This is a genomic window from Hungatella effluvii (genome assembly GCF_003201875.1).
GTDB classification, from domain to species: Bacteria; Bacillota; Clostridia; order Lachnospirales; family Lachnospiraceae; genus Hungatella; species Hungatella effluvii.
This window is the reverse complement of record NZ_QJKD01000018.1, coordinates 1-57,671: the sequence shown is the minus strand read 5'-3', so window position 1 is coordinate 57,671 and position 57,671 is coordinate 1. Positions and strand designations below refer to the sequence as shown.

The following is a 57,671-nucleotide window of genomic DNA, read 5'->3' as shown; positions in this document are numbered from 1 at the left end:
TTTAAAAATGCAAACCGGGAGGCTATCCGCATATTCGGCTACGAACCGGAAGAATTCTGGCAAAAAAAAGACTGGGATCTGCCAATGCTGATTATGGAGGAAGACAGGGAAACCGTATTAAAAGAGATCGATACGCTGCAGGAGACCGGTGATAAGTCTGATTTTGAGTATCGGCTGCTCCAGAAGGATGGAAGCCCATGCTGGATTATCGGCAGTGCTGAAGTACTTCTGGACAGCGACGGAGAGAAGATTATCCAGAGTGTATATATCGATATCAACGCTAGAAAGAGGGCGGAGCTGAATGAACAGCGTCTGACCAGGCAGGTAGAGGCGAGCAATGAGATCATACATCTGGCTCTTGAGCATACTACGACCTGTGAATTTTATTACTATCCGCAGACCTGTGAGTGTCAGGTTCCGGAGAGGACTTACAAGGCCTACCACTGCCGGAGCCGGTATGAAAATATGCCATACAGTTTTGCAGAGGAACAGGTGGATGAAGCGTATTATCCAGCCTTCTATGCGATGTACGATCAGATTCACCGCGGAGAACGGACGGCTACCTGCGAATTCCGCGGGAAGGACAGCCGTTACTGGAGCCGCCAGACCATGTCCGTGATACTCAGCGATGAAGAAGGAAATCCGCAGTTTGTCATTGGGATTGTGGAGGACATTACCCGTGAGAAGGAGATGGAGACGGCGCTGAAAGAAGCCAGATCCCGCGACAGCCTGACCGGACTTTACAATAAGGAGAGCGGGATACGTCTGATTCAGGAATACCTGGCCTCAGGAAGAGCGCCGGGGGAACATGGCGTCATGATGCTTCTGGATATGGATGATTTTGAGGATATTAATCAGAAGGAGGGCAATATCTTCGCGGATGCGGTTCTGCAGGAGGTGGCGGATGTTCTGCGGCAGGTGACGGAAAAGGAGAGCATTAAGGTCCGACTGGGCGGAGATGAGTTTATGCTTTTTCTGAAAGACTGCAACAAACAGGAAGCCGGGATCATCGGTCCGCGCATAGCTGCCATGATACGGAATATCATCCTTAACACGGAAAAGGATATTCGGATTGCGGCCAGTATTGGTATGTGCAGCACCGAAGTGACGGACGAATATAACACGCTGTACTGCTGTGCCGAGAGCACATTGAAATACGTCAAGGATCATGGCAGGGGGAACGCCGCCTGTTATCTGGACACCTCCAGGGAGGTGGGCGTGCTGCTTACACAGCTGTACCCGGATGAGTTCCAGGTAAACACGGTTGACCGGGAGATTCTGCATCCGGAGAAGGATCTCGTTTCCTTCGCGCTGGAACTGCTGGGGCGGTCGAAGAATATCAACGACGCCGTGTTTCTGCTGCTTTCCCGTATCGGAAAGAACTACCATTTCGACCGGGTATCGATTATTGAGGCCGATAAAGCCTTTTTGTCCTACCATTTTTCCTACCAGTGGGCGCGCCACCACTCGGATCTGCAGCTGGGGCAGGATTTTTATGCCTCGGAGGAGGATTTTGATATCTGCGCCAACATGTATGACGAGGATGGCCTGGCCGATCACAATGTGAGAGACGGAATCTCCCATATCGCTTCCTGCCTTCACGCCGCGATCTGGAACTATGGGGAGTATGTGGGGTCCATGAGCTTTGAGGTCGATCAGGAAAACTATCAGTGGACCCGGGAACAGAGGAAGCTTTTAAAAGAACTGGTGAAAATTATTCCCTCTTTTATCATGAAATCCAAAGCCGACGCGGTGAGCCAGGCAAAAACAGATTTCCTGTCCCGTATGTCCCACGAAATCCGCACTCCGATGAATGCCATCAGTGGTATGACGATTATCGCCAAGAGTGTGCTGGATGACCGTGAGAAAGCACTGGACTGTTTAGAGAAGATCGAGTCGGCCAACACCTATCTGCTGGGGCTGATTAATGATATTCTCGACATGTCGCGGATCGAGAGCGGTAAGATGGAGCTAAGCTATGAATCCATAGATTTGGAACAGCAGCTCTCCAATCTGGAATCCTTATTCCGCGCCCAGGCCGAGGAGAAGCATCTGGAGCTGACCTTTGAAAATGACTACAGGAAAAAACGGCCGCTCCGGGCAGACAGCCTGCGGCTTAACCAGATTCTGGTCAATATTATTGGAAATGCCATCAAATTTACAGAGCTTGGCAGCGTTGAGGTCCGGGTTAAAGTGCTGGAGGAAGAGCCCAGAGCGTTGATTCGTTTTTCTGTAACGGATACGGGAATCGGCATCGAACCGGCTGCCATGAGAAGAATCTTCAATGCCTTCGAGCAGGCGGACGCGCTTACCGCCTCCCGCCACGGAGGAACGGGACTGGGACTGTCCATATCCAGCCGCCTGGTGCAGATGATGGGCGGTACCCTGGAAGTGCACAGCGAACCGGGACTGGGATCGGAGTTCTTCTTTACACTGAGCCTGGAATATGCCTGTGAAGATGCGGAGGAGATCCCTGTGCAGGAACAGAACGTGGACATTCCTGATTTCCAGGGCAGTCGTGTTCTTCTGGCCGAGGATAATGAACTGAACCGGGAGATTGCGCAGACGATTCTGGAGATGAACGGCTTCACCGTGGCCTGTGCGGCCGATGGCCAGGAAGCGTTGGATCTCTACTGCGGGGAAGAGCCCGGCTGGTTTGACGTGATTCTGATGGATATCCGCATGCCGGTCATGGATGGACTGGAGTCAGCCAGACGTATCCGAACCTCGGGCCGCCAGGATGCCCGCAGAATTCCCATCATCGCCCTGACGGCCAACGCATTCGACGAGGATACGAGAAAATCGCTGGCCAGCGGCATGGATGGCCATCTCTCAAAGCCGATCCAGGTGGATCAGATGCTGGAGATGCTGGGAAAATGCATGGAATTGAAGAAATAGGGCGCGGCGAAAATATTGCCGTTGGTTTCCGCTGTCACGCGCCGGTAAAAGAAAGGACATAGAGAAGATTATGTATTCATTTTTGCTTGTTATCATATATATGGCTTTTATCAGTCTGGGACTGCCGGACTCACTGGTAGGTTCTGCCTGGCCTGTGATGCATACGGAGCTGAATGTGCCGGTTTCCTATGCGGGTATGATTACCATGGTGATTGCGGCTGGCACCGTTGTTTCCAGCCTTCTTTCCGACCGTCTCACGAAGAAGTTTGGGGCTGGTCTGGTGACCGCTGTCAGCGTATTCATGACGGCAGTCGCGCTATTCGGATTTTCCGTATCCGATTCCTTTGTCCTGTTGTGCCTTTGGGCCGTCCCTTACGGCCTTGGCGCGGGAGCGGTTGATGCGGCGCTTAATAACTACGTCGCTCTGCACTATACGTCCCGCCACATGAGCTGGCTTCACTGTTTCTGGGGTCTCGGCGCCTCAGCCAGTCCCTATATCATGAGATATTGCCTGACAGGAGGATATGGTTGGCACAGCGGGTACCGCACGGTTTCCATCATACAGTTTGTTCTGACAGCCGGACTTTTCATCAGCCTGCCGCTCTGGAAACAGGCGAATGGGGGCAAGAAAAGCCGTACACAGGAGGAAAGCGCAGAGAATGGCCCTGTGAAGGCTCTTGGTCTCCTTCAGACTATGAAAATCAAAGGCGTTTTGCTGGTGATGGCCGCGTTCTTTTCTTACTGCGCTTTGGAACAGACGACGACGCTCTGGGCGAGCAGCTACATGGTGCAGCATCGGGGAATCGATGTGAATCTGGCAGCAGGATATTCCGCCCTGTTCTTTTTCGGTATTACATTTGGCCGCTTTTTAGGCGGTTTTGTAGCCGACTGGCTGGGAGACCGCGGGCTGGTCCGTATCGGTATCGCTACGATCGTGGCGGGACTGATTCTTGTGGCGGCTCCGGTGAAAACCAATATGCTGGTTCTTGCCGGTCTGGTTGTGGTCGGTTTCGGCTGCGCCCCTGTATATCCTGCGATTATCCATTCAACGCCCTATAACTTCGGAAGGGAAAATTCCCAGTCCATTATAGGCGTGCAGATGGCCAGCGCCTATATCGGAACGACATTTATGCCGCCCCTGTTCGGATTTATGGCCTCCAGCATCAATATCAGCATTTTTCCGTATTACATACTTATTCTGACGGTCATTCTGCTTGTTATGTCGGAGAAGTTAAACAGGACGGTGGACAGGAGAAGAAACCGGTAACAGCATTACAGCGGAGCCTTTAAATACTGCCCCGGTGATTTTCCCTTATATTTTTTAAACGCCCGGGTGAAATAACTGACATCGTTAAAACCGCAGAGCATGGCGATATCCGTGACCCTGCTGTCTGTGCCCGCCAGGAGGCAGCAGGCCCTCTCAATCCGGTAGTAATTGACGTAATCGATGGGGGTACGCCCGGTCATTTCGGAGAAAAAATGGCAGAAGTATTTCGGTGACATCCCGGCTGTGCGGGCCAGTTCATTTAAAGCGATCTTCTCGGTATAATGGGCATCGATGTAGTTCAGTACATTTTTTAGAAGATAGAGATTCCTGTGGCTGGATAAGTCCGATTTGTCAGAGACGGTATACCGCTTATCCATGCAGAGCAGTCCCATAAGCTGGTAGAGCAGTCCCAGGCACTGCAGCTTTCCTCCCTCCTCCGAATTCTGCATGAGCGCAAAGAGGCGCTTAAGCAGACTGTGAATCGCAGTATCTTCCCCAGCCGGAAAATATTCGTCAAGGATCAAATCCTGTCTGTCAAGCCGTTTTAAAAAGTCAGAGTCAAAGGTCTGACTGAAAAGGAGGCCGACAGGAAATACAAGGCATTCGTAGACGCAGTCATAGGGCGTTCCGCCGTGAAGCCCGCCGCTGTTGACAAGCAGAATATCTCCGGCGGCCGCAGTCCGTGTGGTTTCATTGATCGTCACGTGGAACGTACCATTTATGATGTGAATCAGCTCCAACTCCTCGTGCCAGTGGTAGGGCATGGCATACTGCGGATGACTTTCCGTGACATGGTAATAGCCTGCTGGAAAATCTGCAGTCCCATGATGTTTCATTTCTTTATATTTTATATAATGCATATCTAAAATCACCAACTCCAAACATGAATTTTATTCTATATAATTTCCAATTATACGGTACAGGTGCGGATTGCGCAATGGATGAATCGGAATATTGTCCAATTATTTGCCATGATAAGACAAGAAAATACGTCGAAGAGATGGTACTATGATCTCATAAGAATAAACGATTTTCCAAGGAGGAATGTAACATGGCAGAGAGCAGATTAGTGGGAAGTTATCCGGTGATCGGGATCAGACCGACCATTGACGGGAGAAGAGGGTATTTAAAGGTGCGGGAGTCTTTAGAGGATCAGACCATGAATATGGCGAAGGCGGCTGCAGAGCTTTTCAAGAAGCATTTACGCTATTCCAACGGCGAGCCGGTGAAGGTGGTGATCGCGGATACGACCATCGGAAGAGTGGGGGAAACGGCGGCCTGCGCCGATAAGTTCCGCAGAGAAGGCGTGGATATCACCCTGACAGTGACTCCATGCTGGTGCTATGGGGCGGAGACGATGGATATGGATCCGATGACCATCAAGGGAGTCTGGGGATTCAACGGGACAGAACGTCCGGGCGCGGTTTATCTGGCTTCTGTCCTGGCCACTCATGCGCAGAAGGGGCTTCCCGCGTTCGGAATCTACGGCCACGACGTGCAGGAAGCAGATGATACGGAGATTCCGGAGGATGTGAAGGAGAAGCTGCTTCGTTTCGGTCGTGCCGCGGTGGCGGTGGCGACCATGAGGGGAAAATCGTATCTCCAGATCGGATCCATCTGTATGGGAATCGGCGGATCCATCATTGACCCTGCCTTTATTGAAGAATATTTAGGAATGCGCGTGGAGTCGGTTGATGAGGTGGAGATCATCCGCAGAATGTCAGAGGAAATCTACGATCATGCAGAATATGAAAAGGCTCTGGCCTGGACGAAGAAGTATTGTATGGAAGGATTTGACAAGAATCCGGAGGAAGTGAGAAAGAGCCGCGAACAGAAGGATAAGGATTGGGAATTCTTAGCGAAAATGATGTGCATCATCAAAGATTTGATGAATGGAAACCAGAACCTTCCGGAAGGCTGTGAGGAGGAAAAGGTGGGCCATAACGCCATTGCCGCCGGTTTCCAGGGACAGCGCCAGTGGACCGATTTCTATCCTAACTGTGACTTCCCGGAGGCAATGCTGAATACCTCCTTCGACTGGAACGGAGCAAGAGAGCCTTACATACTGGCGACGGAAAATGATGTCTTAAACGGCCTTGGCATGATGTTCATGAAACTGCTGACGGGCAGAGCACAGATATTTGCCGATGTCCGGACCTACTGGAGCGGCGACGCGGTAAAACGGGCGGCAGGCTACGAGCTGGAAGGACGGTCGAAGGAGGCGGATGGGTTCCTTCATCTGATTAATTCCGGCGCGGCGTGCCTCGATGCCAATGGAGGCGCGAAGGACGCTGACGGAAACTCCGTGATGAAGCCGTGGTATGAGGTGACGGAAGAGGATCAGAAGGCCATCATGGCAGCCACGACCTGGAATGAAGCAGATTTCGGATATTTCCGGGGAGGCGGATTTTCATCCAGATATTTGACCGACTGTGAGATGCCGGTAACCATGATTCGTTTAAATCTTGTGAAGGGGCTGGGACCTGTTCTTCAAATCGCAGAGGGCTGGACCGTAAAGCTGCCGGAAGAAGTGAGCGATACACTCTGGAAACGAACCGATTATACGTGGCCGTGTACCTGGTTCGCACCGAGAGTGACGGGAAAGGGAGCATTTGCCACCGCGTACGACGTGATGAATCACTGGGGAGCCAATCACGGCGCCATCAGCTACGGCCATATCGGCGCCGATTTGATCACTATGTGTTCCATGCTCAGAATACCCGTGAGCATGCACAATGTGCCGGAGGAGAAGATCTTCCGTCCGGCCGCATGGAATGCCTTTGGCATGGATCCGGAGGGCCAGGATTACCGCGCGTGCGCCGCGTTCGGGCCTGTGTACCGGTAAGGCGGTGAAAGTATGAGTGAAAAGCAGGTACTGGCCGTTGATTACGGAGCTTCCAGCGGCCGTGTAATGCTGGGCGGGTTTGACGGGGCATCCTTTACCATTTCCGAGCTCCACCGTTTCCCCAATGATCCGGTGAAACTGGGAGATACCATGTACTGGGATGTGCTCCGCCTCTTCTTTGAGATGAAACAGGGAATCGTAAAGTCAAAGGCTTACGGAGCAATTTCCGGTATCGGCGTGGATACCTGGGGTGTTGATTTCGGTCTGCTGGACCGCGAGGGAAGGCTGCTGGACAATCCGGTTCACTACCGGGATGGGCGGACAGCCGGAATGATGGAAAAGACGCTGAAAATGGTCGGCAGAGACCCTCTCTATGAACTGACCGGGAATCAGTTGATGGAGATCAACACGCTGTTTCAGCTGATGGCTGTAAAGGAACGGAGGCCGGAGCTTCTCGAAAGGGCAGACGCCCTCCTTCTGATGCCGGACCTGTTCCAGTATTTCTTATCCGGAGCGAAAATCAGTGAAAAATCCATTGCCTCTACCACCCAGATGATGGATATGAGAAAGGGAAAGTGGGCCTTCGGATTGCTGAAAACGCTTGGACTCCGGGCCGGAATAATGCGTGACATACTCCCCGGAGCAGTCAGAACGGGAAGCCTGCGTCCGGAAATCCGAAAAGAGCTGGGGGTGCCGGCCGTGGAGGTGATCGCCGTGGCTGGCCATGATACCCAGAGCGCCATGGCGGCGATCCCGGCCCGCGAAGAGGATTTCCTGTTTATCAGCTGCGGAACGTGGGGGCTGTTCGGAACGGAGCTTACGGAGCCGGTCATCAGCGAAATGTCAAAGAAATTTAATATTACCAACGAGGCGGGGCTGGAAGGCAAATACGCATTCTTAAAGAATATCATCGGTCTGTGGCTGATTCAGGAGAGCAGAAGACAGTGGATACGGGAAGGAAAGGAATACGGATTTGGAGAACTGGAGGCGAAGGCCGCCTGCACAGAACCTTTAAAAAGCCTGATTAATCCGGACGCGCCGGAATTTGTCCCGGCCGGTGATATACCTGAGCGAATCCGGCAGTTCTGTCAGAAAACGGGGCAGCCGGTTCCGCAGTCTGAGGGGGAAACCGTCTGCTGCATCGATCAGAGCCTCGCGCTTGCGTACCGGAAAGCCATGGACGAGATCAGAGCATGTACGGGAAAGCAGTACGCGGTCATTCATCTCATCGGCGGCGGTGCCCAGAGCGGACTGCTGTGTCAGATGACTGCCAATGCCTGCGGCCTGCCTGTAGTTGCAGGACCGGTGGAGGCGACCGTCTACGGAAATGCCATGGCTCAATTCATGGCACTGGGAGAGTTAAACGGCCTCGCTCAGGCGAGACGCGTGCTGGCGGATACTCTGCATACTGTTGTCTACGAGCCGCGCGACCGGGAAATCTGGGAAGAGGCCTATGAAAGATACAGGGAAATACTTTAAAATCGTTACAATTCACGGCTGCTTCGTCCGTCCCCGCCGTCCGGTCCGCGCTGGTAGTTCGCACTCCGTTTCCAGTTCCGGTTTCGGGCATAAGCGGTTCTAAACGTGCAGTATTTTTCTAAAAGCCAGAGAAAATGCCCAAACTCGCTGCGCTCAAACAGGTGGGCATTTCCCCTGAACGAAAAATTCTGCGCGTTAAGAACCGCTAATACCCTGCAAAGTCACAGGAAACGGAGTGCGAACTACCAGCGCGGACCGGACGGCGGGGACGGACAAAGCAGCCGTGAATTGTAACTAAAAATCCGGAGGTAAGAACATGGAATTAACGTATATGGAATTGAGAGAACAGATCTGCGATATCTGCCATAAAATGTGGCAGCTGGGCTGGGTAGCGGCCAATGACGGCAATGTGTCAGTAAAACTGCCGGATGGAACATTTCTGGCAACACCGACCGGGATGAGCAAGAGCTTTATCACGCCGGAAAAACTGGTACACATCGATCAGAACGGTCAGGTCCTGGATGCGCTCGCCGGGCTGAAACCGTCCTCGGAGATCAAGATGCATCTGCGCTGTTATAAAGAGAGGACGGATGTGGGAGCTGTTCTTCACGCTCATCCGCCTGTCGCAACCGGATATGCTGTAGCCAATAAGCCTCTGGACGAATATTCCATGATTGAGACAGTAATCGCGCTTGGCTCCATACCTGTGACGCCTTACGGAACTCCCTCCACCTACGAGGTACCCGACCGGATTGCACCGTATCTGGGGGAACATGACGCCCTCCTCCTGCAGAACCACGGAGCGCTGACTGTCGGAGCCGATTTAATCACAGCGTATTACCGGATGGAGACGCTGGAGCTGTTTGCGAAAATCAGTCTCAACGCCTATCTGCTGGGAGGGGCAAAAGAGATTTCAAGGGAGAATATTGACCGCCTGATTTCCATGCGGGAAGGTTATCAGGTGACTGGAAGACATCCCGGCTACAGGAAATACGGAAAGTGAGGAGAGCAGAACTATGCTGAAAGGAATACCTGCAATCCTGTCCCCGCAGCTTCTCAAAGTATTATGCGAGATGGGGCACAGTGACACCCTCGTGATCGCTGATGGTAATTTCCCGTCGGAATCCATGGGAAGGGACGGGATCGTGATCCGCATGGATGGACACTCCGCCCCGGAAGTGCTGGAGGCTGTATTGGAGCTTTTCCCATTGGACTCCTATGTCAGCCAGCCGGTCAGTCTGATGGAAGTTATGAGCGGAGATACGGTTGAAACTCCCATATGGGATACGTATGAGGAAATCGTGAAGCGGCGCAGCGGACTGGAGGGCAGTGCAATAGGCCATATCGAGCGGTTTGCATTTTATGAGGAAGCGAAGAAGGCCTATGCGGTTATCGCTACGGGAGAGAAGGCGTTATATGCGAATATTCTGCTGCAAAAGGGCGTGGTTTAGAATATACCATGGTATTGACACATATTGAATGCCCGAAAATAATTCCTGGTTTGAAGCAATTCGGCCAGGAATTTTTTGTTTGCCTATACGGTTCTATTTGCCTGATATAAAATACCATAAATAGGAGTAAAAAACTTGCAGTATGACAGAAAGTATGATATTCTTAAATAACAAAGCGGATCCACATGAAATTTACTGGATCAGATAGTCTAAAACTGTTGCATATATCAACAGTATCCGGCGTTTCAGCCAAACGTTCCATAATGAATGATTTAAAGTAGAACCTCAGAGAGGGGATGATCGGTCATTTGTCATGCTAATCGGCATGTAACTACTCAGCCTTCGCTTCCGTCAGCCGCAGTCCGGTCCGGCGTTTCCGCTTCCCGAAGCTTTCCTGTGACTTTGCAGGGTATTAGAAGTTCTTAACGCGCAAAATTTTTCGTTCAGGGGAAATGTCCACCTGTCTGAGCAACGCGAGTTTGGGCATTTCCCCTGGTTTTTAGAAAAATTCTGCACGTTTAGAACTTCTTATGCCCGAAACCGGAACTGGAAAGTTTCGGGAAGCGGAAACGCCGGACCGGACTGCGGCTGACGGAAGCGAAGGCTGAGTAGTTACATCAGCATTGCGCAATGCTGTACTGTTTTTTCACGCAGCCATTGCATAATACCAATATATGATGTATAATGGAGGGACAATACTTGACAAAAATTAATAAGAAGTACAAAGACAGGTTATTCCGCATGGCGTTCTGTGAAAAAAAGGATTTGCTGGAGCTTTATAATGCCATGAACGGTTCCTCGTACAGCGATCCGGAGGAATTGGAGATTGTTACCTTAGATGACGTGATTTACATGGGACTTAAGAATGATGTCGCCTTCCTTATCGATGAGGTTCTAAACCTCTGGGAACACCAGAGTACGTGGAATCCCAATATGCCGTTGCGGGGACTGTTTTATTTTTCGGACGAATATCGCAAATATATTGAGAAAAGGCACTTAAACATCTATGGAAGCCGCCGCGTTATGCTGCCGGTTCCCCAGTATGTTGTATTCTATAATGGGCCGGAGAACAGACCAGAGCGGTCAGTGTTGCCCTTGTCCCAGTCTTTCTGCCATATGAATCCGGAACATGCAGCCTGCATCGAGCTGAAGGCTACTGTGATCAATATTAACCGCGGCTATAATGAAACATTGATGAAGCAGTGCAAAAAGCTGAGAGATTATGCTGAATTTACCGGCAGGGTGCGTGACGAACTGAAAGAAGCTTCTTCTCTCGAGGAGGCGGTAGAGCTTGCAGTGGATTACTGTATCAGGAACGATATACTGGCGGATTTTTTATCGTCTCACAGAGCGGAGGTGTGTGAAGTGATACTTACAGAATATGATGAAGAGATGCATATAGCCAGCGAGAAGGAGATCAGCAGGGAAGAGGGGCTTTTAAAAGGCCGTGAAGAAGGAATACGAGCATTGATCATGGATAATTTGGAAAAACAGGTTCCGGAGGATATCATTATTCAGAAACTACAGAGATATTTTTCCCTGGATAAAGAAAAGGTAACTGCCTATCTCAGCACCTTTAAAAAAGAATATGTGTCAATTTATGGACAGCGTGAGAAGATATAAATCACAAATCATAAGAGAACAAGACCCTCCGGAGCCGGTGCTCTGGGGGGTCTTGTTCTCTTAAATAAGCTGCGTATTTCGTCTGATCCAGACGGTTAGATCTCATACCAGATAATTTCATTGGCATCCAGGTCCAGTTCGAAGCTGGAACCGTCACCTTTATATATCGTGGTATGCTGCGGTTCATAGGTGTTGTTGACAACACAGTATTTTCCATTTTTAACGTAGGCGTGTACCTCTGCGTTAAAGTTGGAACTGAACCAGCGGTAAAGGTTGTCTTCATCGTGGGAGGACCAGATGATGGAGCGATACAGAATGCGGCTGTTTTCAAAGCTGTAGGGAAGTCCGCTTAAGTAGACGCATCGTCCCTGTCCGAACTCATTCACTGCCATCTGTACTTCCTTGTCTCTCTGAACCAGAATCCGGGTTCCGTCAAGGGCATAGATGTTTTTCTTGCCTTCACCAAAATCAATGTCTCTGGTGCAGTCCTCTTTGATAAAGTGGTCATGCTGTTCCCAATTGTATTTGTCCACGTTGAGCGTAAAACCGGTTTCCTTTTCCACGCCCATAACCGTAGCCAGCTGGAAGAAATGGCCCTCATGCTGATGAGCAGCCGGTTCCCCGACTCCGATAAATCCGCCGCCGTTGTAGATGAATCTTTTTACTGCAGTTATAATGGTCTCATCCGTCCAATTGTCTCCGCCAGTGTAAGCGGTGTCGCCATCGCCCACATTGAGGATCACGTCGATGTCATTTAAAATCTCAGGGTTCTCCCGGATATCGTCAAAGCTGATGAACTTCACATCAAATGGCGCTCCGCTCAGAGCCTCGATAATCCCTGCATAGGAATAGTTCTGCTTATGATAGATGGCATGATGAACCATGTGATTGCCCCATGCACGGGCCTTGCCCCAGCAGTTCAGCACGGCTACTGTCTTTATGCAGTAAGGGGTCGTGCCTTTGATATTGTCATACAGGGTGCGGAATTCGCTGCATACGTCCTCCACATAGCTGATAAATTCCGGAAACTGTAAGGCCAGCTTTAAATAGCCGCCATATCCGATCCGGTCAATGGGCTTTCTCAAGATGGCCCTTCTGGCAGTTACCCAGTTAATCTTTGCTTCCTTCACAGGATCTCCGCCCTCATGGAAGGTGTCTGGGAAGAAATAGGGGAGTAAGCGTCCTTCGGTGTAGTCAACCCCTTCGATATCGCTGATGAGACGGAGCGTGCAGCCGTTTCCTACGCTGCCGACCACGGCGTCCAGACCAATGGTCTTAAACTCATCCATGAAAGGCTCTGTCCCGATCCAATGATCACCGAGAAACATCATGGCTTCTTTGCCGTATTCGTGAGTGATATCAACCATTTCCTTAGCCAGCTTGGCTACCTCACGCCTCTGGAAAGCCTGGAAATCCAGGAACTCTTTGGACGGAATCCGGTAGTTGTTGTTCATATAGCCCTGGTCGATGATGAACTCAGGGCGGAACGGATAACCGGCCTCCTTCTCGAACTGTTCTAAGATATAGGGACTTACCGATGCCGAATAGCCATACCAGTCCACGTATTTTTCTCTTGCCAGTTCATCGAAGATGAGAGTGAACTGATGGAAGAATGTGGTATAGCGGATTACGTCCACATGAGGATTGGCCTCCAGATACTTTCTGAGCCTGTCCATGGAAAACTTGTGTGTCTTGGGCTGACGTACATCAAAGGTGATCTGCTTTTCAAAATCAGTCCAGCCGTTGGTGACTGCATTGTACATGTGTACCGGATCCCACATGATGTAAGCCAGGAAGCTCACCGTATAATCATGGAATTCTTTTGCTCCGTGGATGATCACATCTCCGGTCTGGCTGCTGTACTCCCAGGAAGATACAGGAACAGGCTGACCGGTGGTTCTGTCTATGACTTCCCACCAACGCCTGATATCGTCCCTGTCGTTCACTTTCAATAAATCTGTATGTAAATGGTTCATAAGATGAATAGACAGCTCATCCTTTACTGCCGTATAGAACGGTGTCATAATATACATCTGCTGAATCTCGTCGGGATTGGCATTAGCCCAGGCATTGTCCTTCCTGGTGGTGTAGTAGGTGGAATAGACTCTTGCGTCTACGTTTCTTAATTCTTCCGGATAATCGGTACCATCACAGTCCCGAATGGCGTCGGCGCCCCAGCGTTTCAGCAGTTCCAGTGTCTCCGGAACTACGTCCACGTCTGTGGGTATTGTAACTCTTCCAATAAACTCCTTTTTCATTATCGTTCTCCTTTGCTGTCAAGTTAATATTTTTAGCCTTTCACACCGCCGCCTGTAACACCGGCAATAATCTTTTCGGAGAGAATGACATACAACAGGAAGGTGGGCAGGAATACGATAATTACTGCTGCAAACAATCCGCCGTAATCTCCGGTATACTTCATGGCATTTACAATTTGGAGCAGTCCTACGCCGACAGGAGTGGTCTCCGTAGACGTTGCAAAGATAAGAGCCATGAAGAACTCGTTCCAAACGCTCATAAAGTTAAAGATGGTAACCGTAACGATGGCCGGCTGGATCAGTGGGAACATGATCTTCCAAAAGGTCTTGGCGGGTGTACAGCCGTCAATCGCTGCCGCTTCTTCGTAACTTCTTGACAAGCTGGCAAAGAAGTTCAGCAGATAAGTGGTGGTAAAGGGTACACGTAAAAGGATATAAAGAATAATCAGTAAAATTCTTCCCCGGATGTGATACTGAGCCGTCAGTGAATAGATCGGCATGATAATCATAACTTCCGGGATACTCATGGCCAGGATTAAACCTGTCTTGACTCCCTTATTTCCAAGGAATGTAAAGCGCGAAAGCACATACGCGGCCGGAGCTGAGATCAATATAACCACGAAACAGGAAGAGGCCGCATAAAGCAGAGAGTTTGCAAAATAAACAGAGACATTGTTGCCCTTCCACGCGCTGGCATAGTTCTCAAAGTGGACTCCTGATTCAAACTTAAATACCGTGCCGGTGAAGATTTCTCTGGAGGTGGAAAGGCTGGCACCCAGAATCCAGATCAGGAAGGCTGCTGTAAAGGCAACCCAAATGGTCAGAATGAGATATCCTGGAAGAAGGGTCAGCTCTTTTCTCCAGTTCACCTTGCTCCTAAACACGTTTTCTTTGTTCCTTTTTCTCATTTTTCACTCCATTCTGTGGACATGTCAGATAAGTATCTTTCTTGTGCCACGTTACTCACTCATTAATATTCCAGATCATCATCTTTGAGCAGCCTGTTCATAATGAAATAAACGATTCCAATAAAGATTGCCATGACAACGCCGATGGTAGCACCGGCGCCTGCATCTCGCTGAACATTGCCGACTGTACCAAATACCGTGTCATATAAGTATACCACCGGTGTAATTGTGGAAGCTTCCGTGCTGACCGGTGAGAACATCTTGGACCATAAGTAAAAGGTAACACAGTTTACACTCCAGAATGTGATGTTTGTTTTAAAAATGCCGCGGAGCAGAGGCATGGTAATTTTGCCAAACTGCTGAATCTTGTTAGCACCGTCAATCGTGGCTGCTTCATAGATATCTGAGGGAATCTGTTCGATGCCGTTGATGAAAATCAGCATATAGTAGCCTACTGCGCCAAAAGTGAAGGCAGCCAGCATGGCCCAGAATTTCATGTCGGTTCCCAGCCAGTTCTTCCCCTCCAGACCCATGGTCCTTAAAATCTGGTTAATGAGACCGTAATCCTGATTGTAGATATACTGAATCCACATGGTAGCCAGAGCCACGGCGCTGATGATATTGGGAAGATAAATCGCTGCGCGGAAAAATTTTTTAAACCGGATTCCACTGGTGATGATAACAGAAAACAGCAGTGAAAAACTAAGGATAATAATGCCTCCCAGTAACCAGATAATCAGAATGTTTGTCGCTGCTCTCTGAAAGGTGGGACTGGAAAATACCTTTGCATAATTAGCCAGACCGTTAAAACTCCATTCAGATGCACTGGAGGTCACGCTTTCAATCTTAAAAAAACTCATGATTACGGTTCTGACAACCGGGTATAAATACATGACGAATAAAGCAAGTATACAAGGTGTTATAAAACCAACGATAAACAATTTGTTTTTTTTCATTTCTTATTTCACCTTTCTGACCAAATGAGGTGACGCTATAAGCGCCACCTCCGGTTTTCCAGCATTCTTTAATATAAAGCGTCCAGAGCCTTTGCAAAATCTTCGCCTGTTGCATAGCTTCCTTCATACAGTTTTACAATTACTTCCTGAATTACGGAAATCTTGTCTGCGTTAGCGTTCAGACCCATGTTCCAGGAAAGAGGAGCTGTAGTATTAATCAATACCTCGTTAGTTCCGCTCTGAACAGCCGGTGGAGTATTGCTCGGATCCGCTGGGATATTATTGGACAAATCAGCCATGTTCTGGCTCTGCTTGCCGCTAGTTAAGAATACAGCAAAATCAAATGCCGCCTGAGGATTCTCACTGTATTTGGTGATACCGATGGAGTTCGCACCTGCAAATGTACTGGTATTGTCCACGCCGCCTTCTACGGTCGGATAAGCAAACAGCCCCCAGTTGAGTTCTGTGCCTGTATTGGCGTTAACTTCTGCAGTGATGTAGTTTGCACATACTACCATGGCGATTTTCTGTGTAAGACCGATTTTGTTCTGGCTTGCCGGATACTCATCAGGAGCGCCGTCTGCCAGATAGCCTGCTTTTACGAAGTCGATCATTTCCTGGCCTGCTTTTACTACGCCAGGATTGCCGCTCCAGCCGCCGTTAGTAGCCAGCTCTTCAACAGCTGCCTGTCCAATATGTCTTGACAGATGGTAACCAAACAGGAATGGGGCATAAGTACTATCGAGAGCCAGAGGCTGATAGCCTTTGTCCTTCATGGTCTGGCAGGCAGTCATGAACTCGTCCCATGTTGCTGGAGCAGTGATGCCGCAGTCATCAAAGATATCTTTATTATAGAACACGCCGCCTACAGATGGCTGCTCGGTAACACATGGAAGGAATCCGGCCCATTCAGTCGCCTGATTGTTGAATACAGCGTAGCTCTTGTCAGCGTATCCTGCTTCCTTTGCCATATCTGTCAAATCAGCAACATAATTGACATAGTTCTTGGAGATTCTGGTGTAGTCGTCTTCAAACATATCAAACTTTTCCTGAGCTTCCAGTGCGGAAGAGAGGATGTTCTTGGTTTCACGGCCTTTCCACTCGAACTTGATCTTGGCTCCGGTTTCAGCCTCGAAAGCCTCTGCAGCCTGCTGAAGTGCCTGTCCCTGAGGCTCATTGTTTGTCCACATGGACCAGTATGTAAGTTCAACACCTTCGTACTTCTTGTCTCCCTCAGCCGCGGCTGGTGCTGCAGTTGTTTCGCCGGTCTCGGCTTTGGCAGTAGTTGCTGCCGGAGTTTCTGCTGGTGTCTCTGCTGGTTTTGCATTGTTGCTTCCACAGCCTGCTAAAAGACCTGCCGTCATGGCAGCAGCCAGCAGAACGCTAATCGGTTTTTTCTTCATAGATAAATCCTCCTTTTTGTTGGGCACTGCCCATTTGAAATATCTTAAACTCATAAGTAAATTATATACTGATCTAACATTCATTAGCTATCAGTATATTGTTTTGTTTTTTATGTTTTTTGCTATTTTTTGTGGCATATTTATAATAAAAAACTTCATTTGCTGTTTTTTATTCAACAGATTGCACTACGATTTTTTGCGCGGACTCTTGCTTTTTAATTTTTATTATATTATGATGATAAAAAAACAAAGGAGTTTTGTTATGAGCCGTCCCAATATTATATTTCTTATGACCGACCAGCTTCGCGGGGACTGTCTGGGATATGCAGGTCATCCTGATGTAAAAACGCCGTATCTTGATACACTGGCCTCCACCGGTACAGCCTTCGACCGCGCCTACAGCGCCTGCCCGAGCTGTATCGCTTCCCGAGCCGCCATCCATACAGGGATGGGGCAGAACCATCACGGCCGTGTAGGCTATCTGGATGGCGTTCCCTGGGAATATGAGCATACGCTGGCCGGGGAATTAGGCCAGGCCGGCTATTACACCCAGTGCGTTGGCAAGATGCATGTCCATCCCTTAAGGAATTATCTGGGATTTCATCATGTGGAGCTTCATGACGGATATCTGGGATATTCCAGGCGGGCAGCGATTCCCTACCGTGAGTCTCAGCTGGTAGCCGACGATTATTTCTACTGGCTGAAAAATGAGCTGGGAATTTCCGCCGATGTGACAGATACGGGGATTGAATGCAACAGTTATGTGGCGAGGCCCTGGATGCATGAGGAGAAATACCATCCCACCAACTGGGTTACCGAGAGAAGCATAGACTTTTTGAGACGGCGTGATCCGGGGAAGCCTTTTTTCCTTATGGCCTCTTATCTCAGGCCGCATCCCCCCTTTGACGCGCCCCGGCATTACTTCGATTTATACCGGGATCAGGAGCTGCGCCCTCCGTATGTAGGCACCTGGGAGACGGACGAATTGTTAAAAAGGGACGGACGGATCTATGATTCGAAGACGGGGCCCATTGATGCAGAGCTGATACGCCAGGCCCAGGTGGGATATTACGCCTGCATCACCCATTTAGACCATCAGATAGGAAGGCTGATTCTGGCTCTGAAGGAGCAGGAACTTTACGATAATTCCATTATTATCTTTACCGCAGACCACGGGGAGGAACTCTGTGACCACCACATGTTCCGCAAAGCAAGGCCTTATGAGGGAAGCTGCCACATCCCGCTTATCATCTCGGGAGGAAAGCAGTTTCTGCCGAAAGGGGCCGGTTCCTCCAGGTGCAGCAGCGTAGTGGAGCTTCGGGATATTATGCCCACGCTGCTCGATTTGGCAGACGCCCCTGTTCCGGATACGGTGGACGGCAAATCGCTCCGTCCTCTGCTTGAAGATCCGGCGCGGTCTGTGCGTCCCTGGCTTCACGGAGAACATTCCTTTGATGAGTATTCCAACCACTGGATCGTCACCGAAACAGATAAATACATCTGGCATTCACAGACCGGTCAGGAGCAGTACTTCCATCTGGAAAATGATCCGCATGAACTCACGGATCTGATTGAGGAAGATTCCTGTAAGATGCGGATTCAGGAGCTTCGCGGACACCTTATAGAATCCCTGAAGAACCGCAGAGAAGGGTTTGTGGAAAATGGGAGACTGGTGCCTGGACGCCCCTATCCGCCCGTTCTTTCATAAAACGGAAAAGGAGAATAGCATATGAAAAAACAAATCATCCTTATTATGACAGACACCACGCGCAAAGACATGCTGGGCTGCTATGGAAATCCTAAAATGATCACACCGAATCTGGACCGGCTGTCCGCCGAAGGCATCCGGTACGAGAATGCCTATACGTGCCAGCCGGTCTGCGGCCCGGCCCGGTCCGCCATATTTACCGGAACCTTTCCGCATACCAATGGGGAGGTGACAAACTGTGTAGCCATGGGAGATAATATAAAAACCGTAGGCCAGCGTCTGACGGACAACGGAATTCACTGCGGCTATATCGGCAAATGGCATTTAGACGGCGGTGACTATTTTGGCAATGGCATCTGCCCGGAGGGCTGGGATGAGGCATACTGGTATGATATGCGCCGGTACCTGGAAGAACTGACGGAGGAGGAACGGCTGAAATCCAGAAAATCCTCCACCTCCTTTGAGGAAGATATGACAGAGGAGTTTACATACGCTTACCGCTGTTCCAAAAGGGCGATAGACTTTCTGGAAGAGTATAAAGATGAGGACTTTTTCCTGGCAGTTTCTTACGATGAGCCTCACGGTCCTTCGCTCTGTCCGGCACCGTACAACACCATGTATGACGGATTCTGCTTTGAGGACAGTCCCAACTATGAGGACGATTTAAGTCAAAAGCCACTGATGCAGCGCTTATGGGCAGGGGAGAACTTACACAAAACCAGGGAGGAAATCAACTGTCCTTCCGGAAAATTGTCCCTGTTTTTAGGCTGCAACTCGTTTGCAGATTACGAAATCGGTAAGGTTCTGGACAAAATCCGGGAAACGGCTCCTGATGCCATGGTTATCTATACCTCCGACCATGGAGACATGCTGGGAAATCACCGGCTTACTTCCAAAAATGCTGCCTGCTACAAAGAGGTTGCCAACATCCCGCTGATCATCAAGGGCGGCGAGGCCGGCAAGGTGGTGGAATACCCGGCTTCCCACATTGATCTGACTCCCACGATTCTGGATTACATGGGCCTTCCCATCCCAAAGCTGCTGGAGGGGAAAAGTATGCTGCCTCAGATCAACTGCACCGATATCCGGATCAATGATGAGGTCTATACAGAATTTACCCGGTATGAAGCGGACCACGACGGATTCGGCGGCCTGCAGATGATGCGTGCTGTCATTTCAGACCGGTATAAGCTGGTGATCCATCTTCTGGACAGTGATGAGCTGTACGATATGGAAAAGGATCCGGCAGAGATCTGCAACCGGATCCAGGATGATGATTATTCCGAAATCCGTAATTCCCTGCATGACAAAATCCTGGAGCAGATGAACCGGACCCGCGACCTTTATCGTGGATATCAGTGGGCCTGCAGAAGCTGGCGCACGGACAAGGATCCGACCTGGAGCAACGATGGCTGCACCAGACAGCGGGAAAACGAAGAGTATGAGCCAAGACAGCTGGACTACGATACCGGTCTGCCCATGACAGAAGCGGTGAGGACGAAGATATCCAGGAATTTAAAGAGATAACAGATCAGCTTTTTCAACAAAGAACAACGACGCTTCTCCCACCTGTTGAGGTTGGAAGAGGCGTCGTCAAAAACTTAAAGGCAGTATTATTGAAATAAATATTCCATTGCATAAGACAGGGAAGTATTCAAATGTTCCTTCATCAGTGAAGCGGCCTGCTGGTAATCTTTCTGTAAATACGCATCGTAAATCTTTAAATGTCCGCGTTCTATTTCCCGTTGGTGCTGCAGAGACGCCTCATACATGTTGGAGAAGATCGTCAGCTGGCTTCTCTGTTTCCCGGCGGCGCGGGCCAGGCGGCTGTTGGCGCAGTAATCGTAGAAGATCAGATGAAAATGATCGGAATAGCCTGTCCATGTCCTGATTTCCTCTTCCGTGAGACTTTCTGTCTCTAAAACCTTTTCCGTATAATGTATGTTTTCCGCCAGTGCCTTCTGTACCTTTTCCTGATCCGGATAGTGAGAAGTATAGAGAATGGCCATGGCATCTAAATCCCCCATGAATTCATAGAGCTCTTTCAAGTCCTGTTCCCTTATACTTATGACATTGACGCCGATGTTGGAGTAGGAGACGACCAGTTCTTCCTCCGCAAGCCGGGTCAGCGCCTCGCGGATCGGGGTGGAGCTGACTCCGAAGCGTTCCTGTAAGTGTTTTAGCGTTAATTTCTCGCCGAGCCGGATTCTCTGTGTCAGAATATCCTGACGGAGAATATCGTAGATTTGCCCGGAGAGAGTGGTTTTATTTAAATCCATGCCGTATCCTTCCTCATTAAAAAACTCATATCCATCATTTTATATTCATATTACAACAGAAAAAATAGTAGGTCAACCTTATTATTTTACATTTTGCAAAATGCATATTGCAAAATGTAATCATGGATGGTACAATTCTTAAAACAATAATTATGTGACGCGTTAAAGCGAAAAAGCAGAGAACGGGAGAAGGACATATGAGAAACGAGGAATTACTGAAACGGCTGACCCAGGCCCAGGGAATCGCCGGCTATGAAAAAGAAGTGAGAGAGCTGATTGAGAAGGAAGCCGCAGCCTATGCGGACGATATGATAACGGATGCGATCGGTAATCTGATAGTAATTAAGAAAGGACAGGGAGGCCCGCAGTCGAAGAAGATCATGTTTGCAGCCCATATGGACGAAATCGGTTTCATGGTGAAGAAGATCGAGGAGGACGGCCGTCTTCGTGTCTGCAACGTGGGATGGAACTGGGCGGCCTCGGCTTACAACGCCAGAGTGCGGTTCCGCAACGGCGTAACCGGCGTGTTTGGCTGTATGGGAGCCATCGAGGACGCGCATAACGATGTGGGCAAGCTCTATATCGATATCGGAGCAAAATCTAAGGAGGACGCGTTAAAATACGTTAAAGTCGGCTCCGTCTGCGGCTATTACGGAGAATACGTGGATCTGCAGAACAATTTGGTGTGCTCCAAATCCCTGGATGACCGGATCGGCTGCTACCAGCTTCTGGAGGCGCTGAAGGAGAATGACGGCACGTATCCAAACGATATTTATTATGTGTTTACTGTGCAGGAAGAAGTGGGATGCAGAGGTTCCAAGCCGACGGCAGAGCGGATTCGTCCCGATATCGGCATTGCGGTGGACATTACGCCGGCCCACGATTATCCCTGCGATCTGGAAGGCAGCAATACCGTGGGAAAGGGCGTTGCGATCAAATACGCGGATCCGTCGGTAATCTGCGACGAGGAAGTGGTTGCAGCCATGGAGGAATGCTGTGAATGCGAACGGATTCCATGGCAGCCTGAAGTCATCGACAAGGGCGGAACGGATGCGTCCAGCATGAATATGTCCGGTGTCGGAGCCAGGGCGGGCGGAATCGCCGTCGTGACCAGATATCCCCACTGCCAGAGCTGTGTAGCCTCAAAGGATGACATCGAGGCGGGAGCGAGATTATGTACGGCAATTTCAAAGCACGAATTCAACTTCTGAGCGGGATGGGAGGCGCCGGGTGAAACAGTACATATTGACACATGGAAACCTCCTGACGATGAGGGACCGTACCATAAAATACGATACGGATATCCTGATCAGGGACGGGAAAATACAGAAAATCGGCCGGAATCTGACTGCATCTGCAGTTCAGGAAGCGGCGGGACCCGTGAACGGGATAAACAGTGAAGCAGATGCCTGGAAATGCGAGGCAGATGCATTAAACGGTGAAACAAAGATTCTCGATATAAGCGGCCGGTATGTGATGCCCGGGCTGATCGACAGCCACTGCCACTACGACGCCGATTATATGGGAAAGATGTTCCTGGCCTGCGGCGTTACTTCCGTCAGAAACATGCGGGGGTACAAACGCCACGCTGAATATGCCGCGGAGACGCTGGCGGGAAAGCGGACAGGCCCCTATATCTATTCCAGCGGTCCAATCTATGACGGAGAAGATCCGGGTATACCGGACAATTCCAATGAGATCGTCCGCACGGAGGCGGACGTGGAGCAGGCGATCGAGTATACGATCCGGAATGGGTTCTTATGGCTTAAGACGTATCCGTCCATTGAGCCGGAGCTTTACCGGTATCTGCTTAAACGAGCGAGACAGCAGGGGCTTCCCGTATGCGGCCATATGAGTAAGAAGCTGGACGACAAGGTGCTGGCAGACGCCGGCTATTACTGCTGCGAGCACAGCAGCTCCCTTCCGTCCCACAATGCCGATATCCGCTATCTGGCCGAATCCGGGATGTGGTTTACTCCCACACAGGCCGTATGCGAAACGCTGCCGGACTATGTCTGGAACGGTAAAACGCTGCCGGAGCTGGAGCATTTTAAAGATCTCCCGGAATGTGAGCGGGAGAGCTGGGAGAGCAGAAACCGGAAAATCATCGAGAGCTACCGCAGCCAGGGCGTTCGCCCCGATATCCGTGTGGTGATCAGCAGAGGACGAACCTTTCTGGAATATTCAGACCGGTTCATGGCCGGTACAGACTGCGCTTATCCGGGAATTATCCCGGGCTTTTCCATGGCAGATGAGCTGGAGAAGCTGGTAGAGCTCTACGGATGCACGGCTTTCGAGGCTCTGAAGGCGGCCACGGTCAATCCGGCCGCGCATATTGGCCTGGAAGAGAAGAAGGGAAGTATCCGTGAAGGCATGGATGCCGATATCGTGGTATTGGCTGGGAATCCACTGGCCGATATTGGAAATGTGAGAAAAGTCAGCATGGTATTCCAGGGTACGAATTTATACGATGAGGAGACCATCAGGGCCTACGGCAGTGAGGCGGGTTTCCTGAAGAAAGAAGAGATCGAATTTATCCATTGGTAAAGAGAGAGGAGCAAGATTATGAAAAAGGGTATGGCAGTTATTCTGGCGGCGGTGACGGCGCTGTCGCTTACCGCCTGCGGCGGTTCAGGAAGCGCAGGCAATACACAGAACGATACACAGAGTCAATCATCGGAGTCGGGCACGGGTGCCTCCAGCTCCGGTAATACCGATATGGTGGTGGCCATGGGCGCCGATATTGACACGCTTCATCCGTCGGACTACTCCACTACCGCAGAGCTTACGGTTTTAAATCAGCTCTATGACACGATGATGTATATGAATCCGGATGGCGAACACGATCCGGAGCCGCGTCTCGCGGAATCATACGAGGTGAGCGAGGATGGAAAGACCTATACCTTCCATCTGCGGGAGGACGCCACGTTTCACGACGGCACGCCGGTTACAGCGAAGGATGCGGTATTTTCCCTAAATTTGTATAAGGATTCCCAGTACCAGAATTCCCAGGTGACGGGACTGGCGAGCGCGGAAGCTGTAGATGACCATACCGTGGTCTGCCACCTGGATAATCCGTACTCCCCATTCCTGCTGGGGGCCTGTTCCGTCCATATCGCTTCCGAGGCGTATTATGAAAAATCGGCCGACGACTTTGTCAATAAGCCGGTGGGCAGCGGCCCGTACAAATTTACGGGAAGAAGCAAAGGAAGCAGTGTAACGCTGGAAGCGTATGACGGCTACTACCGCGGGGAAGCGGCGATTAAAAAAGTGACCTTCGAGGTTATTCCGGACCAGTCTACCATGGCGATCGCCATTCAGACGGGCGAGGTGGATTTTGCGGAAATCGACTCGGCCAGCCTTCCGCAGCTGAAGGCGGATAAGAATGTCACCATTGCGGAGATTCCAACCTCCAGCTTCTCCTATGTATGCATGAACCTGGATAAGGCTCCATTTGATGACGTGAGAGTGCGCCAGGCGTTAAACTATGCCATCAACCGCGAGAATCTGGTGCAGATCTGCTATGACGGAGAGGCCACGGTAAACTCCAACTTATGTTCCGCCAACCGGTTCGGCTACTCCGAGGAACAGCCGAAATACGAGTATGATCCGGAGAAGGCCAAATCCCTTCTGGCCGAGGCAGGAATCACGACGCCGTATCAGCTGGGAGAAATGCTGGTGGCCGAAAAGTATTCCAATCTCGCCACCGTAATTCAGAATGATTTAAAGGCAGTCGGACTGGAGACGACGATTTCCGTAAAGGAATTTAATTCCTATATCGGAGATTTGACCAGCGGCAGCTATACCATCAGCGCGCTGAATATGACGCTGGAGGGAGATACCCAGATGATGGAGATGGCCTTTGCCAGCGATTACATCGGAACTGCCAACAATGCCAGATATTCGGACGCGGAGATGGATGCGCTGTTTGATAAGACACGGGTTTCCAACGACAAGGAAGAACGCGCGGAGCTCTTTAACCAGATTTTTACGAAAGCGCAGGAGGAAGCCATCTACGTTCCGCTGGCCAATCCGCTTACGCTGTTCGCATACAACTCTTCACTGAAATGCCCGGAAATTCCGTACGAGGCAGTGTATTACATCTATGATTTTGCCTGGTAAGGCTTCAATCCGTGGAAGGGAGGACATTCTCCATGACCAAATACGTGGCCAAGCGGCTTCTGTACATGATTCCTGTTTTGCTCGGAGTCGCATTTTTAGTATTTTCCATATTATCCATGACGCCGGGAGATCCCGGTTCCATTATCCTCGGAATCACGGCGTCGAAAGAGGATATCGCGGCGCTGAACGCGGAATTCGGGTATGACAAGCCGTTTCTGATCCGCTTTTTTAACTACATCGGGGATATCGTATTCCATTTTAATCTGGGAGTATCCTACCAGAGCCGGCAGCCAGTCATACAGGATATTGTCGCCAGGTTCCCGAACACACTGCTACTGACCGTATTTTCCATGTCTCTTTCCGCTTTTATCGGGATCCTGCTCGGGATTGTCTCTGCGGTGAGACAGTATTCCGTGCTGGACCATACGTGCGTGATTGTGGCTCTGGTGTTTGCCTCCATACCGGGATTCTGGCTGGGGCTCATGCTGATGCTGGTATTTTCCCTGCATCTGGGGCTGCTGCCATCCTACGGCGCAGGCACTCTGAAGCATTTTATTCTGCCTACCATAACCATATCCTTAGGGTCGGCCGCCAGCCTGCTCCGCCTCACCAGATCCGCCATGCTTGAGACGGTGAGGCAGGAGTATATCCGGACGGCCCGGGCCAAGGGAGCGGGCGAGAAACGGATTATCATGCGCCATGCGCTGAGAAATGCCCTCCTGCCGGTCGTCACAACGCTGGGAACCAGCTTCGGAGCCTCCTTAGGCGGCGCGATCATTGCGGAGACCGTGTTTGCCATGCCGGGGATGGGAACTTTAATCACGACGGCTATCCGGCAGAAGGATATTCCTGTGGTCATGGGCTCAACCCTGTTTCTGGCATTTTTATTCAGCCTTATCATTCTTCTGGTCGATGTCCTGTACGCCTTCATCGATCCGAGAATTAAGGCCAAATACCAGGAAGGAGGAAAGAGCCGTGGCTAAGGGAAAGAAACGCAGGAACGCCATCCGGAACGAAGTCTGGTACCGGTTTAAGAAGAATAAGGCGGCCATGCTCGGCCTCGTTATCCTGGTGGTGATCGTCGCGATCGCCGTGTTTGCCGACCTCATTGTCCCCTATTCCAAATGCATCGAACAGGACGGGGGCGCAAGACTTCTGATGCCGGGAGCCGCGCATTTCTTCGGGACGGATGAATACGGCCGGGATTTATTTGCCCGTGTGGTTCACGGTTCCAGATATTCTCTCTTCATCGGCGTATCCACCAGCTTAATGGCACTGGTGATCGGCGCCGTGCTGGGAGCCAGCGCGGGATATTTCGGCGGAGTGATCGACAATACCATCTGCCGCATCATGGACGTGTTTATCTGCGTGCCGCCGATTCTCATGTCTCTGGCCGTGGTGGCGGCGCTGGGAACGAACTTAAAGAACCTGATTATCGCAATTACCATATCGTGCATTCCGGGGAATGTCAGACTGATCCGGTCGGTGGTCATGACTGTGGCCGAACAGGATTACATCCGGGCGGCAAAGTCCTACGGGACCTCCAATGCGCGCATTATTTTCAGATACGTGCTGCCCAACGCCATGGGGCCGATCATTGTAAACACGACGATGAGCATTTCCGGAATGATCTTATCCGCCGCAGGCTTGAGCTTTATCGGCATGGGAATCCAGCCGCCGTCTCCGGAATGGGGCGCGCTGCTCTCCGGTGCTCAGAAGTATATGTTTACTTCACCGTATCTGCTGTTTTTCCCGGGTGTCTTTATTCTGCTCGCTTCCCTGGCGTTTAATCTGGTGGGGGACGGACTTACCGACGCCCTGGATCCCAAACTGAAGGACTAAGGAGGTGGCGCAATGAGTGAAACGATACTGGAGATCGAGAATCTGTCCGTGGTATACGAGACGGATATGGAGACGGTGCACGCCGTAAACGGAATCAGCTTCTCCCTGGGAAAAGGGGAGACTCTGGGGCTGGTGGGAGAGACGGGGGCCGGAAAGACGACGGCGGCGCTGACCATCCTGGGGCTTTTGCCGGAACGGACAGGAAAGATTACGGGAGGAGCCATCCGGTTTGAGGGGACGGAGCTTGGGAAACTGAGCGCCCATGAGATGGAGAAAATCCGGGGAGCCAGAATATCCATGATATTTCAGGATCCTATGTCGGCCTTAAATCCGGTCCTCACAGTGGGCAGCCAGATCGCCGAGGCCTTAGAGCTTCACAACACCGACGGCCTGTCAAAGAAAGAGATTGAAAAGCGGGTGGAGGACACTCTGGAGATGGTGGGCATTCCGAAAGAGCGGAAGGCCAATTATCCCCATCAGTTCTCCGGCGGCATGCGCCAGCGCGTGGTGATCGCCATGGCCCTGATTCTGAGTCCGGAGCTTTTAATCGCGGATGAACCGACGACCGCCCTTGATGTTACCATACAGGCGCAGATACTGACTATGATCTGTGACCTTCAGAGAAAATACGGAACCAGTGTAATTATGATTACCCATGATTTGGGGGTGGTTGCGGAGACGTGTGACAAGGTGGCCATCGTCTACGCCGGGGAGATCGTGGAGTACGGAACGCTGAGCGATATCTTCAGCAGCGGCAGGCACCATCCCTATACGGAAGGACTGTTTGGATCCATTCCCAGCCTTACGGAGGAGACGAAGCGCCTTCATCCCATCGAGGGAATTCTGCCGGATCCGACGAACCTGCCGAAGGGCTGCAAATTCTCGCCCCGATGCACGAAGTGCATGGAGCCGTGCAGTCTGACAGCGCCGGCCGTATATGAGGATAACGGCCATCTGATCCGCTGCCATCTGTACCGCGATAACAAAGGAGGGCAGGAATGATGGAAGATCTGCTGTTGGATGTAAAACATTTAAAGAAATATTTTGACACGCCTTCCGGTCTGCTTCACGCAGTAGATGATGTAAGCTTTTCCGTTAAGCGGGGAACGACACTGGGAGTCGTGGGAGAATCCGGCTGCGGAAAATCCACGCTGGGTTCCACTCTTTTATACCTTGACGAGCCCACGGGCGGCGAGATCCTGTTTGAGGGAACGAGCCTTCAGCGCGTGGGAAAGAAGGAATTCAAACGGATACGCCCCAGAATGCAGATGATTTTTCAGGATCCCTACTCCAGCTTAAACGGGCGCATGAATGTCCGGCAGCTGATTGCGGAACCCCTGATCGTCAATAAGGTCTGTAAGGATAAGAAGGAGATCGAGGCGCGGGTGGATGCCATGATGGAGACCGTCGGCCTGGCCAGACGCCTTGCGGGCGCCTATCCACACGAACTGGACGGAGGACGGCGCCAGAGAATCGGAATCGGTCGGGCGCTGATCATGGAACCGGCCTTTGTCGTGTGCGACGAGCCGGTGTCAGCCCTGGACGTGTCGATTCAGGCTCAGATTTTAAATCTCCTGATGGACCTTCAGGACAGCATGAATCTGACGTATCTGTTTATTACACACGATCTGTCTGTGGTTAAACACATATCCGATGAGATCATGGTGATGTACCGGGGGAAATGCGTGGAACAGGCATCGTCGGCCGAACTTTTCAGGAAGCCGCTCCATCCGTATACGAGGGCCCTTCTGGCGGCGATCCCCGATCCCAGCCCGGAATCGAGAAATAAGAAGAGGAGTCTTCTCCAGGGAGAGGTGGCCAGTCCGGTGAATCCGGGGCCGGGATGCCGGTTTGCGGCGCGATGTCCGTTTGTGAAAGAGGAATGCAGGACCGGCGAGATTATGCTTGAAGAAGTCAGCCCGGGTCACTTTGCGGCGTGTCCGGGATGCGTGGACAGAATGGAGGAGTAAAATGAGTGCAGAAACATACAGCTGGCCCTATGCCAATGAGATTGGAGATGAGGAGATCGTAACCAGCGATGTCCTGGTCCTGGGCGGCGGGCTGGCAGGCTGCTTTGCTGCCATAGCCGCGGCCAGAAAAGGGAAATCTGTGGTGCTGGTGGAAAAGGGGGCCGTGGAACGAAGCGGTTCCGCCGGAACGGGTTTTGACCACTGGGAATCAGCCTGTACCAATCCCTGTTCCGGGGTGACGCCCGAGGAAATCGCGGAGGCCTACATCCACGAACAGGATTGGTACAGCAATGGAATCGCCCACTATATCGAATGCCGCGAGGGATACGACCGCGTCCTGGACCTGGAGGCTTTCGGCGGAAAGGTGAGGGATACCGGAGATGAATTTCAGGGCGCAGAGTTTCGGGATGAGAAGACGAAGCTGATGTTTGCCTATGACTATAAAAGCAAATTTACCCTGCGCGTCTGGGGAACCACCTTTAAGCCTGCCCTGGCGCGGGAACTGAAGAGACTGGGCGTGAAGGTTTATGAGAGGACAGAGGCCACGGCCCTGCTGACCGCGGTAAAGGACGGAAAGAAGAAGGGAGCCGGGGCCTGCGGAATGGATGTCCATACGGGAAAATTCTATATCTTCCGGTCGAAGGCCACGATTCTCACTATGTCCAGGCCGGCCAGAGTCTGGCTGTTTAATCCGGATCTGGTGGGCTTATGCGAATTCCGTCCCATGCAGAGCATCGGAAGCGGCCACGCCATGGGATGGCGGGCCGGAGTGGAATTTACCATGATGGAGAAATCGGTGCGCGCGGAATTTTCGGGCGCAGGAAGAAGTTTTCCTGCATACGGAACCGGCAATAACCACAATACCTGGTACGCGGCCACCATGGTGGATGCCAGAGGCGTAGAGATTCCATACGTGGACCGTGACGGAAATGAACTGAAAACTGTATCCGAGCGGTATTATCCGGCCCAGGGCCAGAAATTCTTCTTAAAAGGCGGAGTCATCGACAATCCGAAGTATGAATACCGGGGACCGGAAACTCTGGACTTCGAGGAACTGATCCGCAGGGGATACCAGCTCCCGTTCTATGCGGATTTGAGCCGCATGCCGGAGGATGAACGCCGCGTTATCTGGGGAATGATGGTCGGCGAGGAGGCGAAGACCAGAATTCCGATTCTGGAAAATTATACCGAACGGGGATTCGATCCGGAAAAGGACATGCTCCAGAGCTACGGTACCGGCTGGCAGTCCGCCAGCTTTCTGGACCAGGAGCGCCAGTTTTTCGGAGCGCCGGGCGGAATCATGCACGACTGGGACTTAATGACGAACATCGAAGGCGTCTATGCGGCCGGAGACCAGCTGTATGCCTCCGACTGCGCGGGATTTGCCTGTGCCACGGGATATTACGCGGGAAGAAAGGCGGCGGACTGCGCTTCAGATCATGAGTTGGAGGATTTTAGCAGGGAAGAGGCCGATCGGGAAAAAGAGAGGCTGTACGCGCCTCTTTACGTGAAGGACGGAACCAACTGGAAAGAGCTGAACATGGCGATATCCAAGGCAATGCAGAACTACTGCGGCGGCGTGAAATGTGAGGACCTTTTAAAAGAGGGGCTGGACCTCCTGGAGAGCTATGAGCGGGAGGTGGTTCCCACTCTGTCGTGCGCCAACCCACACGACCTCATGAGAACCCATGAGGTCCTGGATATTCTGACCGTGGCCCAGCTGGTGCTTCACGCCTGCCTGCGGCGGCGGTCCAGTTCGCAGCCGCTGTGCTTTCAAAGAAGTGATTATCCGCAGGTGGACCCGGAGGGGGAACGGCGTCATATCGTCATCCGCCAGGAGGACGGCCAGGTGAGGGAGCGAAGCGTTCCTCTCGATTTCTTCGGAAATCTTCAGGAGGAGTACGAACGGCGCAACCAGGATTATATGGGGGAGGTCAGCCATGAAAAAGCCTGAATTTACAGTGAGGCCGGTTGCCAGCAGCGCCAGGCCGATCATTTACGATGAAAGCCTCTGTATCGGATGCAACCGGTGTGCATCGGTCTGCCAGTGCGATATTCTGCTTCCGTCAGAAACCAAGGGAAAACCGCCCATTGTTATGTATCCGGGAGAATGCTACTACTGCGGCGCCTGCGTCATGGCCTGTCCGGTAAAAGGGGCTGTCAGACTGGAGCATCCGCTGATGAACCGGGCAAAGTTCGTGCCGGTGAGAGAAAAATAAAACGGAATGCATGAACACAAGAATTAAAAAAACAGTTGACTGCGACACCGTGTCGTCGTTTATACTCAAGTCATGAGGAGGTGAGAACCATGGAGCTTATGACTGTGAGCCAGGTGTCGAAGAGCCTGGGGATATCTACGAGGATGCTGCGTTATTACGAGCAGGCGGGCCTTGTGGAGAGTCTGCGGCAGGAGGGGTATGCATACCGGATCTACGATGAAAAGGCTGTACTGCGGCTGAAGCAGATTCTGCTGCTCCGCAGGCTGCGTATCCCTGTGCGCCAGATCAAGGCGATTCTGCAGAAGGAGGACGCAGTAGAGGCGATTGAAATATTCCGCGAGAATATCAGAAATCTGGATGAAGAAATGACGGCGCTCTCTGTGGTCAAAGAGATATTGAACCATTTTGTGGAAGAACTGAGCAGAACCGCAAAACTGCCTTTGGAGAGAATTTTGCTGGATGATGTTCTGGCAGACTCCATTGAGTCTCTCGGCCTTATCAGCATTAACTTTAAGGAGGATCAGACGATGGAGAAGTTAAAGAAAGCGGAAGCAGGACTGTCCAGAATCGAGGATGTGCGAATCATCTACCTGCCGCCTTCCGCTGTGGCGGCTGCCCACTATGTCGGCGATGAGCCGGAATTTCATGTGAATGAGATGTTGGACCGTTTTGTGAGGGAGGCAGGTCTTCATAGGAGGAAGCCTGACTTAAGGCACTATGGCTTTAATCATCCGAATCCAACGGATGCGACCGGTTACCATGGATATGAGAGCTGGGTGACGATCCCGGAGGACATGGAAGTCCCGGCTCCGCTTGTAAAGAAACTGTTTGTGGGAGGTATCTACGCCGCCCATATGATTTCCTTCGGCAGTTTTAATGAGTGGGATCTGCTGCTCAATTGGGTTAACAGCAATGAGAAGTACGAGTTTGCGGGGGATATGCTGGACCAGGAGCATATGTGCGGCCTACTGGAGGAACACTTGAATTATATAAGCCATGTGGAGCTGGCAAATACGGAGCCGGAAGAGTTTCAGCTGGATCTCCTGGTGCCGGTGAGAGAAAGAAAAATATAAATACAAATGTAAGGATAGTTAGAATCGCCGGAAGGCAGTGAACACTGATAAAATCAGTATTTGCTGCCTTCTTTATTTTCTGATGACATGCATTTGCTTTATATACAGGAGTTATTAACGCATTGATAACGCAGGGGTACACAAAAGATAAACAATTGATAAATATAAGATATATACAGACTGGAAACGGTGCAATCGTTCTCATATATAATCCTTTAACAAAAGATAAAATCATGATAAAATACATTTGTATTAATAATTACCAATTATTTATCATGATAAGTAAAAAATGTGTAAGAAAAGACAAGAGGTATGAAAACCACTGCGTTCAAACCTGTGAAACGGCAGAAATGGTACGTAAGCAGCACAAAAGACAGCTGCGGGGTTTACAAAAGAAGGAGGAAAAAAGATGAAAAAGTGTTTATCAGTTTTACTGTCGGCGGTAATGGCCGCCTCTCTGCTGAGCGGATGCGGATCTGCGGATCAGAAACAGACATCACCGGCTGCCATAGAACCCTCTGCGGAAGGCAGTACAACGGTGGAAGCGGCACCAGCTACTGAGAAGGCAGAGACAGCACCGGGGGAGAAAAAACAGATTTCCCTGTGGTTCTGGAGTGCGCCGGCAGATCAGCAGGTTCTTTTAAAACAGATTATTGAGGATGACATCAACGCGGTTCAGGATGACTACGTTTTAAACATTGAATTCCACGCGGGAAATGATCAGAATATCGCCACAGCGCTGGCTGCCAACGGCGGGCCGGATATCGTCTTTACTTCAGGCCCTTCCTATGTGACCAATTACGCATCGGCCGGTAAGCTGGAGAATTTGGACCGGTACGCGGAGAAGTATGGATGGAACGACCGGCTGCTGGAGCCAATCTACAATCTGGGCACTTATGAAGAATCGCTCTATGGCCTGTCAAACTCCCTGATGGTCATGGGTGTCTTCTACAATAAGAAAGTGCTCGCTGATAATGGCTGGGAGGTTCCGGAAACCATTGAGGAGATGGAGACAATCATGAAAGCGGCCCAGGAGAAAGGCCTTTACGGAAGCGTAACGGGCAATAAAGGGTGGAAGCCTGTCAATGCCAACTATTCCAGTCTGTTTTTAAACCATATCGCAGGACCGGAAAAGGTGTATGAATGTCTGAAGGGCGAAGCCAAATGGAACAATCCTGATATGGTGGAGGCTCTGAACAAATCAGCGGAATGGTATCAGAACGGCTGGCTTGGGGGAGACAACTATACGGATCTGAACTTCGATGAGAGCGTCCAGCTTCTGTCCATGGGTATGGCTCCTTTCTTCGTGGGACCTTCCAATGTATTCCAGTGGGCACCAAAGTATTTCCGTGGACTTACGGAAGACGATTTTGGATTTTTCCCGTTTCCGGCTACCAATGATAAGGTAAACTATCCGACCTATACGCTGGGTGTTACCTCCTGCCTGTCTATCAACGCTTTTTCTCCTTACAAGGATGAGTGCGCGGAGATCCTGGATAAGATCATGACCAACGATTTTATGGTCAAGCTGACGAAGGAGTGGCCCGGGTACTGGGCAATTCCGCTGAAACAGTATGATATACCGGCAGATACCATGACGGGAATCTCCGCGGTATTCTGCGACGTTATGATCGATACCTTAAAGGCGATCGAGGAAGGCAATTACGGATATTATACGACCAGCTTCTGTCCGCCGGCCACGGATGTCGCGCTGCAGGATATCGATGGTGTGTGGCTCAAGACCATGAGTGCGGAAGAGGTTTTAGACAGAACGGATGTGGAATTTGAGAAGGAACTTGCAAATGGCCTGGTAGTCCCGCTGCCGGAACGGTAGATCGGGCGGCAAATCAGGTTAGGAGGAGACAGAGCCGGACGGATATTACATGCCCGGCTCTGCTGCAAAGGAGGGTAAAATGAAACGCAGACGAGATTATCTATTGCTTCTCCCGGCTTTTGTGCTGAGCATGGCCGTTGTGTTTATTCCAGGTGTGATGACGATATTTGCGTCCTTCACGGACTGGAACGGCGTATCCCTGAATTTTCATTTCATAGGACTGCGGAATTTCTCCGAGCTTTTCGGTGATAAGATATTCTGGAGGGCAATCTATGACAATGTGAGATGGGTTGCGCTGTTTCTGACGATTCCTGTGGTGATCGGACTTGTGACATCCGTGCTTCTGCTGAACCGCAGACACAAGGGACTGTACCAGATGCTGTTTTTATTCCCCTATGTACTTGCACCAGTGACAAACGTGGCCGTATGGCAGAATATTATTTATAACCCGATTTTCGGACTGGTGGGCTATCTAAACCGCCAGGGCTTTCATATTCCGTCGCTGCTCAGCGATATGAAAACCGCTTTATATGCAGTAGCCGCCACGGATATCTGGCACTACTGGGGATTTTTGATGGTGGTATACTTAGCTTCCTTAAGGCAGACGCCGGAGGATCAGGTGGAGGCGGCCAAGGTCGAAGGATGTAACGGATGGCAGCTGTTTCGGTACGTCTACTTCCCCAATATGCTTCCAACCTTTAAATTAATGATGATTATGTCTGTCATCAATTCCTTCCTGACGTATGACTACGTCTACTTAATGACATCGGGAGGCCCGGCGCACTCGACAGAAATGCTGAGCACCTACGCATATACGTTCGCATTTGCGTCTCTTCAGGTTGGAAAGGCGGCGGCTATCGCTCTCTTCATGAGCTTTTTCGGGCTGATAGCATCCTTTGTCTACATCCACCTGTCACAAAATGAGATCATGTCATAGAGGCCGCAGAGCCGGAAAGGAGTTTATATGGCAGTAATGGGTAAGAAAAAGCGGATCGTTACGCTGGTCACGGTTCATGCGATTCTGATTCTGCTGGTGATCACGGCGTTGTTTCCGATTGCGCTCGTCGTGCTTAACAGCTTCAAGCCCCATGTGGCGATTGTCGCCAATCCGCTGTCCTGGCCGGAGAGCTTTACACCGGTCAACTATAGCAGCGCATGGAGCTATGCCAAGTTTGGAATCGGGTTTAAAAACAGTATTATTCTGGCGGCCTGTACGATAGTCATCGTACTGTTTACCTCGACCCTGGGCGGCTATGTGCTTGCCACCAGAAGAGGAAAAGTGGTGAATCTGGCACTTGTGTATTTCATGATTGTTATGACGATCCCAATTCAGCTGTTTTTATTTCCTCTTTATTATGTGATGTCCTATTTAAAGCTTGTGGGCACGGTTGTACCGATCAGCTTTATTCTCGCGGCCAGAAATATACCGCTGGCGCTGTTTCTGATGCGGACGTTTTTTTTAAACGTTCCTAAGGAGCTGGAGGAGGCCGCCAGAATCGACGGAGCCAATACAGGGCACGTCTTGTGGTATGTCATGGCCCCCGTTGTGTCTCCGGGCCTTCTGACCGTCAGTGTAATCGTGGGACTGAATGCATGGAATGAGTTCCTGATCACATCGACCTTTCTGCAGGGTGAGAAAAACTTTACTGCGACGCTGATGCTTCGCAGCATGTCGGGACAGTTCGGGTCGGATATCGGAATTATGATGGCCGGAGCCATGATCTTAATCGCCCCGGTTCTCATCTTTTTTATGATTACACAGCGCTATTTCATCGACGGGCTGGTCTCCGGTTCTGTCAAGGGATAGGATAGAAAGGAGCACTTGAAATGAAAGCATTTTTAATTCTGATTGACAGTTTAAACCGTCATTTTCTTCCGTGCTATAATCCGGATTCCAGGGTGGCGGCGGAACACTTAACCAGGTTTTCGGAGGAAAACATCACCTTTGATTCCCACTACGTGGCTTCCGCTCCCTGCATGCCGGCGAGACGGGATATCTTTACAGGGAGAATCAATTTTCTGGAGAGAAACTGGGGCGGCATGGAACCATTCGATGTTACGCTCATCAATACACTCCGGGAGCATGGGATTTTCACACACATTACGACCGATCATCCCCACTATTTTGAGATCGGCGGGGAGAACTACTGCCAGATGTTCCATACGTGGAACTTTGAACGGGGACAGGAGGGGGATGTCTGGGTTTCGAGAGTAAAAGGAAGCGATATTCCCGAGCCGCATTATGGAAAGGTCAATAACCAGAACCAGTTAAACCGTCTGGCCTATACGAAAGAGGAGGAGTACCCGACGCCGAGAACTTTTAGGTCCGCGTGTGACTGGATCGACAGCAACCGCGGCGCGGATGACTACTTCATGATGGTCGAAGCCTTTGATCCCCATGAGCCTTTCGACTGTACGGAAAATTATAAAGAACTGTATCCAGATACGTATGACGGACCGTATTTCGACTGGCCATCATACCGGGCGCTGGATGAGGAGACTCCGGAGGCAATGGAACATTTGCGAAACGAATATTCGGCAACGCTGACCATGATGGACCACTGGTTCGGAAGGTTTATTCAGAAGCTTAAGGATACAGGAATCTATGAGGAATCCCTCATTATCGTGACCTCGGATCACGGCCATATGCTGGGAGAACACGGGTTCGCAGCGAAGAATTTCATGCCGGCCTACCAGGAACTGGTTCATATTCCCCTGCTCGTTCACCTGCCCGGTTCTGCGTATGGGGGCAAACGGATCGGCAGCCTGACACAGAATATCGATCTGATGCCAACATTCCTGGAGTATTTTAAGATAGAGACGCCGAAGACGGTGCTGGGAAAGAGCCTGCTGCCAGTGATCCCTCATGACACGCCGTTCCGTGATCAGGCGATCTACGGCTGGTTTGGAAAGGCGGTCAATGTGACGGATGGAACCCATACCTATTTTCGTGCGCCGGTATCCGAAGATAATCAGCCGTGCTTTACCTATGGAGCCATGCCGACTACATTTTTACAGTATTGGGATGTGAAGCCGGGAGATTATGAGGCTGGAGCGTTTCTGCCGTACACGGATTATCCTGTCTTCAAGGTCAGGTTCCGGGTAGAGGGCCATTATCCGGAATGTCCGGATGGACTGGATTACGTGCGGGAAAATCTTTTGTTTGATATCCGGTCTGACCCGCATCAGAACAGGCCCTTGAAGGATGAGGCGCTGGAGGCAGAGATGATCGAGAAGCTGTGCGCCGCACTCCGTGAATATCAGGCGCCGCCGGAACAGTGGGAGCGTCTCGGAATAGAATCGTGTTCGGGAAGAAAATAGAGGAGATACTAATGAAGAAACCAAATGTTATTATGATTAACAGCGACCACCAGGCGCTGCACCAGTGGACTTTTTATGAGAATAAGCCGCATCGGCCGTATTATGAACAGTTTGTAAAGGAAGGGGCGGAATTTACACATGCCTGCTGTGCAGCGCCTTTGTGCGGGCCATCGAGAAGAAGCCTGCTGACCGGTCTGTATCCGCATGCGCATAAGCAGTATCACAATGAGACAAATCCGCCGTATGCGGATGAAGTCTATCTGGATTCGCTGGCCGAAGCAGGCTATCGAAACTACTTTTTTGGTAAATGGCATGCCGGTCCGGGAACCGCGCTGGACCATCACTGTGAGGGGCTGTCACCAGAGGAGTACGGGAATCCGTACGTTACAAAGGAGTATGAAGACTATTTAAGAAAGCGGAACCTTCCGGCTGCCGCACACCGGATTAAACGAGTCTTTTTCTGGGCGGACAAGAGCCAGCAGGCGTATCAGAAAGGCTCGCCCGATGATATACCCAAAGATGGAGAAATCTTTAAGCTTCAGGATCCCAGGCACTGTTGTGAAGCCGCTTACGGAATTACGGTGACTCCAAAGGAAACACTGGAATTCTTTTTCCTGTCAGAACTGGCGTGTGAGAAGCTGGAAGAACTGAGCACGGATGGCGACGATGCCCCATTTTCGCTGCGAGTGGATTTCTGGGGACCTCATCAGCCGTATTTTCCGACTCAGGAGTATTACGATCTGTATAAGGATGCGTCATATCCAACCTATGCCAGCTTTAACAGCGGACTTGAGGGCAAGCCGGAGGTTTATTTTACGGAGAAGAATGTTCCGATCGGGAAAGACAACCGTATCGTCATTCCCAATGCTCTGGCATGGGAGGAATATGAAGAAATGCTTAAATGTTGTGCGGCTCAAATCACGATGATCGATGAAGCCATTGGCAGAATCTTGAACAAGGTGAAAGAACTGGGAATGGAAGAAAACACGGTGATCATCTGGACTGCCGACCACGGCGACGGTCTCGCCTGCCATGGAGGGCATTTTGACAAAGGGTCGTATTTATCCCAGGAGGTATTGCGGGTTCCTCTGGGAATCAAGTGGAAAGGAAAGATCGAGGCAGGGCTTAAGATAGACGCTCCGGTCTGCACAGTGGATGTGCCTGTGACGATCATGGATGCAGCCGGATTAGAGTATAAAAACAGCGTGCACGGAGAAAGTCTGATTCCGATGTGCCAGGGAAAGAAGATGCCGGAATATGCAGTGAGTGAGACGTATGGCTTGGGATACGGGGAATACGTGAAGGCAAGAGCGATTACGGATGAAAACTACAAGTTGGTCGCCACTCTGGGACAGGCCTATGAGCTGTACGATTTGAAGGCAGACCCCTATGAACTGAAAAACCGGTATGATGACCCTGCTTACGTTGCGGTTCAGATGGAAATGGAAGAAAAATTAAAAGAATGGCAGAGAGCGACCGGCGACGAGATCTCATTTTTCGATGGAAGTGATTTTGCCGAATGTAAGTGAGTGGGACTTACCAGATTCTGTAGTCACAGGTGAGGGGATTTTCCCGTTATTCAGTTTACTCAGAGAGGAGAAGCCATGACATTAAAAGAGATTGCACAGGACACCGGACTTTCTGTTTCGACAGTATCCAGAATCATCAATAAAGAAAATTACAAATGCACCTCCCGGGAGGCGGAAGAGAAGGTCTGGGAAATCGTTCGGACTTCGGGCTATACTCCTAATCTGATGGCAAAGGAACTGAAAAAGAGCGGCTCCAAAAGGCCTATAAGCAGAAATATCTCCTGCCTGTTCGCCAGAACCGACAATTCGGTGGTGGAGCAGTTCTTTTCACCGATTGCCCAGGCGGTGGAACAGGAGGCTCTCGTTCAGGGCTGTCCCCTTGGCTACTCCTTTTCCATGCTGCACGTCTCGGAGATACAGAGCGAAAGGATCAACAAGCTGGAAAAAGATGGCGTCGTCGTTCTGGGAAAACCGGGACCTGAGTTAGACCGGCTGCTGCGGGAAAAATTCAAGAATGTGGTAGTTGTTGGTATCGATGTGAATGAGGTTCCCTTCGACCGGGTTCGCTGCGATGGATACGAGGCGGCAGGAAAGGCGATCCGGCATTTATACGATTTAGGCCACCGCAGGATCGGTTACGCGGGATTAAAGGACATTTCCGCGTATGACGCGTACTTTGATTTCTTCACCGAACATAATATGAAGATCGATGAATCCATGATCCATATCTATAAGTCGGAGTTCGGGATCGACTATAAAGCGGCGTGCGCTTTTCTCCAGGCGGAAAAGGAACTGCTGCCTACGGCATACTTTTGCAGCTGCGATATGATAGCGATCGGAATTATCCGGGCGTGCCGGGAGCTTAAGATCCGAGTGCCGGAAGATTTATCTGTAGTGGGATTTGATAATATTGAGATGGGACAGATTGTCTCGCCCATGCTGACGACGATCAATGTGCCGATGCGGGAGATGGGCCGTATGGCGGTGAAGATACTTTTGGACCGGATTAATAAAGGGCATACGTCGCCAATCAGTATTGAGTTTCCGACAGAGCTGATTAAAAGGGAGAGCAGTACGGCTATACTGGTGAAAAAGGCATGAGCCGCCGATCAAAAAAGAGAGACTCTGACAAATAAAAAGAGTACCGCGCTGTTTGGGGGAAAAGCGGTACTCAGGAGAAGGTGAACCCAGTATACCACGGCAGCGCGGCAGTGTGCAGAGACAAAATTGCCATATTTTGGATGATTTTGTGATGAAGATACCGGCAGGTATATTTTATTGTAATTCTTTAAGCTTGGAAATACTTTCCCGATGATGTATAATAAATAGGACTTTATTGCCGAAAAACGGCATTTTTTGATATTCGGGGGAAGAGACTGTGAAAAAAGACTGGGAATTATATCGCCGCTTTCTGTCGCTGGCGGTCGTTCTGGTGATGCAGAATGTGGTGACACTGAGCGTTAATCTGGCAGACAATTTAATGTTGGGAGCGTACAGCGAGACGGCTCTGGCCGGGGTGGCCGCTGTCAACCAGATTCAGTTCGTGTACCAGCAGCTCCTGCACGCACTGGGAGACGGTGTGGTGATTGTGGGAAGCCAGTACTGGGGAAAGCATCAGACAGAGCCCATGAAGAAGCTCGCGTCGTCGGCCATGCGTTTCGCGCTGATTCTCTCGGCTGTTCTGCTGGCAGTCATGAGCCTGATTCCGTACCGTGTCATGGGAATCTTCACGCGCGACAGCGGAATCATCAAAGAGGGCGCCCGGTATCTCAATATCATTCGATTTACCTACCTGTTTTTTGCAGTGACCCAGATTCTGCTGGCTACGCTCCGCAGTGTGGAGACGGTGAAGATCGCATTTAAGCTGTCAGTGCTCACCCTGTTCGTCAACTGCGGAATTAATTACGTGCTTATAAACGGTCATTTCGGAGCACCGGAGATGGGCGTGGAGGGAGCTGCCATCGGCACGCTGGCCGCGCGGATTCTGGAATGCGTTGTTTTAATTCTCTACATAGCGAAAAAAGAGACGAGGCTCAACCTGAGATGGCGGGATTATCTCGCATGGGATCGTGTCCTGACCGGCGATTACTTAAGAATTACGATTCCCATGCTCACCGTGCAGGGGCTCTGGGGCGTCAACACAGCGCTGCAGACCGTAATTCTGGGGCATATGACGGCCAATGCCATCGCGGCCAACAGCGTGGCGTCGACCCTGTTCCTGATGGTGAAGTCCATGGCGGTGGGATCGGCCGCGGCCACGTCCGTCATCATCGGCAAGGCGGTGGGGACCGGGGACCGGGAATTGGCCGGAAGCTACGCGCGGAGCCTTCAGAGAGTCTTTGTACTGATCGGGATTGTATCCGGTACGATTCTGTTCTTTATTCGGATACCGGTGCTGGGCCTCTACGATTTGTCGGCGGAGACCCGGGATATGGCCAATACGTTCCTGATTATCTTAAGCGTCGTATGCGTGGGAATGTCCTACCAGATGCCTACCAACAACGGAATCATCCGCGGTGGGGGAAATCCCCTGTTCGTGGTCAAGATGGATTTGATCAGTATCTGGCTGATCGTCATACCAATCTCCCTTTTTATGGCGTTTGTCGTAAAGGCATCTCCGGTCGTGGTAGTCTGCTGCCTGAACGCGGATCAGATATTTAAGGTGGTTCCGGCCTTCCTGGAAGTGAGGTATGGAAACTGGATGAGGAAACTGACAAGAGATTAGAGTCCATTGTGTTATAACCTGAAAATCCAGGTTTTTTCCGTCCAGGGAGAATATGGCAAAAAATAGTAGTTGATAAAAGAACGTGTGTTCTGTATAATGGTACTATGATTGTCAGGGAGTAGATTTCAAGGAGGAGATTCTGGAGATGGAAAAATTACTGGATGTGATAGAACGGAAGGATGCTTTGGTGATAGCCCTGTCGGATGGCCATATCAGAGCGGTGGACTTAACTGCGCTTAAGCCTGAGACAGAAGCGGAGATGTCCGCGGAAGAGCTGTGCGCCGCTGGAAAGAAGATATATACAGTCCTGTCCGAAGACATGGAACAGCTGCAGAGCTGTGAATACATATTTCAGGAAGACGCCATGTGGCTCCGGTATGGGAGTAAGCTGCATGAGGAGTTGCGCGACCACCGTCTGCAGAAACTTCTGGATGAAGAGATTTACTGTGAGGATGAGAGCGGCATGCAGTGAAGCAGAAGGCAGGCAATAAGCTGAATGCTGGCGTCAGGCATAGAAAGCATGCGGCGCAAATCATGGCGGCGTTACCACTGAAAAGTGCCGGACTGCCTGGGAAACACAATGTTTCCCCGCAGTCCGGCACTTTTACTCTCTATTAAAATTTACTTTTTATAAAAACAGTTTCCGCCCACAACCGTGTAGGAGGAGTAATTGTTATAATCGGCGCGTTTTGCAGAATTAAAGAATAGGTAATCGCCAATGTTGTTCGAGCCGGAGAGCGCTGCCTTCGTCGCTTTTAATGCTTCGGAGGAAGGTCCCTTTGCCAGGTATTTATCCAGGAGGCCCGACGTGGCGCCGGGAAACTGGCCGTCGGCGTAGATGACATCTGTGATGGAACTTCCCCAGCGTCCGGATTTCACCCGGTTGACGATGACGCTGGCCACGGCCAGCTGACCGTCATAGGAGTAGCTGCCGGATTCCATCATCACACAGGCCGCCATCAGATAGATTTCATCGGAGGAAGCATTGATCACATACTTTGGCTTTTCTTCCTCTTTCTTTTTCTGCCCTTTATTTTCCGAGGCCTTTAGCGCGGCCTGCTCTGCTTCTATACTGACTGCCTTGCCGGGAGTGAGACTCACATTTGTGTACTGGCTGGAGACATAGCCGGACGTATCGGAGGACAGCTGAACTTTGATCCAGCCGTCGGATTCTTCGAGAACCGGATAGTAATCGTCTGCCGCGGCAAGCCCGATGATCGCCGCGTCGGTGGAAGGAGTCTCCCTCACATGCAGCGTCTGTGTCGTTACCCTGGCTGTGAACAGTCCAAGCTCTTTGGCCAGCGGCTTGATATCCTGGCCGAATACGAGATAATCGTTTTTCAGCCAGCCTTCCAGGCCGCCGGAGCGGATCTTTGTCCAGCCATCTTTCTTTTCTAAAACGGTGCCTCCGGCTCCCCGGTAGCATTTGCCGAGAACCTTGCTGTCGAGTGAGGGTTCGGCTCGCAGATTGAGGACGTCGGTGACATTGGCGACAGCCTTGTTATCATATTCGGAGGCAGCAGGAGCGTGGGTTACCGGAACTTCTTTTCGCTCGATACCGACCTGGGGAACCGCTGCCGCTGCTTTGACGTTTACGGAACCGCCGTCGGTGATAATACCTTCCTTTGCCGTTTCCGGCAGAGAAGGGGGCAAGTGTCCCGGTGATGAAAACGCAGTAAGAGTAAAAGCTGCTGCAATGGCTGCCGCAGTGATTGCCACGGTGCGGGTTCTCCGGGTATTTTTCCATGAATGCTTCATAAAAACCTCTGATTTTCTTTAAATTGTTTATTCTCATAAATGTTACGAAAATATTACAAAAAATACTATAACAATTTTTTGCATACTTGTCAAGTTTCGACACTATTTGCAAGCTTTACCGGGCTATGATGTTACAGCTTCCCGGCCCAGCCGCCGGTACCCGGATAAAGAAGACATACCGCTTGATAATTCTTCACAAATATATTATGATTTGAGTAACATTACAGAAGAGGTAACGGGAGATGAGATGGTCAAAACGCGGTAAGAAGGAAATGCAGGGGATGCTGCTGCCAGTAATTGTGTGTGTGTGTTTTATAGCCAGCAGCCTTTTATTTCTCGTTCAGATGATTATTAAGAGCGAGGAAGAGAACATTACGGATTTGTACAACGCGGCGAATCAGACCAGAACCGCCCTTTTAAAACAGATAGAAGGTGACTGGCAGACTCTGGAGGGACTGTCCGTAAGTCTGCAGAGCCTGGCGAATATCCGGACAGACGAGCTCATGGAGATTCTGACGGATGTCAACGATAAGAATGCCTTTATCCGCATGGGATACGCGGATGCCTCGGGACAGGGGGAAATGGTTGATCTGGCTGGTAATATAGAGACGATATCCATCGCGGAGGAGGCTTTTTTTCAAAGGGCGATGGAGGGGAAAAAGAGTATATCCATGACTTTCAAGGATTCCAATGCGGCAGGAGGATATGTCAATTATTTTGCAACAAGAGTGTTAGACAACGACGGCGAGACGGAAGGCGTCCTCTGCGCAGTGCATTCGACGAATGTATTAAGGGCGATTATCGATATGCCTCTTTTGAAAAATTCCGGCTATTCTGATATCCTGAATGAATCCGGTGATTTTGTGATAATCAGCAAACCGTCCATGGCTGAGACGGCTTTGTCGTCGAATCAGGAGGCGATCGCGGAAAGAATCCGGGAGGAAGAGAGCGGGAGCTTCACGGTAAAGGACGAAAAAGGGAGAAAATACATGGTGAATGTCCTTCCTCTGATTGAAGGGCAGTGGTACCAGGTCAGTACGGTTCCGGTGGCGGTGCTTCGTTCCAGCTACATTGAGACTGCAAGAGGTATCATGGCGATTATTCTGGCGGCCTGTGTGCTGTTTATATGGCTGATCAGTTCACAGAGGCGTATGGCGGCTGAGAATCAGAAGACCCTGATGAAGCTGGCTTACAGCGATTCCCTGACCGGTATGCGCAATTTTGACGGTTTTAAGAAGGACGCGGAGAAATTCCTGTCGGAGCAGGAGCTTTCCGCCTGCCTGATCTGGTACGCGGATTTTAAGAATTTTAAGTTTATCAATGACGTGCTGGGGTATGAGGAGGGTGACCGGCTGCTCTCCATGGTGGCGGAGTATTTAAAGATGGTGGAGAGTCCGGACTGTATGAGCTGCCGGATCGCCGCGGATAATTTTACCGGAATCATGCGATGCAGGGAAGATGAAGGTCTGGTCCGGGGCCATAAGGAGATTCTGGACTATCTAAAACAGTCCGGTATGGAGAATTTTCCGTTTCTGGAGATTCCGCTGGGGGTCTACCGCCTGAAAGAGAGCGACCGGGGGCAGACGGTGGATGTCCTGGTAAACTATGCCAATATGGCCCATAAGACGGCCAAGGAGAAAAACGGAAGCGCGTTTGTCTATTACGATGACGACATACGGAAGAAGACGCTGGAGGATTCCTCCCTGGAAGCGGAGGCGGAATCCGCCATAAGAAACAGGGAGTTCCGGCTTTACATGCAGCCCAAGGTGGACATACAGAACGGAAACCGGATCTGCGGCGCCGAGGTGCTGGTGCGCTGGCAGAATCCCCGCCTGGGGCTGATCCCGCCGGGACGGTTTATTCCGCTGTTTGAGAAGAGCGATCTCATCATTAAGCTGGACCGCTATATGTTTGAACAGGCCTGTATCTGGCTGAAATCGTATCTGAACGGGGGCGGAAGGCCGGTGAATATCGCGGTCAACGTGTCAAAGGTCGGAATCTTCCAGCCGGGCTTCGTCGAATACTATGCGGCCGTGAAGAAAAAATACGGAATTCCGGACCATATGCTGGAACTGGAATTTACGGAGAACATTCTTGCGGTGGATACCGAGCTGTTCTGTGATCTGGTTATTAAACTAAGAAAAGAAGGCTTTCTTTGCTCCCTGGATGACTTCGGTTCCGGCTATAGTTCCCTGAACTTATTAAAGGATCTGCCTGTCGACGCGCTGAAGCTGGATATCATGTTTTTCCGGAAGAGCCGGGACGTGCGCCGGGAACGGATCGTGGTTTCCAACTTCATCAACATGGCAAAGCAGCTGAATATTACTACAATCGCGGAGGGCGTGGAGGAGGAAGACACCGTGGAATTTTTACAGAACGCAGACTGCGACGTGATCCAGGGTTACATATTCGCGAAACCCATGCCGAAGGAAGAATTTGAGGCGATGCTGGGCAGGACGGATCACCTGGCGATAAATCATAATGAGCAGGGCTATTGAGGCAGGGGCGCCGGTATTCCACAGGCTGTATCATCCCATGACGTCGCGTCCGTTCTTAGCGGACGGACGCTACAGGGAATACAGGCCGTGTGAGCTGCTGCGCCCCTATATTTTATGTTATTGGACCATGGAAGACGAGGTCGCGCCGGATAGGAGCGGGAGCGAAGCGAACGCCCCCGTTCTGGTGATCCCGGATACGTGTGCCGATATTATTATCCGTATCAACCATACGAGACAGGAGATCTCGGGGTACCTGTGCGGGATTCAGGATCAGCCGTTTCTTTCGGTTCCCCGCATCAGCGGAGATGAAGTCAGCTGTTTTGCCGTACGGTTCTATTTTTGGAGTGCCGGACTGTTTTTGAATTTAAACTACAGAGATACGTCGAATGCAACGATCGGACTGGAGGAGCTGGGCCGGGACTGGAGAATGCTGTTCGAACCTTTTTTCTGTCTGAACAGGATAGAGGACCGGATCGCTCTTGTGGAGGAATTTCTGCTGAGAAAGCTGGTATCGATGGAGTGGAAGCCGGATCTGTACAATTCCGTACACCGGATTCTCGCCTCTTCGGGACGGATCTCCGTGAAAGAGATCTGCGAGTACAGCTGTGTCAGCCAGAGACAGATGGAGAGACTGTTTCTAAAAGAGGTAGGACTGCCGATCAAACGGATTGCCGGCATGGTGCGCTATCAGAACGTGTGGAGAGAGATGGTTTCCAGTAAAGAATTCAATATCCAGGACGCGGTTTACCGGTATGGTTACACCGATCAGGCTCATCTTTTGAAGGAATTCCGGCGCTTTCACGGGACGGCGCCCGAGGAGGCGAGGCGAATCGCGTGGCAGAACCGGTAGCGTGTCGTTTTTTTACAATACATTTTCGTCATTCCCTGGTATAGTATCGGTTACAACACGGAAGGAGAGAAAGAACATGAAAGTACTGAACAAAAACGACTATCAGGAGATCCGCACCTGGATTCACCGCAATGCAAGACAACTGGAGCTGTCCGTCTGGAATTATTTCTTCGAGAATGGGAGCCGGGAGGCTGTGATCGATGCGCTGTCATATTATCAGAATGAGGACGGAGGCTTTGGACATGCAGTGGAGCCGGATGGCTGGAACCCGGAATCATCTCCTTACGCCACGCTGGTGGTTACGGGAATCTTAAGACGAACGGGAGCCGCAGATGCTATGGGAGCCGGCCATCCCATGATGGAGGGCGTTTTCTGCTATCTGGAAAGCGGTGCCGGCCGCGATGAAAACGGCTGGCTGTTCTCTGTTCCATCCAACGACGACTGGCCCCGCGCTCCCTGGTGGAGCTATAACGAGGCAGAGAATCAGCTTCAGAGTATGGGGATCACTGCGGGGCTGTGTGCATTTATCCTTCATTACGGAAAACCGGAGACTGCGGTTTATCAGACTGCCCTTGAATATACGGCAGGAATCCTTGGGAAAGCAGCGGCTGCGGAAGATTTCGGAGAGATGGGAGCCGGCGGAGTCTGCATGCTGCTGGGAGAAGTTATGATGAGCGGCTTAAACGCTTCTTTCCCCTGTGAAGGACTGATGGGGAAAATGGCGGAGGTCGTAAACCGTTCCATTGAGCGCGACACGGAAAAATGGGCGGGCTACGCCCCGCGTCCGTCGGAGTTTATCTGGGCCCCGGACAGCCCGTTTTACAAAGGAAATGAAGAGATCGTGGAGAAGGAACTGGAGTACCTCATCGATACGCGAAAGCCGGGCGGCGTATGGGATATCACTTGGACCTGGTTCGCATTGGGAGAAAAGTACCCGAAGGAGTTTGCTGTCAGTGAGAACTGGTGGAAGGCGTCCAAGGCCATTGAGAAGCTGGAATTTTTAAGGAGCTTTGGCAGAGTAAAAACAGAAGAGTAAGCGGTATCGCATCGGATACCCGATTACACGACCACGGCCGTGTTCCTGACAGAGAGGGAGCACGGCCGTATTATTTTGCGTTACAGTTCCCGGTCCCACCGTCTTCTGCTTCCCGGTCTGCCCCGGCTGGCTCATGCAGCCTTTCCTGTGACTTTGCAGGGTATTAGCGGTTCTTAACGCGCAGAATTTTTCGTTCAGGGGAAATGCCCACTTGTTTGAGCGCAGCGAGTTTGGGCATTTTCACTGGTTTTTAGAAAAATCCTGCACGTTTAGAACCGCTTATGCCCGAAACCGGAACTGGAAAGGCTGCATGAGCCAGCCGGGGCAGACCGGGAAGCAGAAGACGGTGGGACCGGGAACTGTAACTATTTTGCCGCAATGACTAAGAATGCATTGAGTTTTAAGCGTGGATTCAGTATAATATGAAATAGTGAACAGAAAAACTGTGCGGGTATGCAGACAGGGAAAGCGGGTAAATGCGGCGTGGGAGCAGAGACAGGGAAAGAACGGGAAGCGCGTATGAAAGAGGCGGAGCGTCTGGCTGGTTATATCATGCATAAGCATTACTGTGAGCATGATGTAGAGGCGGTTACGGCTCTTTTTTCAACAGAGTTTTCATGGTTTGGAGCAGGGGAAGAGGAATACGTCACGGGCAGAGACGCCTGTGTGGAGCAGTTTTTGAAATACAGGGGAGCCATTCCGAAGTGCAACATCGAGGATGAGGAGTATGAGGTCATCTGTCCGGCGGAAGGCCTTTACATAGTGTCGGGCCGGATGTGGATCGCTACAGATCCCAGCGCCGAGATGTATTTAAAGGTGCATCAGCGGGTGACCTTTGTGTTCCAGGAGACGGAGGAAGGGCTTAAGTGCAATCATATCCACTGCTCCAATCCGTATCAGGAGATGATGACCGGAGAGTATTTTCCGGAAAAAATAGGCCGGCAGTCCTACGACTATGTGCAGGAGCGGGTCTCGGCGCTGGAGGAAGAGCTGAGACAGCAGAACCGGCAGATGGAGGTTATCATGTCCTCCATCGCGGGCGGCTTAAAGATCAGCAACGACGACGACACCTATTCCTTTGCCTTTGTCAGCAGGGAGGCGGCGGCCCTCTTTGGGTATACGGTGGAAGAGTTTATGGAGGCTACCGGGGGCAATGCGGTGGGGAACGTCTATCCGCCGGATCTGCCGAAGGCACTCTCAGACTGCGCGGAGGCGTTTCGGGATGGCGGTCTTACCTATTCCACCCGGTACCGGGTGCGCTGCAGGGATGGAAGCCTGAAGTGGGTGATCGACAGCGGAAAGAAGTGCCAGGATACGTCAGACAGATGGATGGTCAACAGCCTTTATCTGGACATTACGCGTTCGGAGGAGGATGCCGAGCGGATTAGGGAGCAGGCACAGCTGCTCTCCAGTATTTATGACACGGTTCCCTGTGGAATCATCCGTTTTATACGGAAGCATGACGGCGGTTACCGCCTTGTCTCTTTAAATAAAGCGGTTTTATCGCTGATGGGATACGGGACGATGGAGGAAGGACTTGAGGACTGGCGGGATGGTGCGCTTGGCGCGGTTCTGGAGGAGGACCGCCATCTTCTGCGTGCTGCATATGACAGTCTTAAGCAGGTTGGAGACCGGAGAGACAGCGAATACCGTGTAGGCTGGAAGGACGGTTCTGTCCGCTGGATGGAAGGAACCAGCATGATCGTTGGCTTCACTGCCGCCGGGGAGGCCATTCTCCAGCGCACGGTGGTGGACATTACCCAGAGGAAGGCTTTAAAAGAGCGGCTGGACCGGGAACAGGAGATGTATCGGGTGTCCATGGAAGCGAGTTCTGCAGTCATGTTTGAGTATCTGATGGATTCGGATACCTTTATCAGCTATGAACCCAGGGCAGGACAGGGAATTCTGCGTAACGAACTGAAAAACTACTCAAAGATTCTTCTTGACCAGCAGATCGTACATCCGGATGATGTCCCGACCGTTCTGGATAATATCTGCCGCGGCCGTTCCGAGGTGTTCGAGGTGCGCTGTTCCACTCCGGATGGAGTGGGGGGACAGTATACCTGGTTCCGGGCAGACAGCAGGCTGATGGAGGAGAACGGCAGGCCGTACCGGGTGGTCGGCGCGCTCCACAACATCCATAAGATGAAAGCAAAGCTGTCGGAGAACAGTGAGCGCCTGTATATGAGCCAGTCAGCATTTCAGGCGATCGGCGGCGTGTATGTCAGCATTTATTACGTGGATTTAGAGACAGACAGCTACTACGGGGTACGTCTTCCGGAAGCGGGCAGGGGAGCGCCTCCGCCCAGGAACGGCGGCTATACCGGCGGCCTGAGGGGCTATATCCTGGATTCCGTGAGGCCGGAGGATAAACACAGGGTGGCGGAGCTGTGCAGCAGGGAGCAGATCGAACGGGTACTATCGGAGCAGAACGTTCATATTGAGACGGAATTCCGCCATAACCGGTCTGCGGAGTGGCTGAGGCTGGAGATTCATCAGGTGGCGGTAAAGGACGGAAAGCCCAGGACGGTAATTCTGGCGATCCGTGATATCAATAAAGAGAAGCAGAGAGAACTGGAATACTACGAAGAGGAAAAGAGGGCAAAGCAGGCGCTGGAAGAAGCCTATGAGTCCGTGAACCAGGCCAATCAGGCGAAATCTGAGTTCCTGTCCCGGATGAGCCACGATATCCGGACCCCTATGAACGCCATTCTGGGTATGACCGTGATCGCGGAGAGCAGTCTGCAGAACACGGAGAAGGTGAAGGACTGCCTCTCCAAGATCAGCCTTTCAGGAGCCCATCTTCTGGAATTGATCAACGAGGTCCTGGATATGTCGAAAATCGAATCCGGCAGGATGAGCCTCAGCGAAGAAGTGATTCACTTAGATAAACTGGTCGGTGAGGTGGCCCAGATCATACGTCCGGAGGCCGAAAACCGAAAGCAGAAGTACGAAGCGCAGATCCGGGGGCTGAAGCATGGAACGGTCTGCGGGGATGCGGTGCGGATTAAGCAGATCTTGATCAATCTGCTGTCCAATGCTGTCAAATACACGCCTGTAGGCGGCCGGATCGGCCTGAGCCTGGACGAAAATCTGTCCGGCGAGAACGGTGTGGGCTGTTTTGAATTTACCGTGGAAGATAACGGAATCGGAATGGCGCCGGAATTTATAGACAGGCTGTTTATGCCCTTTGAGCGGGCTGAAGATCCGAGAGTCTCCCGGATCCAGGGAACCGGGCTGGGACTGGCCATCACAAAGAATCTCGTCTCCATGATGAACGGTACCATACAGGTGGAGAGCCGGATGGACGTCGGAACGAAGTTTGTCGTCACCATTTATTTAAAGCTGGCGGGAGACGGCGAGACATTCCGCACGGAGCCGCCCGCAGAGGCTTTCCCGGTAAAGAAGCAGTTTAAGCCGGGGCTTCGCGTGCTGCTTGCGGAGGACAACGAGCTTAACCGGGAAATCGTGGAAGAACTGCTGGCGTTGTCCGGGATCACGGTGGAAAGTGCCTCCAACGGACAGGAGGCAGTAGATTTATTCTGCGCGTCGCCTCCCGGCACGTACGGCCTGATTCTGATGGATATCCAGATGCCGGTTCTGAGTGGATACGGCGCCGCCAGGGCGATCCGCAGACTGGGCCGGACCGGCGAGAGACCCGACGCGGCGGAGATCCCCATTATCGCGCTTACGGCAAATGCATTTGCCGATGATGCATACCAGGCGCGGATTGCGGGAATGAATGAACATGTAGCGAAGCCGCTGGAGATTAACCGGCTTCTTGAAATTATGAGCCGCTGGGTAAAGTGAGCGGCAGACATACTGTGAAATCGGAGGGAAAAGATGACATATTATATGGTGGAAGGAATCATACTGGACGCCGGTAAGATGGATGATACGATTATGAAGGAGCACATGGCCTATACCCAGAAGGCCATGGACAGCGGCATGATATTCTTATCAGGGCTTAAGACAGACATGAGCGGCGGTGTATTTCTCATGAAAGCGGAGAAACCGGAGGAGATAGAGTCATATCTGGCCAGGGAACCTTTTAAAATGAATGGAATACAGGATTACAGATGGGCGGAGTTTGACATTCATTTTATCAATCCGCAGCCGGATCAATGGTTCGAAAAGTAATATACTGCCGGTAATCAGACAGGAGGTTGAAACATGAAAAAAGCCATCACGTTCAGACTGTGCGTCGTGATCATCACCGCCATGGTAATGACGGCTCTTCTCGGATACTATCTGCAGACGAAGTCGGCAAAAGAGGCGATGAGAACGAATTCAGAGATCCGGTTTAACCAGGTTTCGGAGGTTCTTAAGAGAAACGACACCGAGATCGCAGAGCTGCGGGAGAATCTGAAGGAGGATTATTTCATCCGGGCAAAAGCGGCGGCATATATCGTACAGAACCAGCCGGACGTGGTGGCAGACTTAGAGGAAATGCGAAAGATCGCCTCGCTGCTCCAGGTTGACGAACTTCATCTGTTTGACATGGAGGGCCGCCTTTATGCCGGATCCGAGCCGAAGTACTACGATTATACATTTCATTCGGGGGAACAGATGCAGTTCTTTCTTCCGATGCTTGACGACTATAACCTTCAGCTCTGCCAGGACGTGACGCCCAACACCGCAGAAGACAAGATGATGCAGTACGTGGCGGTATGGAGGGAGGATCATGGTGGAATCGTCCAGATCGGCATGGAGCCGGCCCGTCTGATGGCCGCCATGGAAAAGAATGAGCTCTCTTACGTATTTTCTATGATGACGACCGAGAGAGGCGTCACTATTTTCGCGGCTGATCAGGACACAAGGACGATTATCGGAGCTACGGGAGAGATTCCGGTGGGGACTCCGCTGGCGTCCCTCGGACTCTGTCTGCCTGAAGACATCGGAGAAGGCACCCTCTACAGCAGGGAAATGGTTCTTGACGGGCAGAAGAATTACTGCATGATGGAGATGACGGACGGTATTTTGGTGGGCGTCAGCGCTACATACGAGAAACTCTACGAAAACGTTCCGGGCAATATGATGCTGATCATTTTCAGCCTCTGCGTGCTCTCCTTTGTCACCGTGTTCCTGATCATTAAGATGCTGGATACCTTTATTTTAAACGATATTTACGGGACGATAGACGGAACGCAGAAGATTGCCGCCGGTAATCTCGACTACAGGCTGGAGATTGATCACACGCCGGAATTCAAGGAGCTGAGCGCCAATATTAACCGCATGGTCGGCAGCCTTCTGGAGGCGACCGGAAAGCTGTCCCTGGTCTTCCAGAACGTCGATATTCCGATTGCAGTTTACGAGTACAATCAGGATATGAAGCGTGTGCTGGCGACGAAAAAGCTGGGAGAGATTCTGATGATACCAGAGGAGGAGCTTTCTGCCATCCTTGCGGACAGGGCGCTTTTCGTGGAAAAGATTAAGGAAATCCGTTCCGAGCCTCTGAAGGAAGAGAAGGAAATCTGCTGCCTGAACGGAGAGGAGCGCCGTTACGTGAGGATCAAGACGTATGAAGGGGAGGGGAAGACGCTGGGTATCGTCATTGACGTAACGGAGGCGATCGTGGAAAAACAGCAGATCGAACAGGAACGCGATATCGATCTGCTTACCGGCCTCCTGACGCGGCGTGCATTTTTCCGCACGGCAGACCAGCTGTTTGCAGATCCGGACCGGATGAAGACGGCAATGCTTCTGATGATGGATTTAGATAATCTGAAGCATGTCAACGATTCCTGGGGCCACGAATACGGCGATAAGCTTCTGAAGACCGCTGCTGATCTATTCGCCGGTCTCAAGGCTCCCGAGAAGCTGGCGGCGCGGCTCAGCGGAGATGAGTTTGTTCTGCTGATCTATGGTGCGGAGGAGAAAGAGGAGCTGTACGCGTGCATGGAACGGCTGGAACAGAGTATAAGGGAGGCCAGAATTACGCTGCCCGCCGGCGAGGAGGCCGAGGTGAGCGTATCAGGCGGTTATCTGATCTATCCCGAGGTCTGTGCTGACTGTACCGAGCTGCTTCATCTGGCGGACCAGGCGATGTACCGGGTGAAGAAGAGCGGAAAGGGACGGTTTGAGAAGTATGACTGTCCCCAGAAATAAAAATCAGGAGGCAATAATATGGCAATGTATGAAATCTATTTCAGTCCTACCGGAGGGACGAAGAAGGTCACAGAGATCATTGGAAGCGCGTGGGCGTGTGAAGCAGAGAGGGTTGATCTGATGAATCCGGCACTGCAGCCGGAACAATACGTCTTTTCGGCGGATGACATATGCATCGTGGCAGTCCCGTCGTTTGGCGGCAGAGTGCCGGTAACGGCAGTGGAACGTCTGAAAAAGATGGCAGGCAACGGAGCGAGAGCGGTTCTGGTGGCCGTTTATGGAAACAGGGAATTCGAAGATACGCTGACGGAATTAAAAGACGTGCTGTCGGAGGCTGGTTTTCGCTGTTCGGCAGCCGCTGCGGCTGTGGCAGAGCATTCGATCATTCGTAAGTTCGGCGCCGGAAGGCCGGATAAGGAAGACTGCCGGGAACTGAAAGAGTTTTCGGAACGGATCAAACGTCATCTGGAGGAAAACGGAGACGGCGAGGTATCAGTGCCTGGCGGCCATCCGTACAGAGAATATCACGGCGTTCCGATGAAACCAAAGGCGGACAAGGACTGCATCAAATGCGGAAAGTGCGCCGCAGAATGTCCGGTTCAGGCGATCCCGAAGGATAATCCGTCATCTTTGGACAAGGAACGCTGCATCTCCTGTATGCACTGTATTGCCATATGTCCGGAGCAGGCGCGCCGCAATGATAAGGTAGTGCTGTTTGCTGCGGAGCAAAAGATGAAAAAGGCCTGCAGCGGCCGCAAAGCGAACACCCTGTATCTGTAAAAATGATTTCCAGTCTTTTCCTGACAATTTCCAGCCATCCTGTGTTATTATACTTTTGTAACAGAAATGTAATAATTATGTAACAATATCAGGAGGTATTAAACATGAAGAGACTAACCGCATACGCACTGACCGCAGCAGCGGCACTGGCAACGGCCGGCACCATTCCGTCGACGGCAAATGCAGCCGTTAATACATATAATTTTTCCGCAGGCGGCGGAAGAGTTATCATGGTGACCGGGAATAACCGGATGGATTTCAATAATATCTTAAACCAGATTCCCGGAGTAAACTTCTCCCCGGACTGCCAGCCTGTATTCCCGAATTACCCGGGCGATATGCTGCCGGACAACAGCCTGCCGATGCCGGAGCTGCCGTCACCGGATTACCCCATGCCGGATTACCCGGATAACAGCCTTCCGACACCGGAGCTTCCGGACAACAGCCTGCCAACACCGGAACTGCCGTCACCGGAGCTGCCGGACAACAGTCTGCCAACACCGGATCAGCCGTCCGATGAAAATCAGGATGAGGCTGTGGGCGCAGTACTGAAGCTTGTTAATGAAGAACGTGCCAAAGCTGGCCTTCCGGCGCTGACCCTTCATGCAGGCGCGACCCGTGCGGCACAGCAGAGAGCAGGAGAGATCGAGACCTCTTTTTCTCATACAAGACCGGACGGAAGCAACTTTACCACAGCACTGACCGCAGCTGGTGTGAGCTATAGAGCAGCCGGCGAGAATATTGCCTACGGCCAGAAATCAGCGAAGCAGGTTATGCAGGACTGGATGAACAGCGCAGGCCACAGAGCTAATATTATGAATGCGAATTACAGCTCAATCGGAATCGGCCATTATAAGAACGCGGCCGGCGTTGATTACTGGACCCAGCTTTTTATCAACTAAAGATTACTGAGGATATTTCGGATACATAAAGGGATGAATAAAAGTATTTCATAAAAAGCGGAAGATTTTACACTCTACAGCGTAAAATCTTCCGCTTTTTCCTTCCATACCGTTGTATCAAAGCCCTGCGCCCGCCTGAAAATGGTATTTCACAATCCCAAGATCCAGATTGCGGTACTTGCCTTCCTTTGCCTCATATTTCACATCATCCCCGTCTAGCACAATCAGAAAGTTCTGCTTATTCATGGCGGTTGGTGCGAGGAGGGCGGCTTCCATGCCTTTTCGGAACCATTCCGGCATCTCTCTGTCAACTTTGCAAAGCTGCGGCATTGGTTTTGATTTGTGAGGGACGCCCTGGGTGTCTCCGTATCCAAGCGCCAGCACGCATACAAGCTGCTGATTCTGCTTGACGACTGCCTTGCACAGCTTTTTCTTATAGGTGACTGCCACCCAGCAGGTATTAAGACCCAGCTGCTGCGCCCGCAGTGCGATCCGTTCTCCGTAGTATCCCAGCTTTTCTTCCAGATCATGGCCGGAAGGACCTATGAGTGCAATGTAATTTGAGACACCGCGGAAGCCTCCGTAATGAGCCATCAGTCCCTTGAAGACGCTGCTGTCATTTGTGATCAGCTGTATGGAAAGATCGCCTTCGCGGTTGCATTTCTCAATTTCTTCCTTCAGTGTCAGAACCGTGGCAGCGTCTATTTCCCTTGCCTGATAGCTTCTGACCGAGTGCCGGTTTTTTATCGCTTCCTGGATAGTCATGTTTTGTCTCCTTTTTCATTATGATAAAATTATTTTTTCGTACAGAAGCTTTTTGGTGAGAGCGCCCCAGTCTCCGTTATAGTGAAATCCCTTCATATTCGCCATGGCGGCCAGTCCGTGCGCGGTGGCCCACATAACGATTAAATTGTCCCTGTGCTTTTCTTTTTCCACATGATTATATTCCATGCACAGCAGCCCTATTTCCTTGAAAAGGTGAAATGGTTCAAAGTCTCCGTCAAAGGTATCCTCTGTCAAATCAATCCTGTAATCTCCGCTGTCATAGATGAAGGTAAAATAGTGGGGATTGTCCGCAAAGAATTCTACATAAGCGATTCCCATATTGATGGCAGCGCCCGCGGGATCATCCTTATCCGTGCCCGCGATCAGCGCATCACAGAATTTCCTTGTGACATAGTTTTTCATCTCGCGCATCAGGTCATCGACATCATCATAGTGGTTATAGCAGGCAGTGGGAGAGACCCCCAGCCTTTTAGCCAGCTTCCGCAGCGAGAAATTCCCCTTTCCTTCCTCGTGAATCAGCGCCAGCCCTTCTTCGATCAGCTCAGTCTGCAGATTTCCGTGATGGTATGGTTTTTCTTTCATAATTCGGCCTTTCTGAAGTGTTCTACTCTTATTTCAACCCATGTTTTCTTAAATAAATGAATTTTACAAACGATATTAACACATGATAACATTATGTTTACACCTGTTAATATTATGCTACCATATATGTTAACACATGTCAACATTAAACGCCCTCCTATCCTGAATTCCTGACGATAAAACAGGCTGGGAAATTATATTCCCAGCCTGTCTTCAGCCTCTTTTTTCGAGAAAAATACCGTCTTCCCGATTTGTCCGGAAGCAATCACATACGGTCCCTCGCATGCTCCATAACTGTCAATGCTGAATGTGAATCCCCCATTTTCCGGTATCACATCGATCACCCGTCCAGAGTGAACCGCATCCTCGTCCAGGTAAAAGACCACAGTTCCTTCTTCGATCATATGAGTCCTCCTCACCATCGAAAGTGGTTGAAAGCCAACCGCAATTCGATTAAAATGAAATATATAAATAGAGTAGTTGCAACTGTAATTGTACATGTTACAGTTATGGCTGTCAAGCCCAAATTGTGAACCACCACAGCATCTGTTGTAAATGAGGTTACTGTTCAGAGGCTAACTTGTAAAGAAAGAACTCATGGTGTAGACTGGAAGCAGTCGAAGCCATGAGTTCTTTCTTCTATCCGAATACTGCGGATACT

General features: G+C 51.0%; 45 protein-coding genes (1 of these 45 running past the window's edge). 35 read left to right on the top strand and 10 right to left on the bottom strand.

The window, feature by feature from the left end; genetic code table 11:
- Positions 1 to 2,898 carry the 3' portion of a PAS domain-containing protein gene (locus DFR60_RS24995; RefSeq protein WP_243005178.1) on the top strand. 948 nt of this gene lie to the left of the window's left edge, so only the last 2,898 of its 3,846 coding nucleotides appear in the window; its start codon lies off the left edge, out of view; the stop codon is at positions 2,896 to 2,898.
- Between the two features lie 70 nt (positions 2,899 to 2,968).
- The gene (locus tag DFR60_RS24990) at positions 2,969 to 4,165 is read left to right on the top strand and encodes an MFS transporter (protein WP_110325399.1); all 1,197 of its coding nucleotides are present in this window, start codon (positions 2,969 to 2,971) and stop codon (positions 4,163 to 4,165) included.
- 5 nt (positions 4,166 to 4,170) lie between these two features.
- On the opposite strand, the gene DFR60_RS24985 is transcribed toward DFR60_RS24990, so the two are convergent.
- Positions 4,171 to 5,025, bottom strand: coding sequence for a helix-turn-helix transcriptional regulator (locus DFR60_RS24985; protein ID WP_110325397.1), 855 nt, complete (start codon positions 5,023 to 5,025; stop codon positions 4,171 to 4,173).
- A gap of 191 nt (positions 5,026 to 5,216) precedes the next feature.
- Here DFR60_RS24985 and DFR60_RS24980 point away from each other — a divergent pair, with 191 nt between their 5' ends.
- The 5 genes from DFR60_RS24980 to DFR60_RS24960 all read left to right on the top strand — a co-directional run bounded on the left by DFR60_RS24980 (position 5,217) and on the right by DFR60_RS24960 (position 11,563).
- Complete coding sequence (locus DFR60_RS24980) at positions 5,217 to 7,010, top strand: L-fucose isomerase (RefSeq protein WP_110325395.1); 1,794 nt, start codon at positions 5,217 to 5,219, stop codon at positions 7,008 to 7,010.
- 12 nt (positions 7,011 to 7,022) lie between these two features.
- On the top strand, positions 7,023 to 8,489 hold the full coding sequence (locus DFR60_RS24975) for a rhamnulokinase (protein ID WP_110325392.1): 1,467 nt from the start codon (positions 7,023 to 7,025) through the stop codon (positions 8,487 to 8,489).
- Positions 8,490 to 8,805: 316 nt separating this feature from the next.
- Positions 8,806 to 9,492, top strand: coding sequence for a class II aldolase/adducin family protein (locus DFR60_RS24970; RefSeq protein ID WP_110325390.1), 687 nt, complete (start codon positions 8,806 to 8,808; stop codon positions 9,490 to 9,492).
- A 13-nt stretch (positions 9,493 to 9,505) separates the two neighbouring features.
- Entirely contained in the window at positions 9,506 to 9,940 is a 435-nt protein-coding gene (locus DFR60_RS24965) for an RbsD/FucU family protein (RefSeq protein WP_110325388.1), read from the top strand.
- A gap of 699 nt (positions 9,941 to 10,639) precedes the next feature.
- Positions 10,640 to 11,563 carry an RpnC/YadD family protein gene (locus DFR60_RS24960; protein WP_243005177.1) on the top strand — a complete coding sequence of 308 codons (924 nt, stop codon included), beginning with the start codon at positions 10,640 to 10,642 and terminating at the stop codon, positions 11,561 to 11,563.
- Positions 11,564 to 11,658: 95 nt separating this feature from the next.
- On the opposite strand, the gene gnpA is transcribed toward DFR60_RS24960, so the two are convergent.
- The 4 genes from gnpA to DFR60_RS24940 form a co-directional block, all read right to left on the bottom strand.
- Positions 11,659 to 13,821 carry a 1,3-beta-galactosyl-N-acetylhexosamine phosphorylase gene (gnpA, locus tag DFR60_RS24955; protein WP_110325384.1) on the bottom strand — a complete coding sequence of 721 codons (2,163 nt, stop codon included), beginning with the start codon at positions 13,819 to 13,821 and terminating at the stop codon, positions 11,659 to 11,661.
- A 32-nt stretch (positions 13,822 to 13,853) separates the two neighbouring features.
- Positions 13,854 to 14,729 (bottom strand): carbohydrate ABC transporter permease, encoded by an 876-nt coding sequence (locus DFR60_RS24950; RefSeq protein WP_110325382.1) that lies wholly within the window; start codon positions 14,727 to 14,729, stop codon positions 13,854 to 13,856.
- A 62-nt stretch (positions 14,730 to 14,791) separates the two neighbouring features.
- Positions 14,792 to 15,685 (bottom strand): carbohydrate ABC transporter permease, encoded by an 894-nt coding sequence (locus tag DFR60_RS24945; protein ID WP_110325380.1) that lies wholly within the window; start codon positions 15,683 to 15,685, stop codon positions 14,792 to 14,794.
- A gap of 68 nt (positions 15,686 to 15,753) precedes the next feature.
- Entirely contained in the window at positions 15,754 to 17,088 is a 1,335-nt protein-coding gene (locus DFR60_RS24940; protein ID WP_110325378.1) for an ABC transporter substrate-binding protein, read from the bottom strand.
- Between the two features lie 262 nt (positions 17,089 to 17,350).
- Here DFR60_RS24940 and DFR60_RS24935 point away from each other — a divergent pair, with 262 nt between their 5' ends.
- Together DFR60_RS24935 and DFR60_RS24930 are read left to right on the top strand one after the other, a co-directional pair.
- Positions 17,351 to 18,796 carry an arylsulfatase gene (locus tag DFR60_RS24935; protein WP_110325376.1) on the top strand — a complete coding sequence of 482 codons (1,446 nt, stop codon included), beginning with the start codon at positions 17,351 to 17,353 and terminating at the stop codon, positions 18,794 to 18,796.
- Between the two features lie 21 nt (positions 18,797 to 18,817).
- A complete protein-coding gene (locus DFR60_RS24930) occupies positions 18,818 to 20,323 on the top strand; it encodes a sulfatase-like hydrolase/transferase (RefSeq protein ID WP_110325374.1) in 1,506 nt (501 codons plus the stop codon).
- A gap of 86 nt (positions 20,324 to 20,409) precedes the next feature.
- Here the strand turns inward: DFR60_RS24930 and DFR60_RS24925 are convergent, their stop codons facing one another.
- The gene (locus DFR60_RS24925; RefSeq protein ID WP_110325372.1) at positions 20,410 to 21,075 is read right to left on the bottom strand and encodes a GntR family transcriptional regulator; all 666 of its coding nucleotides are present in this window, start codon (positions 21,073 to 21,075) and stop codon (positions 20,410 to 20,412) included.
- Positions 21,076 to 21,272: 197 nt separating this feature from the next.
- Here DFR60_RS24925 and DFR60_RS24920 point away from each other — a divergent pair, with 197 nt between their 5' ends.
- The 18 genes from DFR60_RS24920 (at position 21,273) to DFR60_RS24830 (ending at position 42,182) form a co-directional block, all read left to right on the top strand.
- Positions 21,273 to 22,286, top strand: coding sequence for a M42 family metallopeptidase (locus DFR60_RS24920; RefSeq protein WP_110325370.1), 1,014 nt, complete (start codon positions 21,273 to 21,275; stop codon positions 22,284 to 22,286).
- 19 nt (positions 22,287 to 22,305) lie between these two features.
- Entirely contained in the window at positions 22,306 to 23,622 is a 1,317-nt protein-coding gene (locus DFR60_RS24915; RefSeq protein WP_167437728.1) for an amidohydrolase family protein, read from the top strand.
- 18 nt (positions 23,623 to 23,640) lie between these two features.
- Complete coding sequence (locus DFR60_RS24910) at positions 23,641 to 25,197, top strand: ABC transporter substrate-binding protein (RefSeq protein WP_110325366.1); 1,557 nt, start codon at positions 23,641 to 23,643, stop codon at positions 25,195 to 25,197.
- 32 nt (positions 25,198 to 25,229) lie between these two features.
- Positions 25,230 to 26,180 carry an ABC transporter permease gene (locus DFR60_RS24905; RefSeq protein WP_002604373.1) on the top strand — a complete coding sequence of 317 codons (951 nt, stop codon included), beginning with the start codon at positions 25,230 to 25,232 and terminating at the stop codon, positions 26,178 to 26,180.
- Positions 26,173 to 27,039, top strand: coding sequence for an ABC transporter permease (locus DFR60_RS24900; RefSeq protein ID WP_110325364.1), 867 nt, complete (start codon positions 26,173 to 26,175; stop codon positions 27,037 to 27,039). The genes DFR60_RS24905 and DFR60_RS24900 overlap by 8 nt, the downstream gene beginning before the upstream one ends.
- 12 nt (positions 27,040 to 27,051) lie before the next feature.
- Complete coding sequence (locus DFR60_RS24895) at positions 27,052 to 28,041, top strand: ABC transporter ATP-binding protein (protein ID WP_110325362.1); 990 nt, start codon at positions 27,052 to 27,054, stop codon at positions 28,039 to 28,041.
- Entirely contained in the window at positions 28,041 to 29,009 is a 969-nt protein-coding gene (locus DFR60_RS24890; RefSeq protein ID WP_110325494.1) for an ABC transporter ATP-binding protein, read from the top strand. Before DFR60_RS24895 ends, DFR60_RS24890 begins: the two co-directional genes overlap by 1 nt.
- Position 29,010: 1 nt before the next feature.
- Positions 29,011 to 30,963: an FAD-dependent oxidoreductase gene (locus DFR60_RS24885; protein WP_110325360.1), complete on the top strand. Its 1,953-nt coding sequence runs from the start codon at positions 29,011 to 29,013 to the stop codon at positions 30,961 to 30,963.
- Complete coding sequence (locus DFR60_RS24880; RefSeq protein ID WP_002604368.1) at positions 30,950 to 31,228, top strand: 4Fe-4S dicluster domain-containing protein; 279 nt, start codon at positions 30,950 to 30,952, stop codon at positions 31,226 to 31,228. The genes DFR60_RS24885 and DFR60_RS24880 overlap by 14 nt, the downstream gene beginning before the upstream one ends.
- A gap of 89 nt (positions 31,229 to 31,317) precedes the next feature.
- Positions 31,318 to 32,301, top strand: a complete 984-nt coding sequence (locus tag DFR60_RS24875) for a MerR family transcriptional regulator (protein ID WP_110325358.1) — start codon at positions 31,318 to 31,320, stop codon at positions 32,299 to 32,301.
- A 409-nt stretch (positions 32,302 to 32,710) separates the two neighbouring features.
- On the top strand, positions 32,711 to 34,135 hold the full coding sequence (locus DFR60_RS24865; protein ID WP_110325354.1) for an ABC transporter substrate-binding protein: 1,425 nt from the start codon (positions 32,711 to 32,713) through the stop codon (positions 34,133 to 34,135).
- A gap of 79 nt (positions 34,136 to 34,214) precedes the next feature.
- Positions 34,215 to 35,072, top strand: coding sequence for a carbohydrate ABC transporter permease (locus DFR60_RS24860; protein ID WP_110325352.1), 858 nt, complete (start codon positions 34,215 to 34,217; stop codon positions 35,070 to 35,072).
- 27 nt (positions 35,073 to 35,099) lie between these two features.
- Positions 35,100 to 35,942 (top strand): carbohydrate ABC transporter permease, encoded by an 843-nt coding sequence (locus tag DFR60_RS24855; protein ID WP_110325350.1) that lies wholly within the window; start codon positions 35,100 to 35,102, stop codon positions 35,940 to 35,942.
- Positions 35,943 to 35,962: 20 nt separating this feature from the next.
- Entirely contained in the window at positions 35,963 to 37,456 is a 1,494-nt protein-coding gene (locus tag DFR60_RS24850) for a sulfatase family protein (protein ID WP_110325348.1), read from the top strand.
- Between the two features lie 11 nt (positions 37,457 to 37,467).
- A complete protein-coding gene (locus DFR60_RS24845) occupies positions 37,468 to 38,985 on the top strand; it encodes a sulfatase-like hydrolase/transferase (protein WP_110325346.1) in 1,518 nt (505 codons plus the stop codon).
- A 48-nt stretch (positions 38,986 to 39,033) separates the two neighbouring features.
- Complete coding sequence (locus DFR60_RS24840) at positions 39,034 to 40,086, top strand: LacI family DNA-binding transcriptional regulator (RefSeq protein ID WP_278321398.1); 1,053 nt, start codon at positions 39,034 to 39,036, stop codon at positions 40,084 to 40,086.
- A 277-nt stretch (positions 40,087 to 40,363) separates the two neighbouring features.
- On the top strand, positions 40,364 to 41,710 hold the full coding sequence (locus DFR60_RS24835; RefSeq protein WP_110325342.1) for an MATE family efflux transporter: 1,347 nt from the start codon (positions 40,364 to 40,366) through the stop codon (positions 41,708 to 41,710).
- Between the two features lie 145 nt (positions 41,711 to 41,855).
- Positions 41,856 to 42,182 carry a hypothetical protein gene (locus DFR60_RS24830; protein ID WP_002604356.1) on the top strand — a complete coding sequence of 109 codons (327 nt, stop codon included), beginning with the start codon at positions 41,856 to 41,858 and terminating at the stop codon, positions 42,180 to 42,182.
- A 149-nt stretch (positions 42,183 to 42,331) separates the two neighbouring features.
- On the opposite strand, the gene DFR60_RS24825 is transcribed toward DFR60_RS24830, so the two are convergent.
- Positions 42,332 to 43,468, bottom strand: a complete 1,137-nt coding sequence (locus DFR60_RS24825; protein WP_110325340.1) for an SH3 domain-containing protein — start codon at positions 43,466 to 43,468, stop codon at positions 42,332 to 42,334.
- 242 nt (positions 43,469 to 43,710) lie between these two features.
- Between DFR60_RS24825 and DFR60_RS24820 the strand changes: the two genes are divergently transcribed.
- The 8 genes from DFR60_RS24820 to DFR60_RS24785 all read left to right on the top strand — a co-directional run bounded on the left by DFR60_RS24820 (position 43,711) and on the right by DFR60_RS24785 (position 55,642).
- Positions 43,711 to 45,966: a bifunctional diguanylate cyclase/phosphodiesterase gene (locus DFR60_RS24820; protein WP_110325338.1), complete on the top strand. Its 2,256-nt coding sequence runs from the start codon at positions 43,711 to 43,713 to the stop codon at positions 45,964 to 45,966.
- Positions 45,950 to 46,816 (top strand): helix-turn-helix domain-containing protein, encoded by an 867-nt coding sequence (locus tag DFR60_RS24815; protein ID WP_243005176.1) that lies wholly within the window; start codon positions 45,950 to 45,952, stop codon positions 46,814 to 46,816. Before DFR60_RS24820 ends, DFR60_RS24815 begins: the two co-directional genes overlap by 17 nt.
- 76 nt (positions 46,817 to 46,892) lie before the next feature.
- On the top strand, positions 46,893 to 47,852 hold the full coding sequence (locus DFR60_RS24810) for a hypothetical protein (protein WP_110325336.1): 960 nt from the start codon (positions 46,893 to 46,895) through the stop codon (positions 47,850 to 47,852).
- 519 nt (positions 47,853 to 48,371) lie between these two features.
- Positions 48,372 to 51,662: a PAS domain-containing protein gene (locus tag DFR60_RS24805; RefSeq protein ID WP_110325490.1), complete on the top strand. Its 3,291-nt coding sequence runs from the start codon at positions 48,372 to 48,374 to the stop codon at positions 51,660 to 51,662.
- 33 nt (positions 51,663 to 51,695) lie between these two features.
- Entirely contained in the window at positions 51,696 to 51,992 is a 297-nt protein-coding gene (locus DFR60_RS24800) for a YciI family protein (protein WP_110325334.1), read from the top strand.
- A gap of 33 nt (positions 51,993 to 52,025) precedes the next feature.
- Entirely contained in the window at positions 52,026 to 53,960 is a 1,935-nt protein-coding gene (locus DFR60_RS24795) for a sensor domain-containing diguanylate cyclase (protein ID WP_110325332.1), read from the top strand.
- Between the two features lie 18 nt (positions 53,961 to 53,978).
- The gene (locus DFR60_RS24790) at positions 53,979 to 54,740 is read left to right on the top strand and encodes an EFR1 family ferrodoxin (protein WP_110325330.1); all 762 of its coding nucleotides are present in this window, start codon (positions 53,979 to 53,981) and stop codon (positions 54,738 to 54,740) included.
- 104 nt (positions 54,741 to 54,844) lie between these two features.
- Positions 54,845 to 55,642: a CAP domain-containing protein gene (locus tag DFR60_RS24785; protein WP_110325328.1), complete on the top strand. Its 798-nt coding sequence runs from the start codon at positions 54,845 to 54,847 to the stop codon at positions 55,640 to 55,642.
- Between the two features lie 117 nt (positions 55,643 to 55,759).
- Here DFR60_RS24785 and DFR60_RS24780 read toward each other — a convergent pair whose 3' ends face one another.
- From DFR60_RS24780 to DFR60_RS24770, 3 genes are all read right to left on the bottom strand, one after another.
- The gene (locus tag DFR60_RS24780) at positions 55,760 to 56,407 is read right to left on the bottom strand and encodes a nitroreductase family protein (RefSeq protein ID WP_110325326.1); all 648 of its coding nucleotides are present in this window, start codon (positions 56,405 to 56,407) and stop codon (positions 55,760 to 55,762) included.
- A gap of 18 nt (positions 56,408 to 56,425) precedes the next feature.
- Positions 56,426 to 57,010, bottom strand: a complete 585-nt coding sequence (locus DFR60_RS24775) for a TetR/AcrR family transcriptional regulator (RefSeq protein WP_110325324.1) — start codon at positions 57,008 to 57,010, stop codon at positions 56,426 to 56,428.
- 194 nt (positions 57,011 to 57,204) lie between these two features.
- Complete coding sequence (locus tag DFR60_RS24770; RefSeq protein WP_110325322.1) at positions 57,205 to 57,414, bottom strand: hypothetical protein; 210 nt, start codon at positions 57,412 to 57,414, stop codon at positions 57,205 to 57,207.
- Positions 57,415 to 57,671: the final 257 nt, after the last annotated feature.

What these genes read in the sequence shown, in the direction of transcription:
- DFR60_RS24990 (WP_110325399.1), top strand. Translation starts at nt 2,969, where the DNA reads ATGTATTCATTTTTGCTTGTTATCATATATATGGCTTTTATCAGTCTG.
- DFR60_RS24985 (WP_110325397.1), bottom strand. Translation starts at nt 5,025, where the DNA reads ATGCATTATATAAAATATAAAGAAATGAAACATCATGGGACTGCAGAT.
- DFR60_RS24980 (WP_110325395.1), top strand. Translation starts at nt 5,217, where the DNA reads ATGGCAGAGAGCAGATTAGTGGGAAGTTATCCGGTGATCGGGATCAGA.
- DFR60_RS24975 (WP_110325392.1), top strand. Translation starts at nt 7,023, where the DNA reads ATGAGTGAAAAGCAGGTACTGGCCGTTGATTACGGAGCTTCCAGCGGC.
- DFR60_RS24970 (WP_110325390.1), top strand. Translation starts at nt 8,806, where the DNA reads ATGGAATTAACGTATATGGAATTGAGAGAACAGATCTGCGATATCTGC.
- DFR60_RS24965 (WP_110325388.1), top strand. Translation starts at nt 9,506, where the DNA reads ATGCTGAAAGGAATACCTGCAATCCTGTCCCCGCAGCTTCTCAAAGTA.
- gnpA (WP_110325384.1), bottom strand. Translation starts at nt 13,821, where the DNA reads ATGAAAAAGGAGTTTATTGGAAGAGTTACAATACCCACAGACGTGGAC.
- DFR60_RS24950 (WP_110325382.1), bottom strand. Translation starts at nt 14,729, where the DNA reads ATGAGAAAAAGGAACAAAGAAAACGTGTTTAGGAGCAAGGTGAACTGG.
- DFR60_RS24945 (WP_110325380.1), bottom strand. Translation starts at nt 15,685, where the DNA reads ATGAAAAAAAACAAATTGTTTATCGTTGGTTTTATAACACCTTGTATA.
- DFR60_RS24940 (WP_110325378.1), bottom strand. Translation starts at nt 17,088, where the DNA reads ATGAAGAAAAAACCGATTAGCGTTCTGCTGGCTGCTGCCATGACGGCA.
- DFR60_RS24935 (WP_110325376.1), top strand. Translation starts at nt 17,351, where the DNA reads ATGAGCCGTCCCAATATTATATTTCTTATGACCGACCAGCTTCGCGGG.
- DFR60_RS24930 (WP_110325374.1), top strand. Translation starts at nt 18,818, where the DNA reads ATGAAAAAACAAATCATCCTTATTATGACAGACACCACGCGCAAAGAC.
- DFR60_RS24925 (WP_110325372.1), bottom strand. Translation starts at nt 21,075, where the DNA reads ATGGATTTAAATAAAACCACTCTCTCCGGGCAAATCTACGATATTCTC.
- DFR60_RS24920 (WP_110325370.1), top strand. Translation starts at nt 21,273, where the DNA reads ATGAGAAACGAGGAATTACTGAAACGGCTGACCCAGGCCCAGGGAATC.
- DFR60_RS24910 (WP_110325366.1), top strand. Translation starts at nt 23,641, where the DNA reads ATGAAAAAGGGTATGGCAGTTATTCTGGCGGCGGTGACGGCGCTGTCG.
- DFR60_RS24905 (WP_002604373.1), top strand. Translation starts at nt 25,230, where the DNA reads ATGACCAAATACGTGGCCAAGCGGCTTCTGTACATGATTCCTGTTTTG.
- DFR60_RS24895 (WP_110325362.1), top strand. Translation starts at nt 27,052, where the DNA reads ATGAGTGAAACGATACTGGAGATCGAGAATCTGTCCGTGGTATACGAG.
- DFR60_RS24890 (WP_110325494.1), top strand. Translation starts at nt 28,041, where the DNA reads ATGGAAGATCTGCTGTTGGATGTAAAACATTTAAAGAAATATTTTGAC.
- DFR60_RS24885 (WP_110325360.1), top strand. Translation starts at nt 29,011, where the DNA reads ATGAGTGCAGAAACATACAGCTGGCCCTATGCCAATGAGATTGGAGAT.
- DFR60_RS24880 (WP_002604368.1), top strand. Translation starts at nt 30,950, where the DNA reads ATGAAAAAGCCTGAATTTACAGTGAGGCCGGTTGCCAGCAGCGCCAGG.
- DFR60_RS24875 (WP_110325358.1), top strand. Translation starts at nt 31,318, where the DNA reads ATGGAGCTTATGACTGTGAGCCAGGTGTCGAAGAGCCTGGGGATATCT.
- DFR60_RS24865 (WP_110325354.1), top strand. Translation starts at nt 32,711, where the DNA reads ATGAAAAAGTGTTTATCAGTTTTACTGTCGGCGGTAATGGCCGCCTCT.
- DFR60_RS24860 (WP_110325352.1), top strand. Translation starts at nt 34,215, where the DNA reads ATGAAACGCAGACGAGATTATCTATTGCTTCTCCCGGCTTTTGTGCTG.
- DFR60_RS24855 (WP_110325350.1), top strand. Translation starts at nt 35,100, where the DNA reads ATGGCAGTAATGGGTAAGAAAAAGCGGATCGTTACGCTGGTCACGGTT.
- DFR60_RS24850 (WP_110325348.1), top strand. Translation starts at nt 35,963, where the DNA reads ATGAAAGCATTTTTAATTCTGATTGACAGTTTAAACCGTCATTTTCTT.
- DFR60_RS24845 (WP_110325346.1), top strand. Translation starts at nt 37,468, where the DNA reads ATGAAGAAACCAAATGTTATTATGATTAACAGCGACCACCAGGCGCTG.
- DFR60_RS24830 (WP_002604356.1), top strand. Translation starts at nt 41,856, where the DNA reads ATGGAAAAATTACTGGATGTGATAGAACGGAAGGATGCTTTGGTGATA.
- DFR60_RS24825 (WP_110325340.1), bottom strand. Translation starts at nt 43,468, where the DNA reads ATGAAGCATTCATGGAAAAATACCCGGAGAACCCGCACCGTGGCAATC.
- DFR60_RS24820 (WP_110325338.1), top strand. Translation starts at nt 43,711, where the DNA reads ATGAGATGGTCAAAACGCGGTAAGAAGGAAATGCAGGGGATGCTGCTG.
- DFR60_RS24815 (WP_243005176.1), top strand. Translation starts at nt 45,950, where the DNA reads ATGAGCAGGGCTATTGAGGCAGGGGCGCCGGTATTCCACAGGCTGTAT.
- DFR60_RS24810 (WP_110325336.1), top strand. Translation starts at nt 46,893, where the DNA reads ATGAAAGTACTGAACAAAAACGACTATCAGGAGATCCGCACCTGGATT.
- DFR60_RS24805 (WP_110325490.1), top strand. Translation starts at nt 48,372, where the DNA reads ATGAAAGAGGCGGAGCGTCTGGCTGGTTATATCATGCATAAGCATTAC.
- DFR60_RS24800 (WP_110325334.1), top strand. Translation starts at nt 51,696, where the DNA reads ATGACATATTATATGGTGGAAGGAATCATACTGGACGCCGGTAAGATG.
- DFR60_RS24795 (WP_110325332.1), top strand. Translation starts at nt 52,026, where the DNA reads ATGAAAAAAGCCATCACGTTCAGACTGTGCGTCGTGATCATCACCGCC.
- DFR60_RS24790 (WP_110325330.1), top strand. Translation starts at nt 53,979, where the DNA reads ATGGCAATGTATGAAATCTATTTCAGTCCTACCGGAGGGACGAAGAAG.
- DFR60_RS24785 (WP_110325328.1), top strand. Translation starts at nt 54,845, where the DNA reads ATGAAGAGACTAACCGCATACGCACTGACCGCAGCAGCGGCACTGGCA.
- DFR60_RS24780 (WP_110325326.1), bottom strand. Translation starts at nt 56,407, where the DNA reads ATGACTATCCAGGAAGCGATAAAAAACCGGCACTCGGTCAGAAGCTAT.
- DFR60_RS24775 (WP_110325324.1), bottom strand. Translation starts at nt 57,010, where the DNA reads ATGAAAGAAAAACCATACCATCACGGAAATCTGCAGACTGAGCTGATC.
- DFR60_RS24770 (WP_110325322.1), bottom strand. Translation starts at nt 57,414, where the DNA reads ATGATCGAAGAAGGAACTGTGGTCTTTTACCTGGACGAGGATGCGGTT.